This is a genomic window from Roseomonas sp. CECT 9278, assembly GCF_918698155.1.
In the GTDB taxonomy this organism is placed as follows: Bacteria; Pseudomonadota; Alphaproteobacteria; order Acetobacterales; family Acetobacteraceae; genus Neoroseomonas.
This window is the reverse complement of sequence record NZ_CAKKLX010000020.1, coordinates 1-55,895: the sequence shown is the minus strand read 5'-3', so window position 1 is coordinate 55,895 and position 55,895 is coordinate 1. Positions and strand designations below refer to the sequence as shown.

Genomic DNA, 55,895 nt, shown 5'->3' with positions numbered 1-55,895 from the left:
GCGCTGCCGGCCATGGCGGTGCCACCGGAGCGCCGCGCGCAGGGCCTCGGTGTCTATTTCATCTTCTTCTATGCTGGCTGTACCGGGTTCCCGCCGCTGGCGGGCTGGTTTGCCGACCGCTTCGGCGGCGCCACGGCGCCGGTGCTGCTGGCGGCCGCGCTGCTGTTGGTGGCGCTGGCGCTGTTCGCGCTGTTCTGGCGGAACGTCGCGCGGTGAACCAGGCCCCGATCGGCTGACGAGGCCCGCCGCACCCATCACCGGCCGGCGTTCCGGCCCGTGGAGGGGACTTCAATTCGTGCCTGTCGCGCCGCCCAGCGCCTCGGCGATGCCATCGCGGATCACCAGGTCCGCCAGGTCGTCCAGCGGCGTCGCCTGCCGGTTGAGGATCACCAGCCGCGCGCCGCGGCGCTTGGCGATCTCGGGGAAGCCGGCCGCCGGATGCACCACCAGCGAGGAGCCGAGGACCAGGAACAGCTCCGCCGCCAGCGTTTCCTCCTGCGCGCGGCGCATCGGTTCCTCCGGCATCGACTGCCCGAAGCTGATCGTCGCGGTCTTCACCAGGCCGCCGCAGGCGGTGCATCCCGGCACCTCGCCCTGCGCGTCGAAGGCGGCGCGAAGCTCCTGGATCCCGTGCCGCGTGCCGCAGTCGAGGCAACTGGCGTAGGTCGAATTGCCGTGCAGTTCGATCACCTGGTCGTCCGGAATGCCCGAGGCCTGGTGCAGCCCGTCGATATTCTGCGTGATGACGGCCTGCGCCTTGCCCTGGCGCAGCAGCAGCGCCACCGCGCGATGGCCGCGGTTGGGGCGGGCGGCGCGCATCACGTCGTCGCTGTCGAAGCGGCGCCGCCAGGTCTCGCGCCGCGCCGCCGGGTCGGCCACGAAATCCTGGAACTGGATCGGCTGCATCTTCGTCCAGACGCCGTTGGTGCCGCGGAAATCCGGAATGCCGGAATCGGTGCTGATGCCGGCACCGGTGAAGATCGCGATGCGGCCGGCCGCATCGATCATCCGGCGCAGCGCGGCGGCGTCGCTCATGCCATGCGCGCCAGCAGGAACAGGCGGCGGAAGGGCAGCAGCACCGTGCCATCGGCCTGCGGCGGATAGGCGGCGCGCATCGCGGCGCGATAGGCGTCGAGGAAGCCCTCGCGCAGCGCGCCGTCCAGCACATCCAGGAAGGGGCGCAGGCTGGTGCCCATGGCCCATTGCACGACCGGGTCCTCGCCGCGCAGCACATGGATGTAGTCGGTCATCCAGAGGTCGAGCGCGGCGACGCGCGGGCGCAGCAGGTCGTAATAGTCGCCAGCTGCCAGGATGGGTGGCGCGCTGGTGATGCGCGCGAGCGTCGCCGCCCAGGGGCCGCTGCGCGCGATGCGGTCCTGCTCGGCGCGCAGCGGGGCGGCGTGCATGGACGGCATCTGCACCGCCAGCACGCCGCCGGGCGCCAGCTGCGACAGCAGCCGCGGGAACAGCGCCGCGTGCCCGCCCAGCCAGTGCAGCGCGGCGTTGGAGAACAGCACATCGACCGGCGCCGCCGGCGACCAGGCGGCGATATCGGCCTGCTGCGTCGCGAAGCCCTTGGCCTTGGCGAGCATCGCCGCGCTGCCGTCCACGCCCGAGACCGTCGCGCCGGGAAAGCGCGCCGCCAGCACCGGCAGCGCATTGCCCGCGCCGCAGCCGAGGTCCACCACCTGCGCCGGTGCCGCATGCGCGATGCGCCCGATCAGGTCGAGCGCGGGGCGCAGCCGTTCATCCTCGAAGCGCAGGTACTGCGTGGCATCCCAGCTCATGCGATCCTCCGGGCGGCCCGATGGCCCGCATCAGGCCGGGAGCGCAAGGCGCGAGCGCGTCCAACCCGCCCCATGCGACAGCGCCTGGCGCGCCATCCAGCCGCGCCGTCGACCATCAGATCCCGCGCACCCGCACCAACCCGGTGCGCCACCGCAGGATCCGGCCGCACGGCGGCCGGCGCCGCCCCTGAGGCATTCCCTGCCAGCGCGCCCGCATGGCGGCGGAAGCCAAGCCGCCGCATGGCGCCGCCGGCGCCTGAGGTCAAGAAAAAGCCGCCGCCGGCGCCTGAGGTCAAGAAAAAGGCGCCGCCGGCGCCTGAGGTCACAGGAACCGCGCGCGGATATCCACGCTGCTCTCGCGCCCCAGCTTGTCGAAATGGTCGTGCAGCCACAGCTCGGCCGCCTCCCGCCCGTATTGCTTCAGCGTGACCAGGAAATCCCAGTCGCCGTTGAACTTCGTGCTGAGCTTGAACTTCCGCATGCGCTCCTCATCCTCGATCACGTGGATGAACAGGCGGCGGTAGCGCGGCTGCTCCAGCCGCCCGGTGTCGAGCAGCCGCTGCACGAAGTCGATGGCGCGCATCTCGGCCATCAGCGACCCGTTGAAGGTGATTTCCGTCAGGCGGTTCAGGATGTCCGACGCGCTGGTCGGCGCGTCCTCGCGCACCTGGGGGTTGAGCTGCACCAGCACCAGGTCGGGCGGTCCGCCCTGGTCGTACAGCGGCCACAGCGCCGGGTTGCCGAGGTAGCCGCCATCCCAGTACGGCTCGCCGTCGATCTCGACCGCCTTGAACACCTGCGGCAGGCAGGCCGAGGCGAGCAGCATGTCGACCGTCAGCTCGCGCCGCGTGAAGACGCGCGGCTTGCCGGTGCGCACGCTGGTCGCCGAGACGAACAGCCGCGGCGCCTTGGCCTCCATGCGCAGCCGCTCGAAGTCGATGCTGTCCTCCAGCGCCGCGCGCAGCGGGTTGTAGTCGTAGGGGAAGGGGTTGATCTGGTAGGGCGACAGCACGCGCGACAGCGTGTCGAAGGTGCGGTAGGCGACCGACCAGGTCAGGTCATGGCCCCACATCAGCTTCTCGAGCGGCGTCGCGCGCAGCGGGCTGATCGCCAGCCGCGCCGCGATGGCCCGCCAGAAGCGATCGAGCGCCGCGATGGCGCCGGCCGGCCCATCGGCCAGCAGCCCCTCCACCAGCATCACGCCGTTGATGGCGCCAGCGGAGGTGCCCGACAGCCCGTCCACCTCCAGCCGATCGTCTTCCAGCAGGCGTTCCAGCACGCCCCAGGTGAAGGCGCCATGCGTGCCCCCGCCCTGCAGCGCCAGGCTGATGCGCTTGCGCGCCGGCGGCTTCGCGACCGCGGGCGACGCGGGTGGCGCCGCTTCGCTCACGAAGCCGTCCAGCCGCCATCCGCCGAGAAGGCGATGCCGTTGATCCCGCCCGAGCCCGGCCCGCACAGGAAGACCGCCATGTGGGCGATGTCGTCCACCTCGACCCAACGCTTCGACGGCTGCTTCTCCAGCAGGTAGTCGCGCAGCGCCACCTCCTCGCTCACGCCGTGTTCCTTGGCCAGCGGGCCGACCTGCGCCTCGGCCAGCGGCGTGCGCACGAAGCCCGGGCAGATGGCGTTGGACGTGATCGGCGTGGTCGCCACTTCCAGCGCCACCACCTTGGTCAGCCCGACCACGCCGTGCTTGGCCGTGACATAGGCCGCCTTGTGCGGGGACGCGCGCAGCCCGTGCGCGGAGGCGATGTTGATGATCCGCCCCCAGTTGCGCGCGCGCATCGCCGGCAGCGCCGCCTTGATGGCGTGGAAGTTGGACGACATGTTGATGGCGATGATCGCGTCCCACTTGGCGTCGGGGAACTCCTCGATCGGGCTGACATATTGAATGCCGGCGTTGTTCACCAGGATGTCCAGGCTGCCCAGCCTGGCCTGCGCGTCGGCCACCATGGCGCGGACCTCGTCGGGCTTCGAGATGTCGGCGCCGGAATAGGGCGCGTCGCCGCCGCCCATCGCGGAACCGACGCTGGCGCGCGCGGCGGCGATCTCCTCGGGCTTGCCGAAGCCGTTCAGCATGACCTTCGCGCCGGCGTGGGCCATCAGCATGGCGATGCCGTGGCCGATGCCGGAGGTCGATCCGGTGATCAGGGCCGTGCGGCCTTCCAGGGTGCGGTCCATGGTCGTGCGATCCTTCGTTTCGCTGGCGTTGCGGCAGCGCCGCGCATGGTGGCGAAGCGCGGCGGCGGGGGGAAGCCCCGCGCGGGGGATTAACGGGGTGATCATGTCGGCGTGCCTAGGCTGCCCTCGCCGGAGACACCGGACGGCCCCGCAGCCCGCCCAGGAGCGCCATCGTGTTCGCCAAACTCACCATCCGCGCGAAGCTGTTCGCCAGCTTCGGCTTCGTCCTTTTCCTCGTGGTCGCCATGGCGGCGATCGGCATCCTGAGCCTGCGGAGCACCGAGGCCGACATGCGCGAGATCGACGAGAACTGGATCGCGTCGGCCGACAGCGTCAGCCGCTACCGCAGCGCGGCGCTGGAACTGCGGCGCGCCGAGCTGGCGCTCGCCGCCTATACCGACCCCGCGTTGCGCGCCCGCCGCGCGGCCGAGATGCGCCCGATCCTGGAGACCATGGAGACGCAGTGGCGCGCCTATGAACGGCTGATCTCCTCGCCGGAGGAACGCCGGCTCGCCGATGAGATGAAGCGGCTGGAGCGGGACGTGCTGACCGCCCACGACGCCCTGATGCGCGCTGTCGAGACCGGCCCGCAGGAGGCGATCATGGCGGCCCTCGGCGGCGGCCGCGACGCCTTCGACAGGCACGCCGCGGCGGCGCTCGTGCTGGTGGACCTCAATCACCACGGCGCCGACACCACCGCTGCCGAGGCCACCGCGCGGATCTGGCGCAGCGAGCTGATCCTCGTCGGTTGCGCGCTGCTGGCGCTGGCGATCGGTGGCGCCATGGCCTGGATGATCGCGTCCGGCATTGCCAACCGCACGCGCAACCTGGCCCAGGCGCTCGAGAAGCTGTCGCGCCGCGACTACAGCTTCGACCTGGCCGAGGCCAAGCATGCCGACGAGATCGGCACCATGGCCCGCGCGCTGGACGCCTGCCGCGACGGGCTCAAGGAAGCCGACCGCATCGCCGCGCAGCAGCGCGAGAACGAGCGCCGCGCCGCCGACCGCGCCGCCCGCATCGACGGGCTGGTGCAATCCTTCGAGGCCGAGGCGACCGCCGTGCTGCGGACCGTCAGCGCCGCCGCCACCGAGCTGTCGGCCACCGCCTCCGCCATGAACGAGACCGCCGAGGACGGCACCCGCCAGGCCACCGTCGTCGCCGCCGCCTCCGAACAGGCGAGCATGAACGTGCAGACCGTCGCTGCCTCCACCGAGGAACTCGCCGCCTCCATCGCCGAGGTCGCCCGCCAGGTGCGCGACACCGCCGGCATCACCGGCCGTGCCGCCGATGCCGCGCGCGACACCGACACGACCGTGCGCGGCCTGGCCGAGGCGGCGAACAAGATCGGCGACGTGGTGCGCCTGATCAGCGACATCGCCGGCCAGACCAACCTGCTGGCGCTGAACGCCACCATCGAGGCCGCCCGCGCCGGCGAGGCCGGCAAGGGCTTCGCGGTGGTGGCCTCCGAGGTGAAGAACCTCGCCACCCAGACCGCCAAGGCGACCGAGGAGATCGGCGCCCAGATCGCCGCCATGCAGGCCGAGACCGGGCGCACCGTCGAAGCCATCGCCGCCATCGCCCGCACCATCGAGGAACTCAACGCCAATACCGGCCAGGTCGCCGCGGCCTCGGAACAGCAGGCGGCCGCGACGCAGGAAATCGGCCGCGCCGTCGCCGAGGCTGCCCAGGGCACCCAGGAAGCCTCGCGCAGCGCCGTGGGCGTCAAGCAGGGCGCGGAACGCACCGGCGGGGCGGCGCAGGACCTGCGCGGGGCCTCGACCGAGCTGGCCGAGCAGTCCGAGCGGCTGCGCGGGCAGGTGGATGGGTTCCTGGCCGGGATCCGGGCCGCGTAGGTCCCCGAGGGGGTTTCACCCCCTCGGGCTCCCCCACCAGGGGGCTGCGGCCCCCTGGACCGCGGGAACCAGGTGCCCACGGATCCAAGGGGCGGCTTCCCCCGCGCCTACGGGAGATGCTTCAGCCAGCCCACCAGCCGCTTGACCGGCGCCGAGAGCAGCTTCGGCGTGTAGAAGTCGCTCGCCGCGCGCTTGGCCGCTTCCTGCGCTGTCGGATAGGGCAGCACCGCACCCGCCAGGGTCGAGAGCTTCCGCCCGATCATCAGCGCGAACATCCCCGCCATGTTGCCCGCGCCGGCACCGACCAACGACGCACCCAGCAGCCGCCCCTTCGCATCCGCCACCAGCTTGACCAGCCCCTCGGCCCGGCCCTCGGCGATCAGGCGGTCATTCTCGGCCAGCGGCCAGCGCAGGATGGTCAGGTCGGTCCGCCCGGCGGCCCGCAACTCCGCCTCGGTCGGGCCGATCTGCGCGATCTCCGGGTCGGTATAGGTCACCCGCGGCAGCGCGTCGTAGGACAGCTTTGCCGGCAGGCGGAACAGCATGGCGCGCGCGATGATGCCGGCATGCTGCGAACAGACATGGGTGAAGGCCCGCGGGCCGAGGCCGACCGGGTCCGCGATGTCGCCGGCCGCCCAGACGCGCCGGTTGGAGACCGACCGCAAGGCCGGGCTGGTCGCCACGCCGCGCGGCCCGAACGCCACCCCGCCAGCCTCCAGCCCCAGCGCATCAAGGCGCGGCGCGCGCCCCACGGCCAGCAGCAGGTGCGTGCCGGCGACCCGCGCGCCGCCCGTCAGCACCACCGTCACGCCGCCGGCCGAGGCCTCCACGCGCTCCACGCGCGCCCCCTCGTGCAGCGCCACGCCGTCGGCCAGCAGCGCATCGCGCAGCGGGGCCACGCATTCGGGCTCCTCGCGGGCAGCGATCGTGAAAGCCTCCACCGCGCTCACCCGGCATCCCAGCCGTGCATGGGCCTGCGCCATCTCCAGCCCGATCGGCCCGCCGCCGATGATCACCAGGTGGCCCGGGCGCTCCGGCAACGAGAACAGCGTCTCGTTGGTCAGGAACGGCACCTCGGCCAGGCCCGGGATGGGCGGGACGATGGCGGCCGACCCGGCGGCGACCACGGCACGGCGGAAGCGGTACTGCCGCCCGCCGGCCTCGATCGTATCGCGGGCGACGAAGCGCGCGCCGGCCTGCACCACGTCAACGCCCATGCCGCGGAAGCGTTCGGCGGAATCATTCGGCGCGATGGCGGCGATGGCGCCGGCCACATGCGCGCGCACGCCGGCCCACTCCACCCGCGGCTCCCCGACCTGCACGCCGAAGCGGTGGGCGCGGCGCGCCTCCGCCGCCGCATGCGCCGCCGCCAGCAGGGCCTTGGACGGCACGCAGCCGTAGTTCAGGCAGTCCCCGCCCATCGCCCCGCGTTCGAACAGCGCGACCTTCAGCCCGAGTCCCGCCGCGATCGCCGCGACCGACAGCCCCGCCGCGCCCGCCCCGATCACCGCCACGTCCACGTCAGGCATCGCTGTTCCTCCTGCGCCACCAGGCGCCCAGCAGGGAGAGTGCCGCCAGCCCCAGCAGCGGCAGCAGGATCGCCGGCGAGAAGATGATGCCGAGGTCCGGCCGCCCGCCCGCCGCCAGCACATCCCCCACCCCCGCCCCGATGGCGGCAAACACCGCGGTGCCGGGAATGATGCCGATGGCCGTCGCCGCGGCATAGGCGCCGAAGGGCATGCCGACCAGGGCCGGCGCCAGGTTGGCCAGCCAGAAGGGCACCACCGGGATCAGCCGCAGCGTCAGCAGGTAGAAGAAGCCGTCGCGCTCCAGCCCAGGGCGGATGCGGTCCACCAGCCCGGCCGCGCGGCCCGCCACCAGCGGCGCCAGGGCGCTGCGCGCCACCAGGAACAGCGCGCAGGCGCCGACCGTCGCCCCCAGCACGGTCAGCGCCGTGCCGATCCAGGCGCCGAACAGCAGCCCGCCGGCCAGCGTCATCACCACGCCGCCGGGCAGCGACAGCGCGACCACGACCACGTAGGCGAGCACATAGGCTGCCGCCGCCACGACCGGCCGGTCGGCCACCCAGGCATCGAGCGCGGCACGGTGCGCGCCCAGCGCCTCGAAGGACAGCAGGCGTGCCGCGCCGGTCGCCCAGGCCAGCACCACCAGGCCGGCGAGCAGCAGCAGGGGCCAGAACCGGGCGAGCGTCGTGCGAAGCGGGGGCTTGTCCATCTCGGATCCTGGTTCGGTGGCGCGGCACGCTGCGTTACGCTCCCGCGGGGGCGCTGCGCGGTTGACGCCTGGCGATCCCCCTCCCTATACGTCGGGCCCCCGCCGGGGCGCTCCTTCCACAGGGCCGCCGCCGGCGCATCCTGCTGGCCGTGGCGCCGGCAGGCCACTACCGAGGTTCAGGAGACTTGTCGTGAAGCGTACCTACCAGCCCTCGAAGCTTGTCCGGAAGCGCCGGCACGGGTTCCGCGCCCGCACCGCCACGGTGGGCGGCCGCAACGTGCTCGCCAATCGTCGCGCCAAGGGCCGCAAGCGCCTTTCGGCCTGACGGCGGCCGCCGCGCGGAGCCTCGCATGTCGGGAGCCGCCGAACCGGCCCCGCCCGGATCGGGCGCGCCCGCCGGCAGGCTGAAGAAGCGCAGGGATTTCCTGCGCGTGGCCTCCCGCGGGAAGCGGGCGGCGCGGCCCGGGCTTGTCCTGCAGGCGGCCCCCGGCGACGCCGGCGTGCTGCGGGTGGGCTTCACGGTCACCAAGAAGGTCGGCAACGCGGTGGTGCGCAACCGCGCGCGGCGGCGGCTGAAGGAAGCGGCACGGCTCACGCTGCCGGATATCGGCGCCACCGGCTGGGACCTGGTGCTGATCGGGCGCGACGGCACCCGCAGGCGGGATTTCGCGACGCTGGTCGCCGACCTGCGCGGTGCGCTGCGCCAGGCCGGGGTGGCGCCATGACCGCCACGCTGCTCAAGGGCTGCGTGCATGCCTATCGCTACACGCTGCGCGGCATCATCGGCAGCCACTGCCGGCACTACCCCTCCTGCAGCGACTATGCGCTCGAGGCGCTGGACACGCATGGCGCCCTGCGCGGCGCCGGCCTGACCGCGCGGCGCATCCTGCGCTGCAATCCCTGGCACCCGGGCGGCTTCGACCCGGTGCCCCCCGCCAGAGTTTCGTTTTCGCGAGCAGCGTCATCCGACCCGGTGGCGTCACCTGCTCCAGCGCCGAAGGGCTGAGATTCGTGGACCAGAAGCGCCTTTTCGCGGCCATCGCGCTCTCGATCGGCATCCTGCTGCTGTTCGACGTGTGGAACCGCACCAACCAGCCGCCCACGCCGCCGCCCGCACAGCGCACCACCCAGGCCGATGTGCCCGTGCCGGTCCCCGCGCCCGCCGCCGGCACGCCCGGGGTGGCGCCGACCGCGGCCCCCCCGCGCACCGAGGCCTCGACCGCGCCCGACCGCGCGCCCGCCGCGCGCATCCAGGTCAGCAATCCCCGCGTGGCCGGCAGCATCAACCTGCGCGGCGCGCGGCTCGACGACCTGGTCTTCACCACCTATCGCGAGACGCTGGCGCCCAATTCCCCGCAGGTCCGCCTGTTCGCGCCGCGCGACGGCGCCAACCCGTATTTCGCGCAATGGGGCTGGACCGCCGCCGACGGCCGAACCCGCGTGCCCGATGGCGACACCGACTGGACCGCGACCGGCGGGCCGCTCGCCCCCAGCCAGCCTGTGACCCTGTCCTGGGACAACGGCCAGGGGCAGGTCTTCGAGATCGTCCTCGCCCTCGATGACCAGTACATGATCACGGCCGACCAGCGCGTCCGCAACAGCGGCACCGAGGCGATTTCCGTGCTGCCCTGGGTCCGCATCCGGCGCGAGCACACGCCGCAGCTGGCGGGCTTCTTCATCCTGCACGAGGGCTTCACGGGCGTGCTGGGTGGGCGCCTGCGCGAGGTGACCTATTCCGACGCGAAGTCCGAGGGCGCGCGCCGCGCCGGCACCGCGCTGGACCAGGAGACCACCGGCGGCTGGGCCGGCATCACCGACAAGTACTGGCTCGCCGCCGTCATGCCGGCCGCGCCGGACCAGACCCTGCGCGCCTCCTACCGCGCGGTGAACGAGGGCGGCGGCACGGCGGGCGACCGCTGGCAGGTGGACATGGCGCCGCCTGCGCCGGTGTCGGTCGCGCCCGGCGCCACCGGGTCGCTGCCGACGCGGCTGTTCGCCGGCGCCAAGGAAGTGCACCTGCTCGACGGCTACATGGACCGGCTGACCATCACCGATTTCGACAAGGCGATCGACTTCGGCTGGTTCTACTTCCTGGTGAAGCCGTTCTTCCTGGCGCTGGACTGGCTGTTCCGGATGACCGGCAACTTCGGCGTCGCCATCCTGATCTTCACGGTGCTGATCAAGGCGGCGTTCTTCCCGCTGGCCAACAAGGCCTACAAGTCGATGGCGCGGATGAAGGTGCTCGCGCCGAAAATGACCGAGGTGCGGGAACGCTACAAGGACGACCCGCAGAAGGCGCAGGCCGAGATGATGGCGCTGTACCGCAGCGAGAAGGTCAACCCGGCATCGGGCTGCCTGCCCATCCTGATCCAGATCCCGGTCTTCTTCGCGCTGTACAAGGCGCTGTTCGTCACCATCGAAATGCGCCACCAGCCGTTCTTCGGCTGGATCCACGATCTGTCGGCGCCCGACCCGACCAACCTGTTCAACCTGTTCGGGCTGCTGCCCTTCCAGCCGGAGCAGTGGTCGACCTTCCTGCACATGCCGGCCTGGGCGGTGATCATGGGTGTCACGATGTGGGTGCAGCAGAAGCTGAACCCACAGCCGCCCGACCCGATCCAGGCCAAGATCTTCGCCTGGATGCCGATCATCTTCACCTTCATGCTGGCGTCCTTCCCGGCCGGGCTGATCATCTACTGGGCCTGGAACAACACGCTGTCGGTGGCGCAGCAATACTACATCATGCGGCACGACCGGGCGGCGGCGAAGGCAGCGAAGAAGAAGTAAGGGCGGGGGAAGGAACTCCCCGGCGCCCCCTCCTTCTTTTGTCTGTCACCAAGGCGCGCTGACGCGCAACGCACGGCCCATCCAGGCGAGGGCGCACTATGACGGGGCTTTCCGAAGCCAGGGACGATGCGGAACGCGCAGCGCTGATCGAGGCGGGGCGGCTGCTGTTCGCGCGGCCCTGCACCTTTTTCTACGCGGCGCAGAAGGCCGACCAGCTGCCGCCCCCGGGCCTGCCGGAAGTGGCCTTCTGCGGGCGGTCCAACGTGGGCAAGTCGTCGCTGATCAACGCGGTGACGGGGCAGAAGGCGCTGGCGCGCGTGTCGCAGACACCGGGGCGCACGCGTCAGCTGAACTTCTTCAACCTGGCCGAACGCCTGGTGGTGGTGGACCTGCCGGGCTACGGCTACGCCAAGGCATCGAAGGACCTCCAGCGCGACTGGCAGGGCATGATGTTCGACTACCTGCGCGGCCGGCCGAACCTGGTGCGCGTGATGCTGCTGCTCGATGCCCGCATCGAGACGAAAACCGCCGACCGCGCCGCGATGGAACTGCTCAACGACGCCGCGGTGGCCTTCCAGATCGTGCTGACCAAGGCGGATGAGGTCGGGCCGGTGAAGATGGCGGCGCGCTTCGCGGAAGCCCAGGCACTGGCACGCGAGCATACGGCCGGGCATCCGCTGGTGCTGGTGACGAGCAGCCGGACCGGGCAGGGGATTGATGAGTTGCGGGCGGAGGTGGCGGCGCTGGCGGCTTAGCGCCCCCGTGACCTACAGGCAGGGGTTCATGCTCGGCCGGCGCGGCGTTGCGAGAAGCTGGTCGATTTCAGCGCGCATCAGGTCAGGGGCACGCGAGCGAAGTTGGCGGTGCAGCGCGAAGATGTCGCGGAGCCTGCGATCGCCAGGTGTGCAACGCTGGGCAAGCCCTTCATCGACGCCAGACGCGCGGAGCCCTGAAGTCCTCGCCACTTCCAGAGCTTGGCGGGACGTGGGCATGTTGACGATGATGAACTCGTCTAGCCGGCGCACGGACTCGTCGATTGTCGTCTGGAATGTCCGCTCCTCCGGGAAGCAAACGGCGCCGACCCGCTGGATCACGATGTAGATGCTCCAAGCGCAGAGCACGCCGCCTTGCGGGTCATGCTCGAATGAAGGACGCCATGATTCACGATCGACGACGGTTTGCGCATTAGCGGAGGGCGTCGCCATCGCGATGACAAGGCAAACGGAAAACCATGCTCGAAGCACCCCGTGGCTCCTGCCAATGCACGCACCGCAGAATGCCGGCTTTGCCCCACCGCCTTCAAGGGTTGCGAGCGGCTTCGGCCTCTGGTGACGGGCGAGGCGCATAGTCAGGATGCCCACCCGCTCACCCCCGCGCCAAATTCTCCCGCAGCGTCGCCCCCGCATACTCCCGCCGGAACAGCCCCCGCCGCTGCAACTCCGGCACCACCAGCCGGCAGAATTCCTCGAACATCCGCGGATGCACCGTCGGCGTGATGATGAAGCCGTCGCAGGCCCCCGCGGTGAACCATTCCTCCAGCGTGTCCGCGATCGACGCCGGCGTGCCGACCAGCAGCGACCGCGGCTTCGCCACCGCATCCTGGAAGCCGATCCCCTCCTGCCGCATCACCTGCAGCACCCGGTCCTGCGAACCCACGATCCCCTGGTTGCCCTGCGCCACGCGCATCTCCTCCGGCGAGGCGACCTTCGCCAGATCCACCCCCATCAGCGCCGAATTCAGCATCCGCTGCGCATCGGGATCGATCAGCGATTGCAGGTAGTCGTATTTCTCCCGCGCGATCGCCTGCGTCTCGCCGATCACCGTCATGAAGGATGGCAGCACGCGGCACGCCTCCGGCGCGCGGCCGAACTTCGCCATGCGCGCGCGCAGGTCGGTGGTGAAGGCGATGCCATCCGCCATCGTGTTCGGCGTGCAGAACACCAGCTCCGCCCAGCGCGCCGCGAAGTCCCGCCCGCGATCGGACGACCCCGCCTGCATGAACACCGGGCGCACCTGCGGCGTGCGCGGCATGGCCAGCGGCCCGCGCGTGCGCACGAAGCGCCCTTCGTAGTTCGTGTAGCGCACCTTCGACGGGTCGATGAACACGCCGCCCGCGCGGTCGGCCACCAGCGCGCCCTCGTCCCAGGACTCCCACAATGCGTTGCAGGCGGCCACCACCTCCTCGGCGCGGTCGTAGCGTTCGTTCTTCGCCGCGATGCCGTCCATCCCGAAGTTGCGCGCTTCCAGATCGGTCGCCGAGGTCACGATGTTCCACGCCATCCGCCCGCCGCTCAGCAAATCCAGCGAGGCCAGCGTGCGCGCGATCCAGTAGGGATGCAGGAAGGTCGTGGACAGCGTCGCGCCGAGCCCGAGATGCTTCGTCACCCGCGCCATCAGCGGCAGCACCACCAGCGGGTCCAGGTACGAAATCTGCCCGCCGAGGCGCAGATACGCGTCGAAATTCCCGCCATGGATGTCCGGCAGGCCGAAGGTGTCGGCGTAGAAGCAGGCGTCGAAGCGCGCCTCCTCCAGCACGCGCGCGATGTGCTCGTAGCGTTCGGGCGAGAAGATGTCGTCCAGCGCCGCCTCCGGATGGCGCCAGGCGCCCGGGTGGTTCGCGGTCGGCCCGGTCTTGAGGTAGGCGACCAGGTGCATGCGGCGCGGCTGGGTCATGCCGGCCTCCGGGCGCCGGCGGTGAACACCAGGGACGCCGCGCGCTCGTTGTCCACCGTCACCAGGCAGGTCACCTCGATGGTGGCCCGTGCCGGCCGGCGTGGCGTGCACAACGCGGCGAGGGCCGAGCCCTCCGCCTCGCCTGACAGCTCCAACACCCGGTCGCGCGGCATTTCGGCGCGCATCGCCTCGGTGCCGTTCACCAGGATCACCACCTCGTGCCGCGGCGTACTCGCGAGGCCGGCGCGAACGCGCCGGGTATCGAGGTGCCCGCCGATCAGCCAGGCGCCCTTCGCCGCGGCGGGGCGGGCGACCTGGGGCGGCGCCTCGCTGCGCCCGGCCTGGGTGCGCGCGGCGCAGGCGCCGGCCGCGACCAGCATGACCACGGCGGTCAGCGGCCGCGCGAGCCGGCAACGGGCGCGCATCCCGGCGGGGCGGCGCCGCGCCGCCGCCTCCACCGGCCCGTCCGGTGCGCCGTATCGCGCGCCGGCAGGCTGCGGGTGTGCCGGGGCATTCGGGCGATCTGGCAGGCGTGGCATGGCGTCTCCGGGCGCGGGGCGACCGCGCGACTGCAACCGCTCGGTGCCCGACTGTCAACGCGATGAAACTTCACGGGCCGGGGTGATTTCCCCTGGCGGCGATCCGGCGTAAACCGGCCGTGATCCATCCCTGCCAGGTTCCTCGCATGACCGATGCCGCCGCCACGCCCGACCCGATGCAGATCCTGTCCGGCGCGCTGCCCTTCCTGAAGCGCTACGACGACGCGATCGTGGTGGTGAAGTACGGCGGCCACGCGATGGGCGAGGAAGACACCGCGCTGCGCTTCGGCCGCGACATCGCCATGCTGGAACAGGTGGGCGTCAATCCGGTCGTGGTCCATGGCGGCGGGCCGCAGATCAACGCCATGCTCAAGCGCCTGAACGTGAAGTCCACCTTCGTGCAGGGGCTTCGCGTGACGGACGAGGAAATGCTCGACGTGGTCGAGATGGTGCTGGCCGGGCCGGTCAACAAACAGGTGGCGGAAGCCATCACCCGCGCCGGCGTGCTGGCGGTGGGCATCTCGGGCAAGGATGGCGGGCTGATCCGTGCGCGCAAGGTGAACCGGACCTATCGCGACCCCGACAGCAACATCGAGAAGGTGCTCGACCTCGGCTTCGTGGGCGAACCCGCCAGCGTCGACCCCAAGGTGCTGCGCCTGCTGATCGGCGCCGATATCGTCCCCGTCGTCGCGCCGGTCGGGGTGGGCGAGGACGGCCAGACCTACAACATCAACGCCGATACCGCGGCGGGGGCGATCGCCGGCGCGCTCGGTGCCGAACGCCTGCTGATGCTGACCGACGTGCCCGGCGTGCTGGACCCCGACAAGCGCCTGATCCCCGAGATGTCGGTCGCCGAAGTGAAGCAGGGCATCGAGGCCGGCTGGATTGCCGGCGGGATGATCCCGAAGGTCGAGACCTGCATCTACGCGATCGAGCGCGGGGTGAAGGGCGCGGTCATCCTCGATGGCCGGGTGCCGCACGCCATCCTGGCGGAACTGTTCACCGATGCCGGGCCGGGCACGCTGATCCGCGCCTAGTCCGATCGCACCAGCCGGAACCCGGTGTTGGAACTGCGCACGGTGGCGGCGCCGGAACTTCGGTAGGCCACCCGCAGGAAGCGCGGGTCGTTGCTCCAGGACCCGCCGCGCGCGGTGCGCGTCAGGCAGTCGCCGGTCTCGCGCGCCGCGCCGGTCCGCGGCTGGCCCTGCAGCGTGGGGTTCCAGCAATCCTGCGTCCATTGCCAGACATTGCCGAGCATGTCGTGCAGCCCGAAGGGGTTGGCCGGAAAGGCGCCGACGCGCGCCGTATGCACGACCCCGTCGCTGCACGGGAAGAACGAGGCATCGCGCGGCGCGCGGTAGAAATCCGCCACGCTGTGGTCGCGGACATTGGCGTGGGCGCAGGTCTCGGCGGCCTCCGCGGTCCAGTAGCGCGGCCCGGTGGTGCCCGCGCGCGCGGCGAACTCCCATTCCGCCTCCGACGGAAGCCGATAGCGCCGGCCGGTACGGCGCGACAGCCATTCGCCATAGGCCGCCGCATCGGCCCAGCTGACGCACACGGCAGGGTCCTGCGGGGTCTGCCCGAAGCCTGGCGAGGCCCAGGTCAGCCGCTGGCGTTCCTGCCAGCGGCCGCTGCCATCGGGCTGCGGCGCCAGGCCCCAGCAGGACAGCCCGGGCACGCGGTTGGTGGATTGCGCGAAGGCGAGGAACTCCGCGCGGGTAATCGGAAACTTGCCGATCGCGAAGCCGCGCGACAGCGTGATGCGCGTGGGCGGCGCGGAACGACCGCGCAGGTCGGGTGCCAGGTTCTCGCGTGCTTCCTCGGCCACATCGGCGCCCATGGTGAAGGCGCCGGGCGGGATCGCGACCATCAGCGGGCAATCGCGGCAGTCGCGGAATTCGCGCGGCTGCGCCAGCGCGACCCAGGGCAGCAGGATGATGGCGAACAGGATCGGCAGGCGAGCGGGCATGGTGCGGTTCCGCCCGCAGGCTACACAGCGGCGCCGCGCCGGGTCACGCGCCAGGTGCCGGTTGCGTGAAGGCGGTCGCCACCGTGGCGGCCGCGCCACGCCTACCGCGCGCCGATCCGCGCATAGACCGGGCGCAGCAGGAAGGGGCTGAGGAACAGCGGGAACTGGCACAGCGCGAAGAACAGCAGGATGCGTTCGTCCGTCGCGGCCGGCAGCACCGCCAGGTACAGCGCCATGTTGCGGTTGCCCGCCAGCAGCCCGCCCGCCAGCGCGAGGCGCCGCCCGGCCGCCGCGAAGGCCAGCGCGGTCGCGATGTTCATGCCGAAATTGCCGGCGAAGGCCAACGCCAGCCCGCCCATCACCCAGGCCGGTTCGGCCAGCAGCCGCGCCAGCATGCCGTCCATCACGCCGAAGCCGTACAGCACCACCAGCCAAACCACCGCGCCATCCACCGCGCCGCCGAAGCGCGCGAGCGTCGGCGCGGCCACCATCCGCCGGATCGCGATCGAGATCAGCAGCGGCAGCCCCACCACCAACGCCAGCCGCGCCATCAGCCCCGGCAAGGAGATGGACAGGTCGATCCCCATCAGCCCCAGCGCCAGCGGCGGCGCGGTGAAGGGCACCAGCAGCGTGGTGACCACCGCGACCACCAGGCTGATCTCGCCATCGAGGCCGACCAGGCGCGCGAAGGCGGGCGAGGACGTCGCGGCGCAGCCCGTGGCGCTGATCACCAGCGCCGCGCCCAGCGGCCCGTCCATCCCCGCCGCCACCGCGACGGCATAGGCCAGCACGGGCAGGGCCAGCAGCAGCCAGGCCGTCAGCGCCGCCACCAGCACCGGCCGGCGCAGATAGGCCAGCACCTGCGCCAGGTCCACGCGCAGCAGCACCAGCGTCATCAGCCCGGCGACGGTGATGGTGACCACATCGCGGAACAGCGCGGCGAGCGGCGGGACAAGCAGCCCCACGAAGATTCCGCCGGCCAGCAACGCGCCGCCCTGGCGGGCCGACCATTCGAGGAAACGCAAGGGAGGCAGGATCGGCAGGCCTGGCGGTTGGAGGGACGCGTCCAAGGTTCTATATCCCGTGACGTGCCGATACCATCCTCGCTGCCCACCCTGATCGCGGGGCTGGTCCTGCTGGCCTTTCCGGCCATGGCCGGCTGCAACGACCCACCCGCGCCCGGCGTGGAGTGGCGCCGCTGCCTGCTCGATGCCAGCGACCTGGCCGCGGCCGACCTGTCGGGCGCGCAGCTGCGCGATGCCTCCTTCCAGCGGGCGACGCTGGCGCGCGCGCGGATGGCCGGGGTCGAGGCGGTCGAGGCGCGCTTCGTGTCGGCCGACCTGTCGGGGGTGGACCTGGCCGGGGCGATCCTGCGCAACGCGGATTTCACCCGCGCGAACCTCCAGGGTGCCAAGCTGACGGGCGCCGACCTGCGCCGCGCCACGCTGTTCCGCGCCGACCTGACCGATGCCGACCTGAGCGGCGCGAACCTGGCCGGCGCCAACATGGCGGGCGCGCTGCTGGGCGGCGCGCGCTGGACCGATGGGCGGCGCGTCTGCGCCGCGGGGTCGGTCGGGAACTGCCAGTGAGCGGCGCCGACTACCTCGCGCGCCTGAACCCCGAGCAGCGCGCGGCGGTGGAAGCCGTGGACGGCCCGCTGCTGGTGCTGGCGGGCGCGGGCACCGGCAAGACTCGCGTGCTGACCACGCGCTTCGCCCACATCCTGCTGCAGGGCAAGGCGTATCCGTCGCAGGTGCTGGCCGTCACCTTCACCAACAAGGCGGCGCGGGAGATGCGCGAGCGCGTCGCCGCCATCCTGGGCCAGCCGGCCGAGGGGCTGTGGCTCGGCACCTTCCACGCGCTGGCGGCGCGCATGCTGCGCCGGCACGCCGAGCAGGTCGGGCTGAATTCGAATTTCACCATCCTCGATGCCGACGACCAGATGCGGCTGCTCAAGCAGGTGATGGACGCCGCGCGCATCGACACCAAGCGCTGGCCGGCGAATGGGCTGATGGCGGTGATCCAGCGCTGGAAGGATCGCGGGCTGGAGCCCAATGCCGTCACGCCGGCCGAGGATTCCGACTATGCCGGCGGGCGCGCGACGGAACTCTACGTGGCGTACCAGGACCGGCTGAAGGCGCTGAACGCGGCGGATTTCGGCGACCTGCTGCTGCATGTGGTCACGCTGCTGCGCGCCAATGCCGACATCCTGGCCGACTACCACCGCCGCTTCCGCTACATCCTGGTGGATGAATACCAGGACACCAACCTGGTGCAGTACTACTGGCTGCGGCTGCTGGCGCAGGGCCACCGGAACATCTGCTGTGTCGGCGATGACGACCAGTCGATCTATTCGTGGCGCGGCGCGGAGATCGAGAACATCCTGCGCTTCGAGAAGGACTTCCCGGGTGCCACGATCGTGCGCCTGGAATCCAACTATCGCTCCACCAGGCCGATCCTCGCCGCCGCCTCGGGCCTGATCGCGCACAATACCGGCCGGCTGGGCAAGACGCTGCGCGCGGGCCGCAACGATGCGGATGGCGACAAGGTCCGCATCGTCTCCATGTGGGACAGCGTCGAGGAAGCGCGCATGGTCGGCGAACGCATCGAGGCCGCGCGGCGCGCGGGCACGTCGCTCAGCGAGATCGCCATCCTGGTGCGCGCCGGCTTCCTCAACCGGTCCTTCGAGGAACGGCTGATCGCGATCGGCGTGCCCTATCGCATCGTGGGCGGCGCGCGCTTCTACGAACGCGCCGAGATCCGCGACGCCATGGCGTATTTCCGCGTGGTCGCGCAGCCGGCCGACGACCTGGCCTTCGAGCGCATCGTGAACCTGCCCAAGCGCGGGCTTGGCGACACCGCCATGGCATCGATGCACGCCATCGCGCGTGCTGAATCCATCCCGTTGGCGATGGCCGCCGCGCGCGCGCTGGAGACCGGCGCGATCAAGAACGCCCGTGCGCGCGCGGCGCTGTCCGAACTCATGCAGGGCTTCGACCGCTGGCGCGCGATCCTGCCCGTGCAGGGCCATGTGGTGATGGCGCAGACCCTGCTGGACGAGAGCGGCTACACAGCCATGTGGCAGCAGGACAAGTCGCCCGAGGCGCCGGGGCGGCTGGAGAACCTGAAGGAACTCGTCAGCGCCATGGCGGACTACGAAAGCCTGGCGGCCTTCCTGGAACACGTGGCACTCGTGATGGAGAATGACGAGGCCGCCGAGGGCGAGCGCGTCTCGCTGATGACGCTGCACGGCGCCAAGGGGTTGGAATTCGACATGGTCTTCCTGCCGGGCTGGGAGGAAGGCGTCTTCCCCTCCCGCCGCAGCGTGGACGAGGCCGGCGACAAGGGGCTCGAGGAAGAACGCCGCCTCGCCTATGTCGGCATCACGCGGGCACGGCGCGTCGCGGTCATCAGCCATGCGGCGAACCGCATGGTCTATGGCAATTGGCAGTCGCAGTTGCCCTCCCGCTTCCTCGACGAATTGCCGGCGAGCGATGTGCAGCGCGAGGGCGCGGCGCAGCAGGCGCGGCCGCAGGGCAGCGTCTTCGCCGGCGGCGGCATGTTCGCCCAGCGCCCGCGCCGCATGATCGAGGCGGCCGCGTGGGAAGTGAAGGAACGCCCCGCCGCGGCATCGGTCTTCATCGTGGGCGAGCGCGTGTTTCACCAGAAATTCGGCTATGGCCGCGTGCTGGCGGTCGAGGAGGACCGGCTCGACATCGCCTTCGAGAAGGCCGGCGAGAAGCGGCTGCTGGACCGCTTCGTGGAGAAGAGCTGATGCGCCCGTCCGGTCCCGACACCGCCGCGTCGCTCTCGCGCCGTCGCGCCGAGCCGCTGGAGGCGCTGGTCATCGACGCCCTGCCCGAACACGCCGTGCCGGTCTTCGAGGCGGCGTTGCAGCAGGTGTGTTCCACCGTCGCGCTGTTCCGCGACGAACCCTCCGACACCTGGCGGATCGAAGGCGTGCGCGAGGCCGGCGCGCATGACGCGGAACTCGACGCCGCGCTGGCGCTGGCGGCCGCGGTGGCGGGCATCGACCCGCCGCCGCTGCTGGCCGGGCCGGTCGAGGCCGATGGCTGGCTCGCCCGCACCGTGCAGGCCTTTCCCGAAATGCCGATCGGCCGGCGCTTCCTGATCCGCCCGACCCATGTGCCCGACCCGGTCACGCGCGGGCGCATCGTGCTGAAGCTGGATGCCGGGCTGGCCTTCGGCAGCGGCGAACATGCCTCCACGCAAGGCTGCCTGCGCGCCTTCGAAGCGGTGGCGCATCGCCGGCCACGCACGGTCTGCGACCTGGGCAGCGGGTCGGGCATCCTGGCCATGGCGGCGGTGAAGTCGGTGCCCTGCCGGGCGCTCGCCACCGACATCGAACCCTGGTCGGTGCGCGTGTGCGAACAGAATGCGCGGCTGAACGGCCTGGTGCCGCGGCGCATGCGCGCCATCCTGGCCGATGGCTGGAAGCCGCGGCTGATGAAGGGCGTGCGCTACGACCTGATCTTCGCGAATATCCTGGCGCGGCCGCTATGCGCCATGGCGCAGGACCTCGCGCTGCACCTCGCCCCGGGCGGCACGGCGATCCTGGCGGGGCTGCTCGGCACCCAGGCGCGCATGGTGCTGGCGGCGCATCGGCGGCAGGGGCTGGTGCTCGAACGCCGCATCAATGTCGGGCCCTGGACGACGCTGGTGCTGCGCCGGCGCGGGTGAGCGCGCCGCGTCGTTCAGTTCAGCGAGCGCACGTGCCGGCAGGTGGTGATGCCGATGGCATCGATGAAACTGCCGGCGCGCCCGGCGAAGCCCGCGACGAAGGTATTGACCGGGCAATCCGAACTGCCGGCATCCCCGCCCCCGCCAGCCCCCAATGTCGCGCGCCCCAGACTTCCGGCGGTCTTCAACTCGCACACCAGCGTGATCTGGCTGACCACGACCGCACCGTGATGGTCGCGGACATTGACCTGGATGGACTGCGCCAGGCTGAGCGGCGGGCAGACCGCGGAGACGGCGCTGCCGCCCGCGGAGGGCCCGATGCGCCGCGGATCGACCATGTCGGGACTGCCATCGGCCTTGCCGCAGATGATCTGCAGCGTGTCGATGACATTCCCCGAGCGGCCGAAGATCCCGACGACGGCCTGGCCGCGCGGGCAGTTGACGGGACCGAACGCCACGCCGCCCTCCCCGCCGAGGAAATCATCCGCCCGGGCCGGTGGCGCCAGCGCCGGGGCGATGCACGCAAGACCAAGAAGCATCGTCGCGATCCGCATGACAGGTCCCCCTGATGCATGGATGCGCGATCCTGCTCCCGGCGCCGGGGCATGGCGGTGATCCGAGGCACAGTGCCGACCGGAGCGGATGCGCGCCTGGCCGCTCACGGACCGTTTGAGAGGGCCGGTGCCGGACGTCGGCATGCGCCGCTCGGCGCCGGCTCAGGCGGTCTCTCAGGCGCCGCGGTCGACCAGGCTGCGCTGCGTCTCGTCGGCGATGCGCAGCGCCTGCGTGTTCGCTTCATAGGCGCGGCGCGCCAGGATGGTGTCGACCATCGCACGCTCGAGGTCGCCGCTCGCCTGCGCGGCCGTCAGGCCTTCATTGCCGGTGGGCGGCGCGGGGGAGGGGTCCGAGCCGCGCGCCGGGCTCGCCGCCGGCGCGGCGATGACCGTCGCGGCCTCGGCGAGCCTGTCGGTGGCGCGCTGCATCCCCTGGACCGAGGAGGCGATGGAAGCGTTGAGGGCGACCTGCATTGTCGCAGGATGCGCGACAGAGGTTAGCGCGTGATGAACGCACCGAGCTGGCGCGCCACGGCCGGCGGAAGGGTCGGCCCATTCACCGCCAGCCAGGCCACGGCGACAAGCTGCAGCAGGCACACGGCATGAAGCGCCGCACTGAAGGGCTGCTTGCGCGTCTTGTGGCGAAAACGACGGCGCGCCAGCAGCGCGCCCGGCGATCCTCCGAGCAGCGCGACCGTCAGCAGCATGCGTTCGGAAATCCGCCAGCCGCGCTGCTCGGCCATGCGCTTGTCGTGATGGAACAGCGCCATCGACAGCACGTTCATCCCAAGCAGCCAGCACCCGACACCCAGCACCCAGGCCTGCGCATCCGTCAGCATGGCCGGGCGTCACTCCGCCGCGCGCGCCGTCGCCTCCGCATGCTGGCGCAGCCGGGGCATCACCTCCTGCGCCAGGCGCTTCATGCTCTCCGCCTCCCAGGCGGCGTTGACGCCCGACCAGTCGAGGCCCGGCATCAGCAGGTGGCCGAAGGGCCCGGCCTCCTCGCGCAGCGCCACCAGGCGGTCGAGCACGGTGCGGGGCGAGCCGGCGATGACGCAGGCCTCGATCATGTCCTCCGGCGTCGCGGCCATCGGGTCCATGTCCTCGCGCGGGGTCATGGTGCCCGCCAGGCCGCCGCGCTTGGCCAGGGAGCCCAGGTAGTCGAAGTAGTAGCGCGTCGCGCCTTCCGGCGCGGTGGCGCGGGCGCGCGCCTCGGCATCGGTGGCGGCGACGACCATGTTGCGGGCGACGCGCCAGTCGCGGCCATCGACCGGCCGCCCGGCCTCGGCCAGCCCCTTCGCCATGCTGCGCCAATGCCCGGCCAGGATCCGGTGCGCCACGAAATTCGCGCTGATCACGCCCCAGCCGCGCGCGGCTGCGACCGTCACGCCGTAGCTCTCGGCCTGGCGGGCCGAGATGTGCACCGATGGCCCGCCCGGCCGGAAGGGCTTGGGCATGAAGCCTACGCCGTAGTCCGGCAGCACGGTCCGCGTCAGGCGGATCGGCCAGGCCGGGCCGGGCATGTCGTAAGGCGGGCCGCCCGCCCAGATCGCCTGGATGGTCTCGATCGCCTCCAGCATCCGCTTGCCGCGTTCCATCGGCGCGATATCGCCGAACAGCTCGAAGTCGGAGGCGAGGCCGCCGGCGCCGATGCCCAGCATCAGCCGCCCGCCGGACATGTGGTCGAATTGGGCGACCTCGGCGGCCACGATGGCGGGGTGGTGGTTGGGCAGGTTGATCACGCCGGTGCCGAAGGTCAGCCGCGTGCGATGCACCAGCCCGGCCATGAACATCAGCGGCGAGGCGATGGGTTCGGAGGTGGCGGAGAAATGCTCGCCCACCCAGAGCTCATCGAAGCCCAGGCGATCGGCGAGCAGGGATTTCTCGGTGTCCTCCGCCAGCGTCTCGTGCATCGGGCGTGCCGGTGGGTGCAGCGGCATCATGAACAGACCAAGACGCATTCGGGCCGATCCCTGGATGGAGGCGACCGAGGCTAGCGCCTGATGCGCGCAGGCGAAATCGCCGCGCGGCGGATCGGTGGCACGACCTTGATCGCCCAGGTCGATTCCGCTCTTTTGGCGCGATCTGGTCGTGTTGGGGGTGCGAGATGCGTCGTTTGATTCTGGCCATCGGCGGGGTGCTGGCACTGGCCGGCACGGCCTCCGCCCAGGCGCCATGTCCCCCCACCTTCGAGGGGCGGACCGCGGCGCTCACCTGCACCTGCAGTGCCGAGGCGGCGCAGTCGGGCGCCGTCTGGGGCTCCGGGATCTACACCTCGGACAGCCGGATCTGCCGTGCCGCGGTGCATGCCGGCGTGATCCCCGCGAGCGGTGGCCCGGTCGGCGTGGAGCCCGCGCCCGGCCGGCAATCCTATGACAGCGAGCGGCAGAACGGCATCACCACCCAGGCCTTCGGGCCGTGGCGCTCCTCCTTCACCTTCGGCATGCCCACCGTTGCCCCGATGCCGAATTGCCCGGCGAATTTCGAGGGCCGCACCGAAGCGCTGGCCTGCCTGTGCAATGCCGCCCTGGTGGCCGCCGGTTCGGTCTGGGGCACCGGCGTGTATTCCTCCGACAGCCAGATCTGCCGTGCGGCGCTGCATGCCGGGCTGGTCGGGCTGCAGGGCGGCGCCATCGGCCTGGTGCCGCGCGGCCGGCAGGCCCAGTTCACGGGGAGCCGGGCCAATGGCGTCACCTCGATGAACTTCGGGCCCTGGGGTGGCTCCTTCAGCTTCACGCGCTGACCGGAGGCGGGCGCCGCCGGGGGCGATCTGGGGTACCTGCTCGCATCCCGGTGTGAGGCCCGCCGGATGCAACGGCTGGCACCGCCGCGTCGTCGTGCGGGCGCCCGGCGCCAGGGATGCTCGGCGCGTCGGGCGGCGCACAGCGCTGCGCCCGCGCCGCCGTGGCGCGGCCGCCCAGGACTGCGCGCTGCCCGAAGGTTCCCGGCCGATCGGACCGCGGCCTTCAGGCCAGCGGCACCTGTGGCGATGCCGGGCATGCGGGACGTCCTGTGACAGCGCGGCAGCCCTGCCGGCACCACCTCGGCCGAGCGTGGCTTCCGGCAGGGCGCTGGCGGGAGCTCGGACAAAAGGAAGCCGGCGGCCGATGAGCTCGACCGCCGGCCCCCAGTCGTCCCGCGAAGCGTCCGGTCAGCGGCGGAAGGTGAAGGACGATCCCCACGGCCCGTAGTTCGAAGTGGTGATGCCGTTGGCGGCGCTGCCGACATAGGCATTCTGCCCCGGCGCCGGCACGACATTCACGGGCCCGCCCGTCGCCGGGATCACCCCCGCATGCACCGCCGCGCGGCAAACCCGGCTGTCGGTGGTGTAGATGCCGGTGCCCCAGACCGAGCCCGACATTGCCTGTTCGGTCGTGCAGCCGCAGCTGACGGGCGCGGTCTGGCCTTCGAAATTCGTCGGGCAGGCGGCCAGGTCGGCCGCCGGGCCGCCGGCCGCGGCCACGGTGAAGGACGCGCTCCAGGGGCCGTAGTTCGAGGTCGTGATGCCGTTGGCCGCGCTGCCGGCATAGGCCGGCTGGCCTGGCGCCGGGGTCACGGTGACCACGCCGCCGGTGACCGGGATGGCGCCGGCATGGATGGCGGCGCGGCAAACCCGGCTGTCCGCGGTATAGGTTCCGCTGCCCCAGACCGTGCCGGACAGCGCGGCCTCGGTGGTGCAGGTGCAGGTCAGCGGCGCGGCCTGGTTCTGGAAGGTGGCGGGGCAGGCCGCCGCGGCCGCGGCCGGCGCAGCGACGGTGAAGGACGCGGTCCAGGGCCCGTAGTTGGAGGTGGTGATGCCATTCGCCGCGCTGCCGGCATAGGCCGGCAGGCCGGGCGCCGGCGTGACCACCACCACGCCGCCGGTGGCGGGAATCGCGCCGGCATGGACCGCGGCGCGGCAGACACGGCTGTCGGTGGTGTAGGTGCCGGTGCCCCAGACGCTGCCCGAAAGCGCCGCCTCGGTCGCGCAGGAACACGTGACCGGTGCCGACTGCCCTTCGAAATTGGCGGGGCAGGGGGCCTGGGCCAAGGCCGGGGCTGCCAGCAGCAGCAGGCCGCCAACCATCAGGAATATGCGCAGCATCTCCGTCCCCCCGTCATTGACCCGCGGGAGAGGGTATGCGGCGCGGCCGGCGCCAACAACGAAAATTGTCACGGCGCGGTGATCGCCGCGCCGCCACCGTGTCAGCGGCCGTTCGAACATGCCGGCACCGGGCTGCAGGATGCGCCGCTCGGTGCATCCTCAAGCGATCTCTCAGGCGGCGCGCTGCGGCGTCCCGCGGCTGTCATTGGCGGCGCGCGGCGCGAAGGCCGGGTCGAACACGCGCGGGATGTCGAAGCGGGTCATGCCGATGTCGCGCAGCTCGCGATCCGACAGGCCGCGCAGTGCCTGGTAGGTCTGCAGCCGCGCCGGGAAGGTCAGCAGCGCGCGGAGCACGGCCTCGGCGGCGCCGAGCACGGCGTGCCCGGCGCGGCGGAAGCCGGCGGCGATGGCCTCGTCGCGCGCGGCGATGGCGGCCAGGCGCAGGGCCTCGACCTCGGCCTGGCGGCGGGAGGGGATGGTGGTGGCGGGCAGCAGCAGCGCGGCCTCGGCCTTGGTGATACGGGCGTCCATGGTAAGTGTCCTTCGTGGTGGTGGCGGCCCGTCCAGGGCTGCCAACCTTTCCGCGATGCAATCTAGATGCGGATGCGCCACAGGTGATGCGTCAAGGCCACAGCCGAGCCATGCGTATAATGCGGGACTTTCTGTGGATACATGCAACATTGCGGTAACGAGGATCACGACCCTGTCACCCAGCGACCGCCTCGCCGCCCTGCGCGCCCGCCTCGCCGAGGCCGGGCTGCACGGCTTCATCATTCCCCGCTCGGACGAGCATCTCGGCGAATACGTGCCGCCTTCCGGTGAGCGCCTGGCCTGGCTGACCGGCTTCACCGGGTCGGCCGGCCTCGCCATCGTGCTGCCCGACCGCGCGGCGGTCTTCACCGATGGGCGCTACACGCTTCAGGTGCGCAGCCAGGCCGACCCCGACCTGTGGGAATGCCGGCACCTGACCGACGAACCCGCCGCCGACTGGCTGCGCGCGCATGCCCAGGGGCTGCGCATCGGCTACGACCCCTGGGTGCATGCGGTGCCGGCGATCGATCGGCTGTCGGTGCCGGGCGTGACGCTGGTGCCCGTCGCGGCCAATCCGATCGACGCCGCCTGGGCCGACCGCCCGCCCGCGCCGCTGGCCGAGGCCATCCCCCATCCGATCGCCTTCGCCGGCAAGCCCGCGGCCGAGAAGCGCACCGAGGCCGCCGCGATCCTGCGCGAAGCCAATGAGGCCGCGGCGGTGCTGGCGGACCCGCATTCGCTGGCCTGGCTGCTCAACATCCGCGGCGGGGACCTGGCGAATACGCCGCTCGCCCTGGGTTTCGCGCTGCTGCATGCGGATGCGCGCGTCGAGGTCTTCATGGCGCCGCAGAAGGTGCCGCCGGCGACGCGGGCGCATCTGGGCAACCAGGTGGTGGTCCGCCCGCGCGAGGACCTGCCCGCCGCGCTCGATGCCCTGCGCGGCAGCCGCGTGCGCATCGATGCCGAGGCGACGCCCGCCTGGTTCACCGAGCGCCTGCGCGCCGCCGGTGCCGAGATCACCGCCGGCGAGGACCCCTGCCGCCTGCCGCGCGCCTGCAAGAATCCGGTGGAACGCGACGGCGCACGTGCCGCACATCGGCGCGACGCGGTGGCGATGGCGCGCTTCCTGGCCTGGTTCGCCGCCGAGGCGCCGAAGGGCGGGCTGACCGAGATCTCCGCCGCCGCGCAACTGCTGGCGTTCCGGCGCGAGGTGGACCGCTTCCGCGGCGAATCCTTCTCCGCCATCTCGGGCGCCGGCGAGCACGGCGCCATCGTGCATTACCGCGTCACACCCGAGAGCAACCGCCGCATCGCGCCCGACGAATGCTACCTGATCGATTCCGGCGGGCAGTACCTGGACGGCACCACCGACATCACGCGCACGCTCTGGACCGGGCCGGGACCGGCGCCGGCGCAGCTGCGGGACCGCGCGACGCGCGTGCTGAAGGGCCACATCGCGCTGGCCACGCTGCGCTTCCCCGCCGGTGTCGCCGGGCCGCACATGGATGCGATCGCGCGGCGGCCGCTGTGGGATGCCGGGCTCGACTACGACCACGGCACCGGGCACGGCGTGGGGTCGTTCCTGTCGGTGCATGAGGGGCCGGCGGCCTTCTCGCGCGCCGCGCGCGTGGTGCCCCTGCGCGAGGGCATGATCCTGTCCGACGAGCCGGGCTTCTACGCCACCGGCGAATACGGCATCCGGCTCGAGAACCTGCTGCTGGTGGTGCCGTCCGTGGTGCAGGGCGCGGCGAAGCCGTTCCTGGAATTCGAGACTCTGACGCTCGCACCCTTCGATCGCGCATTGATCGACGTGGCGCTGCTGGCGCCGACGGAACGCGATTGGCTGAACGCGTATCATGCGCGGGTGCTGGCGGAGGTCGCGCCGCGCTGCGATGCGGCGACCGCGGCGTGGCTCGCGCAAGCCTGCGCGCCGGTGTGACCGGCCTGCCGGAGCTCGCCGGGCAGCGCGTGCTGCTGGTCTATGGGCTGATGGGGGAGCTGGCGGTCGCGTTGCGTCCGCTCGGCCTCGAATACATGCAGCCGCTGGCCGAATGGTTCGAGGCGCAGGGGGCCGAGCCCCGCGTGGTGAAGCTGCGCACGGCGGAAACGGTCGCGGCGAATGCGGCGCTGCTGCGCGCCGAGATGCTGTCCGACCCGCGCCCGGCGGTGCTGATCGCGCATAGCAAGGGCGGGCTCGAGGCGCTGGCCGCATTGCTGGACCCGGCGGCGCAGGCGCGCTGCTGCGGCTTCCTCGCGATGCAGTCGCCCTTCCATGGCAGTCCGGTGGCCGATGCCGTGGTCGGCGCCAAGCCGCTGGAGGCGGCGGCCGGTGGCTTCGCCCGCATGATGCGCATCGGCACCGAGCAGGGCGTGCGCGACCTGACCACCGCGGTGCGGCGGAACTGGATGGCGGCCGCGCAGGGGCCGATCACCAGGCTGCTGGCTGCCATTCCGGTCGCCTGCCTGGCCACCGCGCTGGCCCCCGGCACGGCGCGCGGGCGCGAGCGGCTGCACCTGGCCGCGGCGCAGTGGATGGAGAAGCGCGGCTACGGCCCCAATGACGGGCTGGTGCCGGTGGACAGCGCGCTGATCCCCGGGGCGCGGCACCTGGTCCTGCCGGGCAGCCATATCGCGAGCGTCAGCCGTGGCCCGGGCCGCGACCCGGTCGCGATGATGCGCGCGGGGCTCGACGCGTTGTTCAGCGCGGCGCCCCCAGCAGCATCCTGACGCCCAGGCCCACGAACAGCGTGCCCGCCGCGCCATCCAGCCAGCGCCCGGCGCTGCCGGCGCGCAGCCGCCCAGCGATGCGCGCGGCGGCCGGGATCAGCAGCGCATAGAAGGGCAGCGCGATCGCCGGCAGCAGCGGGCCGAGGATGAGCATCTGCACCCAGGCCGGGCTGCGCGCCGGGTCCACGAACAGCGGCACGAAGGCGAGGAAGAACAGACCGACCTTCGGGTTCAGCAGGTTGGTCACGAAGCCCTGGCGGAAGGCGGCTGACAGGCTGATGGCGGGCGGCGCCTCGGCGCCCTCGGGGCCGGGATGGCGCAGCGCGGCGCGGATTGCGTGCGCGCCGAGCCACAGCAGGTACAGCGCCCCGCCGACGCGCAGCGCGGTGAACAGCGCCGGGTTCGCCGCCACCAGCGCCGCCACGCCCAGCGCGGCCAGCAGGATATGCACCCCGACCCCGGCATAGACCCCGGCCGTCGCCGCCCAGCCCCGCCGCGCGCCGCCCGACAGGGTCTGGCCCAGCACGAAGGCCATGTCCGGCCCGGGCGTCACGACCAGCACCAGGCAGGCAAGGAGGTAGCCGGCAAGCAGGGAGGGATCGACAGGCATGGGCCAGGTGATGCCGCACCCGGCCGGCATTCGTCCAACGCATTGGCTTGATGCTCTGCATCAGGGTTCCTGATGGCGCTCCAGCGCGCTGGAGGGGCCGCGTCACCGCCGGATCGCCAGCGGTGCCGTGCGAAGCGGGGCAGATCATCGCCTGAGCCAGGGCCGCGCGCATGGCCTGCGGCATGTTCCGGCCGTCCACTGTCAGCACGAGGGCCTGGCCGAGGCCGCTGCCCTCGGGCCGACCGGCATGGCGGTGCTGGCCGGCGGATCGACGCGCGCCGGATGCCCTGCGCCGCGACCCAGGATTCGGCGCGACGCCGCGGCGCGCTGCGGCGTCAGGGGATGCCGGCCAGGTCGCGGTATTCCGCCTCGGTCAGGATCCGCAGGCCCAGCTCCGCCGCCTTGGTCGCCTTCGACCCGGCATCGGCGCCGACCACCACGAAGTCGGTCTTCTTCGACACGGATTTCGTCACCTTGGCGCCGAGGCGCTCGGCCTGCGCCTCGGCCTCGTCGCGCGAGAGCGTCTCGAGCGTCCCGGTGAAGACCAGGGTCTTGCCGGCGAAGGGGCTGTCCGCGGCGGCGGCGGCCTCGGCCGGCAGCGGCGGCGCTTCGCGCGCGAGGTCGTCCAGGGCGGCCAGTGCGCGCGGTTCGGCGAAGAATTCCACCAGCTCCTCGGCGATGGCGGGGCCGATGCCCTGGATGGAACCCAGCTCCTTGCGCGCCTCGGAGCCGATGATGTGGGCGGCGATCATCCTGCCGCGCCATTCGTCCAGCCTGTGGTAGTGGCGCGCCAGCAGCTTGGCGTTCTGCTCGCCGATGCGGCGGATGCCCAGCGCGAAGATGAAGCGTTCGAGCGGCACGTTGCGGCGCGCCTCGATGGCATCGAGCAGCTTGGTGACCTTGCGCGCGGCCTCGGTGGATTTCGACCGCGCGCCCCAGCCTTCCCATTGCCGCATGCGATCGGCGTGCTGCGCCAGGCGGAAGATGTCGGCCGGCGATCGCACCAGGCCCTCGTCGAACAGCTTCTGGATGTTCTCCTCGCCCAGGCCCTCGATATCCATCGCGCGGCGGGAGGCGAAGTGCTTGAGGCGTTCGACCGCCTGGGCGGCGCAGACCAGGCCGCCGGTGCAGCGGCGCACCACGTCCTCGCCATCGCGGATGGCGTGGCTGCCGCAGACCGGGCAGGTGGTGGGGAAGGCGAAGGGCTGGGCGGTCGTCGGGCGCTTGTCGAGCAGCACCTCGACCACCTGCGGGATGACATCGCCGGCGCGCTGGATGCGCACCGTGTCGCCGATGCGGATGTCCTTGCGCGCGATCTCGTCCTCGTTGTGCAGGGTGGCGTGGCGCACCACCACGCCGCCGACGGTGACCGGCTGCATCACGGCCCGTGGCGTCAGCGCGCCGGTGCGGCCGACCTGGATCTCGATGGCTTCGAGCACGGTGGTGGCCTGTTCCGCCGGGAACTTCCACGCCGTCGCCCAGCGCGGAGCACGGCCGACAAAGCCCAGGCGCCGCTGCCAGTCGAGCCGGTCGAGCTTGTAGACCACGCCGTCGATGTCGTAGCCGAGGGCCGGGCGCTGCTCGCCGATGCGGCGCTGGAAGGCATCGGCATCCGCTTCCGTGTCGAACAGCGTGGAGAGCGGGTTCACGGCAAAGCCCCAGCCCGCGAGGCGCTGCAGGAAGCCGTGGTGGCTGTCGGCCGGCGCTTCGCTGGCCGCACCCATGGCATAGGCGAACAGCTTCAGCGGGCGCGAGGCGGTGATGCGCGCATCGAGCTGGCGCACCGACCCGGCGGCGGCGTTGCGCGGATTGGCCGGCACGATGACCGCATCGCCAAGCTTCTCGCCGCGCGCGCGGCGCGCCTCGCGTTCCGCCAGCGCCTGTTCCTGGCTGGTGCGGAAAGCGAGGAAATCCGCCTTGTCCATGAAGACCTCGCCGCGGATCTCGATGCGGGCGGGGAAGGGGGCGTGCAGGCGCTTGGGCAGCCCGGCGATGGTCAGCAGGTTCGCCGTGACGTCCTCGCCCTCGATGCCATCGCCGCGGGTGGCGCCCTTCACGAAGGCGCCGTCCTCATAGAGCAGGTTGATCGACAACCCGTCGATCTTGGGCTCGCCCACGAAGCGCAGCGGGTCGTCCGCGGACAGGCCGAGGAAGCGGCGGATGGAGGCGCAGAACTCGGCGAATTCCTCCGCGCTGAACACGTTGTTCAACGACAGCATGGGTTCGCCATGGCGCGACTTCGCGAAGCCCTCGGCGGTGGCGGCGCCGACGCGGCGGGACGGGCTGTCGGCGCGCACCAGGCCAGGGAAGCGCGCTTCGATCGCGCGGTTGCGCTGCACCAATGCGTCGTAGTCGGCATCGCTGATCTCGGGCGCGTCCTGGCCGTGATACAGCGCGTCGTGGCGGGCGATCTCGGCGGCCAGCGCGGCGAGCTCCTCGGCGGCCTCGGCTTCGGTGAGCGTGGCGGGGTCGCGCGGCGTCATGGGGTGGCCTCGGCGGCGAGGTTGAGGAAATCCTGCTGCACCACCGCGAAGGCGAGCACGCTTTCGCCGCGACTGCCCAGGCGCCGGTAGAAGGCATGCGCCGCGGTGTTCCGCGGTTGCGCCGTCAGCCACAGGTGCCGCGCCCCCTGCTCGTGCCCCGCCCGGGCCAGCGCGGCGAGCAGCGCGCGGGCGATGCCCTGGCGGCGATGCTCCGGCACGACAAAAAGGTCGCCGACATAGACACCGCATTCGGCGTGCCCCGTCTCGTAGGTCGCGTGGCCCGTGGCATAGCCGAGGAGGCGCCGGTCGGCGCCCTCCGCGACGAAGACCAGGGCGCGGCCGATCAGGTCGCGTTGCAGATCGCCGGCGCCGACCAGGCAGGGATTGCCTTCGCCGCGGTTCAGCGCCGCGATCAGCGTGCCCAGCGCGACCGCGTCCTGCGGATCGGCGGGTCTGACACGGAGGGTCCGCGGTTGCGGCGCACCGGGGCGGGGAGGCTCCAGAGACACGGCCAGAGCATACCGCAGCTGCGGCCCCGCGTCATGCTGGCGCGCCGCCGGTCACTCCACGACGATGTTGCCGGCGCGCGCCACCGCGCCCCATTTCGCGCGTTCCGCCCGCATGAAGGCCAGGCTCTCATCCGACGAGGTAAGGCGCGGCGCGGCGCCCAATTCGCGGAAGCGGGCCACGATCGGCGCCTCGCGCAGGATCGTGTTCACCACCTCGTTCACGCGGCGGATCACCGCGGGCGGTGTCGCCTGCGGCGCCATGAAGGCGTACCAGGCCACCACCGGCTGCGGGTCGAGCCCGAGCTCGACCATGGTCGGCACCTCGGGCAGGCGCTCCGATCGGCTGGGGCCGGTCACCGCTAGCGCCCGCACGCGCCCGGCCGAGATGTGCCCCCATCCCGCGCCGACGCTGTCCACCATGATCGGCACCTGCCCCGAGACCACGTCCATCTGCGCCTGCGGCGTGCCGCGATAGGGCACGCCGGGCATCACCAGGCGGTGGCGCAGCTTGAAGTCCTCGACCAGCAGGTGGTTGATCGAACCGGAGCTGGGATTGGCGTAGTTCCAGCGATCCGGTTCCGCCCGCACGCGCGCGACCAGCCCGGGCATGTCGCGGAAGGGTGAGCCCGGATTGACCACCCAGACCAGCGGCGAGGCCACCGCCACCGAGATCGGCGCGAGGTCCTCGACCGGATCGAGCGGCATGTTGCGGTAGATCGCGGTGTTCACGCTGATCGCGCCGATATGCGCGAACAGCATCACATGCCCGTCGGCCGGGCTGCGCTGCACCTCGGACATGCCGATGATGCCGTTGGCGCCCGGCCGGTTGTCGATCACCACGGGCTGGCCCAGCAATTCGGCCAGCCGCGGCGCCATCAGCCGCGCATAGGTGTCGTAGCCGCCGGCGGCGCTCGGCACGACGATGCGGATGGACCGGCTCGGCCAGGCGGGCTGCGCCAGCGCCGGTGCGGCGAGCGCGATGACAGGCAGGGTCACCGCCGCGCGGCGCGACATGGTGCTGGACATGCTCTCACTCCCGTCGCCAGCGGTTTCGCCCGCTGGCCTTGATGACCGATCGGGCCATCCGCACACGCAGGCGTCAAGCCAGGTCGATTGACGAGGGAGGGGCCGCACGCAAGACTTCCCGCGGCAGGTCGACAAGATCGCCGAGGGGAAACGGACGATGAGCGCAGCGAGCCGACAGGTGCGCCCGGCGGCGGTCGCCGACGATCCGGTGGCCCGCGCACGCGCCGTGGCGCCGCTGATCTCCGCCGCGGCCGGCCGCATCGAGCATGACCGCGCCCTGCCCGCCGACCTGCTTGCCGCCATCCACGATGCGCGGCTGGTGCGTGCGCTGCTGCCCCGCGCGATCGGCGGCGACGAGGCGACGCCCGAGACCTATTGCCGGATGATGGAGGTGATCGCCGCGGCCGATGCCTCGACCGCCTGGTGCATCGGCCAGGCGTCGGGCTGCTCGATGGCCGCGGCCTATGTCGCGCCCGAGGTCGCGCGCCGCATCTGGGGGCCGGCGGATGCGTCGCTTGCCTGGGGCGCCGTGGGGCCGGACCAGGTCGCCGAGGTGGTGGATGGCGGCTACCGGGTGACCGGCACCTGGCAGTTCGCCAGCGGCGGTCGCCACGCCACATGGTTCGGCGGGCACTGCCGCGTGCGCGAGCGTGACGGTACGATGCGGACCAATGCCGATGGCAGCCCGCATGAGCGCACCATGCTGTTCCCGCGCGAGGCCATCTCGATGACCGAGGCCTGGCAGGTGATCGGCCTGCGCGGCACCGGCAGCGACACCTACTCCGTGACCGGCCTGTTCGTGCCGCAGGCCTTCACCGTGCGGCGCGACCGGGACGAGGAACGCCAGGCGCTCGGCCATGGTCCGCTGTATCGCTTCACCACGACGCATCTTTATGCGAGCGGCTTCGCCTCGGTCGCGCTCGGCATCGCGCGCGGGATGCTCGACAGCTTCGTCGCCCTCGCGAATGCCAAGACGCCGTGGTCGACCACGCGGATGCTGCGCGACAGCCCGGTGCTGCAAAGCGGCCTGGCGCAGGCCGAGGGACGCTGGCGCGCCGCGCGTGCGGGCCTGCACCAGGCGCTGCGGGACAGCTGGGACGACGTTGCCGCCGGCCATGCGATGACCACGGACCAGAAGGTCGCGATCCGACTCGCGAGCACCTTCGCCACGCACCAGGCAAAGGAGGTCGCGGATTTCGCCTGGGCCGAGGCCGGCGCCACCGCGATCTTCGAAAGCCAACCCTTCGAGCGCCGCTTCCGCGACATCCATGCGGTGACCCAGCAGATCCAGGCGCGCCGCACGCATTTCGAGACCGTGGGCCAGCACCTGATGGGCCTCACGCCGCATCCCCGCTTCCTATAGGGCCGATCCCGGGCGGATGATTCCATCCGATCGGGACGCGCTCTGACGCCGGAGACACGTCGATGCCGCTGGAAGGCCTCAACCACTACACGATCCGCCCGGTCGACCTGCAGAAGACGCGGGATTTCTACGTCACCCTTCTGGGGCTCGAGGAGGGCTACCGCCCGCCGCTCGGCTTCGAGGGGTATTGGCTGTACTGCGGCGGCAACCCGACGGTGCACCTGATCGGGCCGCGCCCGCAGCGCGAGGCCGGCTGGCCCGAACGCGTGGTGGGCCCGACCGGTCTGCTCGACCACATCGCGTTTTCCTGCACGGGCCTCGCCGAGATGCGCGACCGCCTGGCCGAGCACGGCGTGACCTTCGAGGAACGGGTCATCCCGCGCGACCGCCAGACGCAGCTGTTCCTGCACGACCCCGATGGTGTCGCGGTCGAGCTGAACTACCCGCCGTCGGAGACCGCGCCGGCATAGGCGGCGCGCCGCCGGTTCCCGCGCGCGCCCGGTGCGGGCAGCGCGGCGCCGCCCGTCAGCGCGCGTCGGCCAGCAGGCTTTCCGCCGCCGCGCGCGCCGCGTCCGTGACGCGCTCGCCGGCCAGCATGCGTGCCAGCTCCTCGCGGCGCTCGGCCTGCGGCAGCGTCTCCACGCGGGTTTCCGCGCGCCCGCCCCTGACCTGCTTGGCGACGCGCAGATGCGCCGCGCCGCGGGCGGCGACCTGCGGCGAATGGGTCACCACCAGCACCTGCAGGCGTTCCGCCACCCGCGCGAGCCGTTCGCCGACGGCGGCCGCGGTGGCGCCGCCGATGCCGGAATCGACCTCGTCGAAGACCAGCGTGGGCACCGGCGACCCGCGCGCCAGCACGACCTTCAGCGCCAGCATCAGGCGCGAGAGTTCGCCGCCCGAGGCGATCTTGGCCAGCGCGCCCGGCGCCTGGCCGGGGTTGGTGCTGACCAGGAAGGCCACGCGGTCCTGCCCGTCCGGCCCCCAGCCGGCCTCGTCCCTGGCCGCGATGTCGATGACCAGGCGCGCGCGGTCGAGCTTGAGCGGCGGGAGTTCCTGCGCCGCCGCCTTCTCCAGCCGCGCGGCGGCGGCGCGGCGTGCTTCGGTGAGCGCGGCGGCGGCGGCGAGGTAGGCCTTCCGCGCCGCGGCCTCGTCGCGTTCCAGCGCGGCGACGCGCCCGGACCCGGCGTCCAGCGCCTCCAGCCGCGCGCGCAGGCCAGCGGCGAATTCGGGCAGGTCGACCACCGCGACGGAATGCTTGCGCGCGGCGGCACGCAGGGCGAACAGCCGTTCCTCGGTCTGCTCCAGGCGGCGCGGATCGGGGCCGCCCTCGTGCAGCAGGGTCTGCAGGGCGGCCTCGGCCTCGGCCAGCGCGTCCTGCGCGGCGGCCAGGGCGGCGATGGCGGGCTGGGCTTCATCGTTGGGCGGGGGAAGCCGTTCCAGGGCGCGGGCCGCCTCGCGCAGCGCGCGGGAGGGGGTGGCGGCGCGGCGGTCGCGCGGGGTCAGTTCGGCGATGGCGGCGGCGATGGCCTCGGCGCGGCGCTCGCCCTGCTGGAGGCGCTGGCGCTCGGTGGCGAGGCGGTCTTCCTCGCCCTCCTGCGGGTTCAGTTCGCGCAATTCGGCGACGGCGTGGCGCAGCCATTCCTCCTCGCGCTGCGCAGCGGCGATGGCTTCGCGCGCATCAGCCAGGCGTTTCGTCGCAGTGCGCCAGGCGCCCCAGGCCTCCGCCGTGGCGACGCGGCGCGGTTCCAGCGCGCCGAAGGCATCGAGCAGGCCGCCATGCGAGGCGGGGTCCGCCAGGCCGACCTGGTCGTGCTGGCCCTGCACCTCGACCAGCGTGGCGCCGAGGCGGCGCAGCAACGCGACACCGACCGGCTGGTCGTTGACGAAGGCGCGGGAGCGGCCATCGGCCTGCACCACGCGGCGCAGCACCAGGTCTTCCTCGGGTTCGATCCCCTGTTCGCGCAGCATGTCGAAGGCGGGGTGGCCGGCCGGCGGATGGAAGGCGGCGGCAACCGATGCCTGCGGCTGGCCGGCGCGCACCATGCCCGATTCCGCCCGCCCACCCAGCGCCAGCCCCAGGCTGTCGAGCAGGATCGACTTGCCCGCGCCGGTCTCGCCGGTCAGCGCGGTCAAGCCCGGCCCGAAGGCCAGGTCGAGCCGTTCGATCAGCACCACGTCGCGGATGGCGAGGCTGGCGAGCACGGGCTGCCGTGCCCTTCCCTCAGAACAACCAGTTGACGCTGCGGCGGAAAAAGCCGGGGCGGTCCTGCGGTGCGGGCTCGGCGCCCTCGACCAGCAGGGCGTAGGAATCCTGGTACCAGGCGCTGCCGGGATAGTTGAAGCCCAGCACCGAGGCAGTGCGCCGCGCTTCGTCGGTCAGGCCGAGCGAGATGTAGATCTCGGTCAGGCGGTGCAGCGCCTCGGGCACGTGGTTGGTGGTCTGGTATTCGTCGACCACGCGGCGGAATCGGCCGATCGCGGCGGAGAGCAGGCCCTGCCGCTGGTAGTAGCGCCCGACATGCATCTCGCGGCCCGCCAGGTGATCGCGCGCCAGGTCCATCTTGAGCCGCGCGTCGCGCGCGTAGGAGGTGTCGGGGAAACGGTTCACCACATCCTGCAGCGCATTCATCGCGACGATGGTCTGCTGCTGGTCGCGCTGCGCGTCGTTGATCTGTTCGTACTGCGACAGCGCGCGCAGGTAATACGCATAGGCGATGTCGCGATGCGCCGGATGCAGTTGGATGAAGCGATCCAGCGCGCCGATCGCCTCGGTGTAGCGGTTGCGCGTGTAGTCGGCATAGGCCGCCATCAGCTTCGCATTGGTCGCCCAGGTCGAATACGGGTGCTCGCGCTCCACCGCGTCGAACAGGTCGACGGCGCGCTGGAAGCGGTTGGCGCGCAGTTCCTGCATGCCGGCGGCGTAGAGCGCCTCGGGCGACTGGTCGGCGGCATCGGCGGCAATCACGCCGGGCGCGAGCGACGGATCCGCGCCGGTTCCCTGCTGGAACCGCCCGCAGGCGGCCAGGGCAACGAGGAGGAGGAGCGGGAGGGCAAGGCGAATCATCGGGGGAGCCATGAGGTCGGGCCGCTGTATATCATGGCGAAGCCCCCGCCCGCCAAGCCGCCGCCGTCAGGCGATGGCAGGGGCCGCGGCCGCGCGCACGGGCGTCGCGGCCAGGCCTTCGGACATCGCCGGCAGGCCGGTCATGCGCCAGGCGGTGGAATCGGCGAAGAGCGCCCGCAGCACGCGGTTGTTGAGCGCGTGGCCCGAGCGCGCGCCGCGGAACCGCCCGCGGATCGGCGCACCGGCCAGGGCCAGGTCGCCCACCACGTCGAGCATCTTGTGGCGCACGAATTCGTCAGGACGGCGCAGCCCGCCCGGGTTCAGCACCATCGGGCCGTCCACCACCACGGCATTGGCCAGGCTGCCGCCCTGCGCCAGGCCGACGGCGCGCAGCCGCGCGACATCCTCGGCCAGGGTGAAGGTGCGCGCATCGGCCAGGGCTTCGCGGAAGGCGAGGGGCGAGAGGCGCAGCGCCAGCGCCTGGCGGCCGATCGCGGTGTTCGGGAAGTCGATCTCAAGGTCGATGTCGAAGGCGGGCTCGCGGCCGGGCAGGAGTTCGGCGAAGGCGCCGCCGGCTTCCTCGATGCGGACCGGGCGCAGCACCTCGATCGCGAGGCGCGGCGCCGCGGTGGTGACGATGCCGGCGCAGTCGATCAGGAACAGGAAGGGGGCGGCGGAGCCGTCCATGATCGGCACTTCGGGGCCGTCGACCTCGACCACGGCGTCGTCGATGCCGCTGCCGGCCAGCGCCGCCATGACATGTTCGATCGTGGAGATGGTCGCGTCGCCATCACCGATGGCGGTGCACAGCCGCGTATCCACCACGCGGTCGAACAGCGCGGGAATGTCGCGGCCGAGGTCTGTGCGGCGGAACACGATGCCGGTGCCCGCGGGGCCGGGGCGCAGCGTGAGCGCGACACGACGGCCGGAATGCAGCCCGGTGCCGACGCACCCGATGGGTGCCTTCAGCGTCCTGCGCCGTCCGTTCTCCGCGGGAAGAAAACCGTCCATAGCCCTCGTGCCTTTCCGGGGCGTCGTGATGGTTTCCGTAACGTGCCGCACCCTGGATGGATGCGGCGGCGAACCGGAGAAACACAACGCCCCGGAACACAGAAGCATTCTGCGATCCGGGGCGCCATTCAAGCCTTGTTTCTCTATATTACGCCGCAAGCCATTGAAGTCATTGTATTAGTGCGGCGCAAAATAAGGCGGAAAAACGGCCGCCGCCGCTCAGGGATTGGACTGGCGGCGCAGGAAGGTCGGAATCTCGAGTCCCATCTCGTCCTGGCCGGCGGGGCGCGCCGGGGCGCGCGGCGCCGGCGCATGCTGCGGCGCCACCGAGGGTTCGACACGCACGGCATGCGGCGCCATGCCGGGCTGCGCCTCGGGCAGGGTGCGCCGCATCATCGTGCTGCTGATGTTGGTTGCGCGCCGGAACAGGCTGGTCATCATGCCCGGCTGCTGGCGCGGCGGCTCGGGCGCACGCGGGGCGGGCTCCGCGTAGGTCGCCGCGGGGCCGACCACGATCGGCGCTTCGACCGGCGCATGGTGCTGGGGCGCATAGGCTTCCGGCGCGGCGGGCTCGGGCAGCGGCTCGGGGGTCGCGTCCACCACCGCCGGGCGCATCGCGGGCATGGCGGCGGGCGCGGCCGGCTGCGCGACGGTGCGGATGAAGGATTGCGGCCCGCGCGCCGGCTGCTGCGCGGGCGCCACATGCTGCGTCGCCACCGCCTGCAGCGGAGCGCCATTGGACACCAGCTTCAGCGGCACCTCGCCACGGCCCGACGATGACGCCACGTCGATGCCGGTCGCAACCACCGAGACGCGCACGCGCCCGTTCATGCCTTCGTCCACCGAGGTGCCGAAGATGATGTTCGCATCCTCGTCCACTTCCTTGCGGATGCGATTGGCGGCGGCGTCGACCTCGAACAGGGTCATGTCGTAGCCGCCGGTGATGTTGATCAGCACGCCCTTGGCGCCCGCCATCGAGATATCGTCGAGCAGCGGGTTGTTGATGGCGGCCTCGGCGGCCTTGGTGGCGCGGTCGTCGCCCTCGCTCTCGCCGGTGCCCATCATGGCCTTGCCCATCTCGGCCATGACGGTGCGGATATCGGCGAAATCCAGGTTCACCATGCCCGGGTTGACCATCAGGTCGGTCACGCCGCGCACGCCCATGTACAGGACGTTGTCGGCCATCTTGAACGCTTCCTGGAAGGTGGTGCGTTCGGTGGCCAGCCTGAACAGGTTCTGGTTCGGGATGACGATCAGCGTATCGACGTATTGCTGCAGTTCCTCGATGCCGGCATCGGAGAACTTGCGCCGCTTCGGCCCCTCGAAGTCGAAGGGCTTGGTCACCACGCCGACCGTCAGCACGCCCTTCTCACGCGCGATGCGCGCGATCACCGGCGCCGCACCCGTGCCCGTGCCACCGCCCATGCCGGCGGTGATGAAGATCATGTGCATGCCTTCGATGTGGCGGGAGAGCTCCTCCATCGCCTCCTCGGCGGCGGCGCGGCCGATCTCGGGCTTGGCGCCGGCACCCAGCCCCTGCGTGAGATGCGGGCCGAGCTGCACGCGCCGTTCGGCGCGCGAATGGAACAGCGACTGGCTGTCGGTATTCGCCACCAGGAATTCGACGCCGTCGAGCCCCATCGCGATCATGTTGTTGACCGCATTGGTGCCGCCGCCGCCAACGCCCACCACGGTGATGCGCGGGCTGAAGTCGGTGTGCTGCTGCTGCGGCACGGTCAGGTTCAGGGTCATGGGCGGGCCTCCTGGATGATCGTGTCTACGCGGTGGAATCGATTCGGGGCGAGCCGCATCACACGCGGTCCTTCACCCAATTCACGAAGCGCCGGAAGGCGCCGCTGGAACGCGCCGGGCCAGGCGCGATGTCGAGCACCGGGCGGCCTTCCCCGGCCCCCCACAGCAGCAACCCGACCGCGCTGGCGAAGCCGGGGCCCGAGGCCGCTTCGGCCAGCCCGCGCACCGGCAGCGGGCGGCCGATCCGCACCTGGCGGTCGAGGATGCGCGCCGCCATCTCCCGCGCGCCGACCATCTGGCTGCCGCCGCCGGTCAGCACGACGCGCGTGCCGCCCTCGCGCCCCAGCGCCGCGGCGTCGAGGCGTTCGCGCACCAGCTCGAAGGTTTCCTCGAGCCGCGGCTTGATGATGTTCACCACCATCGACCGCGGGATGCGCGCGATGGCGTGCTCGTCCTCGCCGAGCAGCGGGACCGGCAGGAATTCGCGGTCGTCGTCCGACCCGCCATGCACGCTGCCGTGCAGGGTTTTGATGCGTTCCGCATGCGTGAGCGGCGTGGCCAGCACGGTCGCGAGGTCGTTGGTCACCTGCCCGCCGCCGATCGCGACCTGCGCGGTGTGGACCAGGTGGCCCTCGCTGAACACCGCCAGCGAGGTGGTGCCGCCGCCCATGTCGATGACCGTCGCGCCGAGCTGCTTCTCGTCATCCACCAACGTCGCGAGGCCGGCGGCGAACGGGGCGGAGACCAGTTCCTCGACTTCGAGATCGCAGCGCAGCAGGCAGGCGCCCAGGTTGCGCAAGGATGCCTGGGAGGCGCTGACCATGTGCAGCCGCGCGCCCAGCGTGTCGCAGATCATGCTGCGCGGATCATCCACGCCGGGCGTGGCATCGACCGTGAAGCCGAGCGGGATGGCATGCACCGTCTCCCGCCCTTCCTCGGAGGTGCGGCGGCGGCCTTCGTGCAGGATGGCGCGCAGATCCTGGTCGGTCACGGCGCGCCCGCCGATCCCCCATTGGATGTGGAGCTGACGGCTGTCGGGCTGCCCGCAGGACAGGTTGACGATCACGCCGGGCAGGCGGGTATCGGCCATTTCCTCGGCCTGGCCGACGGCGGCGCGGATGGCGCGCTCGGCTTCCTCGAGGTCGACGATCGACCCGCCCTTCACGCCGCGGCCCTGGCGCCAGCCGAAGCCCAGCACGCGCGGCGTGCCGTCGCTTTCGATGCGCGCGATCATGCAGACCGCCTTGGTGGAGCCGATATCCAGAACGCCGAAGGTGCCGCTGCGGGCATGGCGGCGGCGGCGCGGCGGCGCGCCGGGTTCGATCGGTGGCGGCAGGCGGGACATCTGGTTCATCCGCGCCGCGCTCCGCCAGGCCGGGGGGTGATGATCTCGCCCGGTTCCGCCTGGCGCGTCGGGCGCAGCACCAGCCGGTCCGGCAGGCGCAGGTCGATCGCGGCGAGCGGGCGGTCGAGCAGCCGCGCCTCCCGCTGCAATTCCGCCAGACGCTGGATGGCGGCGGCCTCGGCACCTTCGGGCAGCAGCACGTCGGTGCCGTTGTGCAGGCGCAGGTTCCAGCGGCGTTCGTGGATGCGCACCATCGCCTGCACGCGGTCGGCCACATCGGCCTCGCGCTTCAGGATGTCGTGCAGCGCGGGCCCCGCCGAATCCGCGCCGGGACCGACCAGCAGCGGCAGCGGGCCGAACTGGTCGAGGCCATCGGCGGCGACCACGCGGCCCTCGCGGTCGATGATCACGAAGCGGGTGTTGTTCTGCCAGATGGCGAAGGGGCGGCGTTCCTCGATGCGCACCAGGATGGTGCCGGGCAGGCGGCGTTCGACATGCGCGGTCTGCACCCAGGCGATGGTCTCGATGCGCGTGCGCGCCGCCTCGGGCGAGAAGTCCAGGATCGGATCCCCGCGCGAGACGCCCAGCGCCGCGCGGATCATGTCCGTCGGCGTGTTGCGGCGCCCTTCGAGGATCACCTGCTGCACCGTCATGCCGAGGGATTCGCCGACATGCGCGAAGCTCTCGGCGACGCCGCGCACGCGCCCGGCGGGATCCACCGCGCGCACCGCCAGCACCACCACGCCAAGCGCGCCGAGGCCCAGCGCGCCATAGATCGCGGGCCGCACCAGCGAACGCCGCCGCTTGACCCAGATGCGCAGCCGCGACGGACGCGAGGGCTCCTTCTGCGGCGCGGAGGTGCGGGCGAGGCGTTCACGCGCCACAGCGGGCCTCCTGCACCATCCAGGCGCACAGCGCTGGGAAGGGGATGCCGCAATGCGCTGCCTGCTCGGGCAGCAGGGAGGTGGGCGTGAGGCCGGGCTGGGTGTTCACCTCCAGCAGCACCAGGCGGTCATTCGCGTCGTCGTAGCGCAGGTCGGCGCGCGACGCGCCGCGGCACCCCAGCGCCTGGTGCGCGCGCAGCGCGATGTCGAGCGCCTGCGCGTAGGTCTCGGGCTTCACCTGCGCGGGCAGCACGTGGCGCGATCCGCCGTCGGCGTACTTGCTCTCGTAGTCGTAGAAGGCGCCGGCATCGGCGATGATGTCGGTGACCGCCAGCGCGCGGTCGCCCATCACGCCGACCGTGAGCTCGCGCCCGGGGATGTAGGATTCCGCCATGGCATGGTCGCCGTAGCGCCAGTCGCGTGCGATCTCGGCGCGCCGGTTGTCGCCCTTCTGCACGATGTGCACGCCGACGGACGATCCCTCGTTCACCGGCTTCACCACATACGGCAGGGGCAGCGGGTCGGCGGCTTCGAGTTCGTCGCGGGTGACCAGCCGGTGTTCCGCGACCGGCAGCCCGGCCTGGCGGAACACCGCCTTGGCGGCGTGCTTGTCCATGGCCAGCGCCGAGGCGCGCAGCCCCGAATGCGTATAGGGCAGGCCAAGCCAGTCGAGCACGCCCTGGATGCAGCCATCCTCCCCGAAGCGGCCGTGCAGCGCGTTGAACACGGCGTCGGGGCGGGGATGCGTCAGTGCCTGGATGACGGCGGTGAGGTCCTGGCCGACCTCGATGGGCGTGACCTCGAAGCCGGCTTCGCGCAGCGCGGCGATGCACTGCTTCCCGGAGGAGAGCGAGACCTCGCGCTCGGCCGAGATGCCGCCATACAGGACTGCGACGTGCCGCGTCATGCCGGCCTCCCGATTCGCCTGATTTCCCACTCGAGCTCGACACCCGTGGCGGCCCGCACGCGCGCGCGCACCTGTTCGCCGAGGGCCTCGATCTCGGCGGCGGTGGCGCCGCCGGTGTTGATCAGGAAGTTGCAGTGCTTCTCGCTGACCTGCGCGGCGCCGAGGCGCAGCCCACGGCAGCCAGCCTGGTCGATCAGCTCCCACGCCTTCTTCGCGCCCGCGGGGTTCTTGAAGGTCGAGCCGCCGGTGCGCGCGCGCACCGGTTGCGTCGCCTCGCGCGCCGCGCGGATGTCGTTGAGGCGCGCGGCGATGACGGCGGCATCACCGCGCATCGCGCGCAAACGCGCACGGGTGACGACGCCGCGGGGCGGCAGCGCGGCGCGGCGATAGGCGAAGTGCAGGTCGGCGCCGGCGAAGCGTTGCACGCCGCGGGCCGTCGCGATCTCCGCCCAGTCGAGCACGTCCTTGATCTCGGCCCCGTAGGCGCCGGCGTTCATCGCCACCGCGCCGCCGATCGTGCCGGGGATGCCGACCAGGAACTCCAGCCCGCCCAGCCCCTGCGCCGCGGCGGTTTCCGCGACCGTGACATCGAGCGCGGCCGCGCCGGCGACGATGCCATCGGCCTCGATCACGACGTCGCCGAACCCGCGCGCCAGGCGGACGGTCACGCCGGCGATCCCGCCATCGCGGATGATCATGTTCGACGCCGCGCCGATGACGGTGAACGGCGTCTCGCCGCGCAGGTCCCGCAGCAGCGCCACCAGGTCGTCCGCATCGGCGGGGCGCACCAGCGCATCCGCCGCGCCGCCCACGCGGAACCAGGTGCCGGCGCCAAGGGGCGCGTCGCGCACCACGCGCCCGCGCAGCGCCGGCACGCCAGCCGGCGGCGCGGCGAGCAGGCCGCGCGCCGGCGGCGTGGCATCCGGGCGATGCGCGGCGGCGGCCATCATTTCATCGCCCCCGCGAGCCGTCCGCGCGCGCGCTGCTGCAGGTCCGTCAACTGCGCCGGCAGCGCATGCGCCCAGGCCGTGATGTTGCCCGCACCCAGGCACACCACGTAGTCGCCCGACTTCGCGATGGCGTGGATCATCTCCGGCAGGGAATCCGGCCCCGGCAACGGCACGACCGACCGATGCCCGCGCGCGCGCAGCCCCTCGACCAGCGCATCCTTGTCCACGCCCTCGATCGGCTGTTCGCCCGCCGCATAGACATCGGCCACGATCACCGTGCCGGCGTCGTTCATGCAGGTGCAGAAATCCTCGAACAGCGTCGCGAGGCGCGTGTAGCGATGCGGCTGCACCACGGCGATGACGTCGCGCGCGCCGGCCTGGCGGGCTGCCTTCAGCACCGCGGCGATCTCGACCGGATGGTGGCCGTAGTCGTCGATCACGCTGATGCCGCCTGCTTCGCCCGTGCGGGTGAAGCGCCGCTTCACGCCCTTGAAGCCGGCGAGAGCCGAGCGGATGGTCGCCTCGTCCACCTCCATCTCGACGCCGATCGCAATCGCTGCGAGCGCATTCTGCACATTGTGCTGGCCCAGCATCGGCAGGCGGAACGGCTTCATGGTCCGCATCCGGCCGGTGCTGCGGTCCGTCACCGTGACTTCGAAGGTAGCGCCCATGCGGTCGGTGATGATGCGCTCGGCGCGCACATCGGCTTGGGGCGAGAAGCCGTAGGTCACGATGCGCCGGTCCGACAGGCGCGGGATCATCGCCTGCACTTCCGGGTGGTCCATGCACAGCACGGCGAAGCCGTAGAAGGGAATGTTGCCGACGAACTGCGCGTAGCCTTCCTTCATGGCATCCCCGGTGCCCCAGTGGTCGAGGTGCTCCGGGTCCATGTTGGTCACCACGGCGACCACGGCCGGCAGCTTCAGGAAGGAGCCGTCGGACTCATCGGCCTCGACCACCATCCAGTCGCCGGAACCCATGCGCGTGTTGGTGCCATAGGCATTGATGATGCCGCCATTGATGACGGTGGGGTCGAGCCGCGCGGCTTCCAGCACCGCGGCGACCAGCGACGTGGTGGTGGTCTTGCCGTGCGTGCCGCCGATGGCGATGGACCATTTCAGGCGCATCAGCTCGGCCAGCATCTCGGCGCGCCGCACGACCGGGATCAGCCGCTTGCGCGCGGCGGTGACTTCGGGATTGTCGCGCTTCACCGCGGTCGAGACGACCACCACCTGCGCATCGCCCAGGTTCGCCGCGTCATGCCCGACCGCGACCGGAATGCCCACGGAGCGCAGGCGCTGGACATTGCTGCCATCGTTGATGTCGCTGCCCTGCACCTGGTAGCCCAGCGTGTGCAGCACCTCGGCGATGCCGGACATGCCGATCCCGCCGATGCCGACGAAGTGGATGGCGCCAATATTCAGCGGCAGCGCGCGCATCAGGCTGTTCCCATGGCAGGCTGGCGGACCAGCGAAAGCACGCGGTCGGCGAGGTCGCGCGCGGCAAGCGGGCGCGCCAGCGCCGAGGCCGCGGCCGCGGCGGATGCCAGCCGCGCCGGCACGCCGAACAGCCCGACCAGACGTTCGGACAACGCCGCGGGCGTGAAGGCGGCCTGCGGATAGACCCAGGCGGCATCGGTCTCGGCCAGCGCGCGTGCATTCGCGCTCTGGTGGTCGTCGATGGCCGAGGGCAGCGGCACCAGCACCGAGGGCCGCCCGGCACAGGCCAGTTCGGCGATGGTCGATGCGCCGGCGCGCGCGATCACCAGATGCGCCGTCGCCAGCCGCCCGGCGATGTCCGGAAAGAACGGCGCGAGATCCGCCACGACGCCGGCATCGCGGTATGCGGTTTCGGTGCGCGCCAGGTCTTCCGCACGGCACTGCTGCGTCACCAGCAGCCGCGCACGGATGGCTTCCGGCAGCGCGGCGATGGCCGGCGGCACCACATCGGCGAAGATCCGCGCGCCCTGGCTGCCGCCGGTGACCAGCAGCCGCAGCGCACCGCCCTCGGGCGGCAGCGCGTAGGGCTGGCCGGCCAGTGCGCTCAGCGCCGGACGCACCGGGTTGCCGACCATCGCGACCGTCGCGCCGGCTGGCACGTTGGTGGTGTTCGGGAAGGACAGCGCGAGCAGGTCGGCCACCCGCGCCATCAGCCGGTTGGCACGGCCGAGCACCGCATTCTGTTCATGCAGCACGATGGCGGGGCGGCGCCGCGCACCCATCAGCCGCGCCGCCGCCAGCGGCGGAAACGAGGCGTAGCCGCCGAAGCCGACAACCGCCGATGGCAGCAGGGCCGCAAGATGGCCGCGCGCCTGCGCCGTGCCGGCGACCAGCGCCATCGTCCCGCGCGCCGCGCCGCGCAGCCCGCGGCCGGACAGTCCCGCGCCGCGCAGCACGAAGCGCTCGGCATTGGCGAAGGCCGCGCTGTCATAGGCAGCGGAGCGCGCATCGGTCATCAGCGCGATGCGCTCGCCGCGGCGCAGCAACTCGGCCGCCAGGGCCTCGGCCGGGAACAGGTGTCCGCCGGTGCCGCCGGCCGCGATGATGATGGGGCGCACGGCCGGGCCTCTCACCGCGCCCCTCCCGCCGCCATCGCGACGGGGGGTTGGGCGTGTTCGGTATCCTCGCCGGCGCGCGATCCGGTGCGGCGGCGCGTCAGCGCCAGCAGCATCCCCATGCCGATCGCGATCGCCAGCACCGACGACCCGCCATAGGACACGAAGGGCAGTGTCATGCCCTTGGTCGGGATCAGGTGCAGAGTCGAGGCCATGTTCACGAAGGCCTGCAGGCCGAATTGCGTGAGCAGCCCGGTGCCCGCCAGCATGACGAACAGGTCGGTCTCGCCCAGCAGGCGCATCAGCCCGCGCACCACGATGAAGGCGAAGACCGCGAGGATGACCAGGCACAGCACCATGCCGAATTCCTCGCCCGCCACGGCGAAGACGAAGTCGGCATGGGCGTCGGGCAGCACGTTCTTGACCCGCCCCTCACCGGGGCCGCGGCCGAGCAGCCCGCCATTCGCGAAGGCCTCCAGCGCCACGCTGACCTGGAAGGAATCGCCCGAGGACGGATCGAGGAAGCGGTGCACGCGCGACTGCACATGCGGGAAGATCAGGTAGGCGCCAACCGCCCCCGCGATGCCGAGCCCACCCACCGCGCCGACCAGGAACAGGTTCATCCCCGCCACGAAGAACTGCGCGAAGAACACCGCGCAGACCACCAGCAGCATGCCGATATCCGGCTGGCCCTTCAGGATCACCGCGACCATCAGGAACAGCCCGACCGCGATGGACGCGCCCCACACCTTGGATCCCGGCAGCTTGCCCTCGGCGATCAGCCAGCCGGCCACCACTGCGAAGAACGGCTTGAGGAATTCCGAGGGTTGCAGCGACAAGCCCGGGATCGGCAGCCAGCGCCGTGCGCCCTTGATCTCCACGCCGACCACCAGCGTCGCGGCCGTCAGCACCAGTGCCGCGGCGAAGCCCAGCAGCGCGAAGCGCCGCACGCCCTTCACCGAAAGCAGCGAGACCGCGACCATCAGCCCCGCCGCCATCGCCAGGTAGGCGACCTGCTTGACGAAGAACATGTGGCGCGACGAGGCGCCGATGCGCTCCGCCACCGCGGGCGAGGCCGCGAGCATCATCACGTAGCCGAAGGCGATCAGCGTCATCAGCGCCGCCAGCGTCCAGCGGTCGACTGTCCACCACCAGCGGCCCAGGACGGACGTGTCGGAGCGGGAGAAGGCCATCAGGCGGCCCTTCCATTCGTCGTGGCGATGGCGCGCGCCAGGTCGCGGAAGCGGTCCCCGCGCGCGTCGAAGCCGGTGAACTGGTCCCAGGAGGCGCAGGCCGGCGAGAGCAGCACGACAGGCGCCGCGCCGCCGAAGGCCGCGGCGGCCGCGGCCGGCACCGCGGCATCGAGCGTGCCGGCGATCTCATGCGGCACGCCATGCGCCGCCAGCGTGCGCGCCAGCACCGGCGCATCGCGCCCGATCAGGAAGGCGCGCGCGATGCGGGGGAACAAGGGAACCAGGCTGTCGACGCCGCCCTCCTTGGCCTCGCCGCCGGCGATCCACACGACGCGGTCATAGGCGGCGAGCGCACGCGCCGCGCTGTCCGCATTGGTCGCCTTGCTGTCGTTGACGAACACAACGCCGCGCGTCTGCGCCACACGCTCGAGGCGATGCGGCAGCCCGGCGAAGGTCATCAGCCCCGCGGCGATCTCATCACGCGCCAGCCCGAGCACACGACACGACGCAACAGCCGCCGCCGCATTCTGCGCATTGTGGCTGCCCGGCAGAGCGCGCGCGTCGCGAAGGTCGCACAGCGCGCCATCATCGTCGCGCAGCACGTGCCCTTCGGCCCACACACCACCGGGCTGCGGCGTGAGGCCTGAAATCGGCACGATCCGCGCTGCCAGCCCGGCGGCCATCGCCGCCGTCATCGCATCATCCTGGCCCAGCACCGTGACATCCCCGCGCGACTGCCGCGCGAAGATTCGCGCCTTGGCAGCGGCATAGCCGGCCATGTCGCCATGGCGGTCGAGGTGATCGGCGCTGAGGTTCAGCATGACAGCCACGTTGAAGCGCAGCGTGGCGATTCGCTCCAACATGTAGGACGACATTTCGAGGGTATAGACCCCCTCGGACCCCAAGATGTTGAGTGACAGGGCCGGCGGGCCGAGATTGCCCCCCACTTCAGCCTCGCGCCCCGCACCCGTCAGCAGGTGGTGGATCAGCGCCGTGGTGGTGGATTTCCCGTTGGTGCCCGTGACGCCGACGAAGCGCGCGCGCGACTGCGCGGCGAGCACCGCGCGATACAGGAATTCCACGTCAGACAGGATCGGCGCGCCGGCCGCGCGCGCCGCATCGGCCGCCGGATGCGCGCGCGGCAACAGATGCGCGATGCCCGGCGAGAGCAGCAGCGCATCGGCGCGGAAACGACCCTCGGACGGATCGCGCAAGGTCAGCCCCGCGGCCGCGGCAGCGCGGCGCTGCGCCTCGCCATCATCCCAGGCCTCGACCTCCGCGCCCCACTCCGACAGGCGCAACGCCGCCGGCAGCCCGGCACGGCCGAGCCCGACGACGGCGATGCGTGCGCCCAGGAAGGGGGTGAAGGGCGGGGCCGGCATGCTCATCGAATCTTCAGCGTGCTGAGGCCGACGAGGGCGAGGATCATCGCGATGATCCAGAAGCGGATGACGATGGTCGCCTCCGCCCAGCCCTTCTTCTCGAAGTGGTGGTGCAGTGGCGCCATCAGGAACACGCGCCGACCGGTGCGCTTGAACCAGAAGACCTGGATGATGACCGAGACGGTCTCGACCACGAACAGCCCGCCGACGATCGCCAGCACGATCTCGTGCTTGGTCGCGACCGCCAGCGCGCCCAGCGCGCCACCCAGCGCCAGCGACCCGGTATCCCCCATGAACACCGCCGCCGGCGGGGCGTTGAACCACAGGAAGCCGAGTGCGGCGCCGATCAGCGCCGAGGCGAAGACCGCGAGCTCACCGGTGCCCGGCACGTAGTGCAGCTGCAGGTAGTCGGCGAAGATGCGGTTGCCGACGAGATAGGCGATCAGCGCGAACACCGCCGCCGCGATCATCACCGGCACGATCGCCAGGCCATCCAGCCCGTCGGTCAGGTTCACCGCATTCGACGACCCCATCATCACCAGCATGCCCACCAGCGGGAACAGCAGGCCGAAGGGGATCAGCAGCTCCTTGAACACCGGCACGGCCAGCGTGTCCGCGAGCGGGCCGGGCATCAGCCAGGTGATCCAGACCGCCGCCACCAGGCCGAGCCCGGCCTGCACCGCCAGCTTCATCCGCCCCGACACGCCCTTGGTGTTGCGCTTGGTCACCTTCAGCCAGTCATCGGCGAAGCCCAGCGCGCCGTAGCCCACGGTCACCAGCAGCACCGCCCAGACCATCCCCGAGCGCAGGTCGGCCCACAGCAGCGTCGAGACCGCGAGGGCGAGCAGGATCATCACCCCGCCCATGGTCGGCGTGCCCTTCTTCTCGATCAGGTGGCGCTCGGGGCCGTCGTCGCGGATCGGCTGGCCACCGCGCTGGAAGGACCGCAGCCAGCGGATGATGGCGCTGCCGAAGACCAGGCAGATCAGCAGCGCCGTCATCGCCGCCGCGCCGGCCCGGAAGGTGTGGTAGCGCGCCAGGTTGAAGAGCTGGAATTCGTCGGCGAGGGGAAACAGGAAATTGTAGATCATGCGGGCGGGCTTTCGGTCAGCGCGTGCACCACGGCCTTCATGCCGGTGGCGAGGCTGCCCTTCACGAGGATGGTGTCGCCGTCGCGCAGCGCGGCGCGGACCAGCGGGGCGAGGTCGATCGAGGTCTCCCGCCAGCCGCCGACCATCGCCGGCGGCAGGGCATCGAGCGTATGGCGCATCAGCGGCGCGCAGGCGAAGACCAGGTCTGCGGCATCGCGCAGATGCGGCGCGAGGTCGCGATGCTCGTTCTCCGCGAAGTCGCCGAGCTCGCCCATCTGGCCGAGCGCCGCGATGCGCCGCCGCGCCGGCAGCAGCTTCAGCAGCGCCAGCGCGGCGCGCATCGACGGCGGCTGGCCGTTATAGGCCTCGTCGAGCAGCAGCGCCGTCCCGCCATCGGGGGTCGCGATGCGGCGCCGGTCGCCGCGGCCGGGCAGGGCGCGGAATTCGGCCAGCGCCGCCGCCCCCATGGCGATGTCGGCGCCGATCGCCGCCGCCGCCGCAAGGGCAGCGACCGCGTTGCGCGCCATGTGCAGCCCTGGCGTGCCAAGGCGAAACTCCACCCGCGTGCCGAGGATCTCCGCCGCGATGTCGCTGCCCTCGGCGTCGGCGGCGATGCGGGTGGCGCGGGCATCGCCGCCCTCGCCGAAGGTCAGCACGCGCGCCGTGGCGGCGGCGGCGCGCAGGATCGGCAGCTGCGGGCTGTCGGCGGGCAGGATGGCGATGCCGCCTGGCTCCAGCCCCTCGGCGATCGAGCCCTTCTCGCGCGCGATCGCCTCCAGGCTGCCCATGTGGCCGATATGCGCGGCCTCGATCGCGGTGATCAGCGCGACATGCGGGCGGGCGAGGCGGGCCAGCGGCGCGATCTCGCCGGGATGGTTCATGCCGATCTCGATGACCGCGAAGGCGCTGTCGCGCGGCGTGCGGGCCAGGGTCAGCGGCACGCCCCATTGGTTGTTGTACGACGCGACCGCGGCATGCGTCGCACCGCTGGCGGCGAGGATGGCGCGCAGCATCTCCTTGGTGCTGGTCTTGCCGACCGAACCGGTGACGGCGATGACGCGCGCCGCGCTGCGCGTCCGCCCGGCGGCACCGAGCGCCGTCAGGCCCGCCAGCGTATCGCCCACCCGCAGCAGCGGGGCATCGGCTGCGACACCCGGCGGATCGCAATCCACCAGCGCCGCCGCCGCGCCCCTGTCCAGCGCCTGCGCCACGAAATCATGGCCGTCGCGCGCATCGCGCAGCGCGACGAACAGGTCGCCCGTCGCGATCGAGCGCGTGTCGATCGACAGGCCGGTCACCGCGACATCGGCCGCGAGCGTGCCACCCGTGGCGGCGCGCAGTTCCGCGCTCGTCCATAGCGGGGTCATGGCGTCACGCCCGCGAGGCGGCGCACCACCGCGACATCGTCGAAGGGGTGGATGATGCCGGCGATCTCCTGGCCGCTCTCATGCCCCTTGCCGGCCACCGCGAGCACGTCGCCGGGGCGCAGCTCCGCCAGCGCCGCGGCGATCGCCGTCTCGCGCGCGCCGGCATCGATCGCGCCAGGCGCACCGGCCAGCACGGCGGCGCGGATCGCCGCGGCGTCCTCGCTGCGCGGATTGTCGTCGGTGACCCAGACGCGATCGGCGCCGGCCGCCGCGGCGGCGCCCATCAGCGGGCGCTTGCCCGGGTCGCGGTCACCGCCGGCGCCGAACAGCATGTGCAGGCGCCCGGCGGTGTGCGGGCGCAGCGCCCCCAGCAGCCGCACCAGCGCATCCGGCGTATGTGCGTAGTCCACATAGACCGCGGCGCCGTTGCCGAGCACGGCGGCGCGCTCCATCCGCCCGCGCACGCCGGCCAGCCGCGGCAGCGCGGCGAAGACATTGTCGGCAGGCAGCCCGGCCCCCACCGCCAGCGCGGCCGCCAGCAGCGCATTGTCGGCCTGGAAGCGGCCGGGCAGCGGCAGCAGCACCTGGTGGCGCGCGCCGAAGGCTTCGACCAGCAGCGCCTGGCCGTCCGGCAGCGGGCGCGCCGCCAGCAGGCGGACCGCGTCGCCATCCTCGCCCACCGTGAGCAGGCGCAGCCGACGCTTCGCGGCGATGGCGCGCAGCGCCTCCAGGGTCGACGGCTCCATGCCGGTGACGGCGGCCGCGACGGCGCCCGTCGGCAGCAGCGTGTCGAACAGCCGCAGCTTGGCGGCACGATAGGCCTGGATCGACCCGTGATAGTCGAGGTGGTCGCGCGTCAGGTTGCTGAATCCCGCCGCCGCAAGCACCACGCCATCGAGCCGCCGCTGGTCGAGCCCGTGCGACGACGCCTCCATCGCCGCCGCGCCGATGCCCGCGCGCGCCAGGGCGGCCAGCGTCGCATGCAGCGCGACCGGGTCGGGCGTGGTCAGCGAGGGTCCGGGCGGGAAGCCCTCCGCCACCAGGCCGAGCGTGCCGAGCGATGCCGCACGCTCACCGCAGCCGCTCCAGATCTGCCGCAGGAAATCGACCGTGCTGGTCTTGCCGTTGGTGCCCGTGACGGCCACCACGCTGCGCGGTTGCGCGCCATGGAAGGCGGCGGCCATCAGCGCCAGCGTGCGCCGCGGGTCGTCACTGGCGATCAGCGGGCGCACCGGCACGCCCGGCGGCCATTCGGTGCCGGCGGGCGCGATCACCGCCGCCGCGCCGCGTTCCACCGCATCGGCGATGAAGGCGCGCCCATCGGCGCGCAGGCCGGGCAGCGCGGCGAAGACCATGCCGGGTGCGACGGCGCGGCTGTCGGCGGTGAGGCCGGCAATCGCCGCATCCTCCGACAGGCCGGGAAGGCCGGCGCGGCGCATCATCTCACCGAGGCGCAAGGCCGGCCTCCCGCTGCGGCGTCGCAGCGGCGGGCGTGGCGGCAGGGCGCGGCGCGGCAGGCTGGGCGGCAGGGCGCGCCGCCGGGCGCGGCGTGGTGGCCGCCGGCACGGCGATGCCCGGGATGCCGCGCCCGTTCATCGGTGCGGCGAGCGCGCGCTGGATCTCCGGCGTGGCGGGTTCGGGCAGCATGCCGAGGATCGGCGCGATGCGCTGCACCACCATCCCCGCCGCCGGCGCGGCCACCCAGCCGGCGGTGGCGAAGCCGTGGCTGCGCGCGTTGGGCTTGGGTTCGTCGACCATGACGTAGATCGCGTAGCGCGGCGCATGCATCGGGAAGGCGCCGACGAAGGCGGCGATGCGCTTGTTCTCGAGGTAGCCCCCGCGCGGGCCGGTCTTCTGCGCCGTGCCGGTCTTGCCGCCCACGAAATACCCCGGCACCTCGGCCGAGCGGCCCGACCCGTCGGTCACCACCAGGCGCATGAAGCGGCGCATCAGGTCGGATGTGCGTTCGCTGAGCACGCGCGTGCCCTCGCGCTCGACGCCGGGCTGCTGCCACAGGATGGTCGGCTGGCGCAGGATGCCGCCGTTGACGATGGTGGCACCCGCGGTCGCGACATGCAGCGGCGTCACGGAAATCCCGTGCCCGAAGCCGATCGTCATGGTGTTGAGCTCGCGCCAGGTGCGCTGGCCGGGCACCAGCGGCAGCGCCGTTTCCGGGATCTCGATGCGCATGCGCGAGGTCATGCCCATGCGCTGCATGAATTCGCGGTGGCGGTTCACGCCCACCGCCGCGGCCATGTGCGCCGAGGCGAGGTTGGACGAATAGGCCAGGATCTCCGGCAGCGCGAGCCAACGGTTCTTGCCGCGATAGTCGTTGATCTCGTGCCGCCCGACGCGGATCGGGCGCGAGGCATCGTAGCCGCCCCAGGGCTGCACCGTGCCGTAGTCGAGTGCCATCGCCGCGGTCAGCAGCTTGAAGGTCGAACCCGGTTCGTACACGCCGACGGTCACGCGGTTGAACCGCTGGTCCACCGTGGCGGCGCCGACATCATTGGCGTCGTAGTCGGGCAGGCTGACCATGGCCAGCACTTCGCCGGTATGGACATCCATCACCACGCCGGCGCCGCCGATGCCGTTGAATTCCGTGATGCCGCGCTGCACCGCGTCGCGCAGCGCCAGCTGCACGCGGATATCCAGCGACAGGCGCAGGCGTTCATTGGCCTGGGTGCGCAGGCGTTCGTCGTGGAAGCGTTCCACGCCGGCAATGCCCTGGCCGTCCACGTCGACGCCGCCGATGATGTGCGCGGCGGTGCGGCCCTGCGGGAAGTAGCGGCGCTCCGCTTCCTCGAAGTGCAGGCCGGGGATGCCCAGCGCATTGACCTGGGCGACCTCGCGCGGGGTCAGCGCACGCGCGATATAGGCGAATTGCCGCTCGCCGGTCAGCCGTGCCACCAGGCGCTCGCGGTCGAGCTGCGGCAGCACGCGGCGCAGGCGGTCGGCGACCTCACCTGGATTGTCGATCTGCCGGGGGTTCGCATAGAGCGCGGTCAGCGGCAGCGACACCGCGAGGATCTCGCCATTGCGGTCGGTTACGGTGGCGCGCGCGACGGGCGCCTCGGCGGCCGGCGCGGGCGGGCGCGACAGCGCGGCGGCGCGGCGGCCTTCCGCGGGATTCAGCACCGTCGCCATGGCCAGCTTCAGCGCCACCGCACCGAACAGGCCGGCGAAGCCGAAGGCGGCGATCACCAGCCGGCCGCGCGTGCGTTCCAGGATGGCGCGGCGCATCAGGTCGGGCTGCGTGACGCGCACCAGCGTGCGTGCCGGGGCCTCGGTCGCGGCGGCGCGGCGCAGGACCGGGCTGCTCGCGGGCACCGCGTCGGGTTGCGGGGGGCGCATCGTCACCGGGGGCGGGACGACGGTCATGCCGCGCGTTCCATCGCCGACGCGCGCCGGCGGCCCGCAGAGATCGGGATGCGGCGCATCAGCGGGCGCCCGGCAGCGTCGCCGCCGCGGCGCGCGCGATCGGCACCGGCGGCGCGAGGGTGGGGCCGCTGCCACCCAGCGAGGAGACGATGGCCGGCGCGGTGATCGGCGCGGCGACGCGCTGCGCTGCGATGGCGGCGGCCGGGCGTTCGACATGCAGCGCGGCGCGCACGGGGGCGGGCGGTGGCGCCGGGCGCGGCGCGACGGCGCGCCGCCATCCTGCGGCCCTGCTCCCATCGGCGGTTGTCGGCCTCCGCCGCTACGCCTCGTTTCCCCCACTGCCGGCGGCGCCGCTCATCGGTGCCCCGCGCCGCCCCGCTCTCTGCCTGCCTTACCCGACCG

Annotated in this window: 54 protein-coding genes (1 of these 54 running past the window's edge); 16 read left to right on the top strand and 38 right to left on the bottom strand. The window is 72.2% G+C overall.

Translation table 11 applies throughout. The annotated features are described in order from the left end of the window. A protein-coding gene (locus tag LQ222_RS14400) for an MFS transporter (protein WP_230167429.1) crosses the window boundary here: on the top strand, positions 1-216 show its final stretch. It extends 939 nt beyond the left edge of the window; the window shows 216 of its 1,155 coding nt (coding positions 940-1,155); its start codon lies beyond the left edge, outside the window; the stop codon is at positions 214-216. Positions 217-288: 72 nt separating this feature from the next. On the opposite strand, the gene LQ222_RS14395 is transcribed toward LQ222_RS14400, so the two are convergent. The 4 genes from LQ222_RS14395 to LQ222_RS14380 all read right to left on the bottom strand — a co-directional run bounded on the left by LQ222_RS14395 (position 289) and on the right by LQ222_RS14380 (position 3,968). After that, on the bottom strand, positions 289-1,035 hold the full coding sequence (locus LQ222_RS14395) for a Sir2 family NAD-dependent protein deacetylase (RefSeq protein ID WP_230167427.1): 747 nt from the start codon (positions 1,033-1,035) through the stop codon (positions 289-291). After that, positions 1,032-1,787 (bottom strand): methyltransferase domain-containing protein, encoded by a 756-nt coding sequence (locus LQ222_RS14390; protein ID WP_230167425.1) that lies wholly within the window; start codon positions 1,785-1,787, stop codon positions 1,032-1,034. Before LQ222_RS14390 ends, LQ222_RS14395 begins: the two co-directional genes overlap by 4 nt. A 322-nt stretch (positions 1,788-2,109) precedes the next feature. Beyond that, a complete protein-coding gene (locus tag LQ222_RS14385) occupies positions 2,110-3,177 on the bottom strand; it encodes a patatin-like phospholipase family protein (protein WP_230167424.1) in 1,068 nt (355 codons plus the stop codon). Then, positions 3,174-3,968, bottom strand: coding sequence for a 3-hydroxybutyrate dehydrogenase (locus tag LQ222_RS14380; RefSeq protein WP_230167422.1), 795 nt, complete (start codon positions 3,966-3,968; stop codon positions 3,174-3,176). Before LQ222_RS14380 ends, LQ222_RS14385 begins: the two co-directional genes overlap by 4 nt. 173 nt (positions 3,969-4,141) lie before the next feature. Here LQ222_RS14380 and LQ222_RS14375 point away from each other — a divergent pair, with 173 nt between their 5' ends. Then, positions 4,142-5,821, top strand: a complete 1,680-nt coding sequence (locus tag LQ222_RS14375; protein ID WP_230167420.1) for a methyl-accepting chemotaxis protein — start codon at positions 4,142-4,144, stop codon at positions 5,819-5,821. Between the two features lie 107 nt (positions 5,822-5,928). Here LQ222_RS14375 and LQ222_RS14370 read toward each other — a convergent pair whose 3' ends face one another. Next, on the bottom strand, positions 5,929-7,350 hold the full coding sequence (locus tag LQ222_RS14370) for an NAD(P)/FAD-dependent oxidoreductase (RefSeq protein WP_230167418.1): 1,422 nt from the start codon (positions 7,348-7,350) through the stop codon (positions 5,929-5,931). Next, positions 7,343-8,056: a TVP38/TMEM64 family protein gene (locus LQ222_RS14365; RefSeq protein WP_230167416.1), complete on the bottom strand. Its 714-nt coding sequence runs from the start codon at positions 8,054-8,056 to the stop codon at positions 7,343-7,345. Before LQ222_RS14365 ends, LQ222_RS14370 begins: the two co-directional genes overlap by 8 nt. A 190-nt stretch (positions 8,057-8,246) precedes the next feature. Here LQ222_RS14365 and rpmH point away from each other — a divergent pair, with 190 nt between their 5' ends. The 5 genes from rpmH to yihA all read left to right on the top strand — a co-directional run bounded on the left by rpmH (position 8,247) and on the right by yihA (position 11,598). After that, a complete protein-coding gene (gene rpmH, locus LQ222_RS14360; protein ID WP_230167414.1) occupies positions 8,247-8,381 on the top strand; it encodes a 50S ribosomal protein L34 in 135 nt (44 codons plus the stop codon). A 25-nt stretch (positions 8,382-8,406) separates the two neighbouring features. Continuing rightward, complete coding sequence (gene rnpA, locus LQ222_RS14355) at positions 8,407-8,781, top strand: ribonuclease P protein component (protein WP_230167412.1); 375 nt, start codon at positions 8,407-8,409, stop codon at positions 8,779-8,781. Further along, complete coding sequence (yidD, locus tag LQ222_RS14350; RefSeq protein ID WP_230167410.1) at positions 8,778-9,062, top strand: membrane protein insertion efficiency factor YidD; 285 nt, start codon at positions 8,778-8,780, stop codon at positions 9,060-9,062. The genes rnpA and yidD overlap by 4 nt, the downstream gene beginning before the upstream one ends. Positions 9,063-9,067: 5 nt before the next feature. Next, positions 9,068-10,843 carry a membrane protein insertase YidC gene (gene yidC / locus LQ222_RS14345; protein ID WP_230167408.1) on the top strand — a complete coding sequence of 592 codons (1,776 nt, stop codon included), beginning with the start codon at positions 9,068-9,070 and terminating at the stop codon, positions 10,841-10,843. A gap of 98 nt (positions 10,844-10,941) precedes the next feature. Continuing rightward, a complete protein-coding gene (yihA, locus tag LQ222_RS14340) occupies positions 10,942-11,598 on the top strand; it encodes a ribosome biogenesis GTP-binding protein YihA/YsxC (RefSeq protein WP_230167406.1) in 657 nt (218 codons plus the stop codon). 12 nt (positions 11,599-11,610) lie between these two features. Here yihA and LQ222_RS14335 read toward each other — a convergent pair whose 3' ends face one another. From LQ222_RS14335 to LQ222_RS14325, 3 genes are all read right to left on the bottom strand, one after another. Then, the gene (locus tag LQ222_RS14335) at positions 11,611-12,087 is read right to left on the bottom strand and encodes a hypothetical protein (protein WP_230167404.1); all 477 of its coding nucleotides are present in this window, start codon (positions 12,085-12,087) and stop codon (positions 11,611-11,613) included. A 121-nt stretch (positions 12,088-12,208) separates the two neighbouring features. After that, on the bottom strand, positions 12,209-13,516 hold the full coding sequence (locus LQ222_RS14330) for an NtaA/DmoA family FMN-dependent monooxygenase (RefSeq protein ID WP_230167402.1): 1,308 nt from the start codon (positions 13,514-13,516) through the stop codon (positions 12,209-12,211). Then, entirely contained in the window at positions 13,513-14,055 is a 543-nt protein-coding gene (locus LQ222_RS14325) for a hypothetical protein (protein WP_230167400.1), read from the bottom strand. Before LQ222_RS14325 ends, LQ222_RS14330 begins: the two co-directional genes overlap by 4 nt. 146 nt (positions 14,056-14,201) lie before the next feature. Between LQ222_RS14325 and argB the strand changes: the two genes are divergently transcribed. After that, positions 14,202-15,092, top strand: coding sequence for an acetylglutamate kinase (gene argB / locus LQ222_RS14320; RefSeq protein ID WP_230167398.1), 891 nt, complete (start codon positions 14,202-14,204; stop codon positions 15,090-15,092). On the opposite strand, the gene LQ222_RS14315 is transcribed toward argB, so the two are convergent. Together LQ222_RS14315 and LQ222_RS14310 are read right to left on the bottom strand one after the other, a co-directional pair. Next, positions 15,089-16,024, bottom strand: coding sequence for a formylglycine-generating enzyme family protein (locus tag LQ222_RS14315; protein ID WP_230167396.1), 936 nt, complete (start codon positions 16,022-16,024; stop codon positions 15,089-15,091). The two genes, argB and LQ222_RS14315, sit on opposite strands and share 4 nt — an antisense overlap. Positions 16,025-16,125: 101 nt before the next feature. After that, positions 16,126-17,094 carry a hypothetical protein gene (locus tag LQ222_RS14310; RefSeq protein WP_230167394.1) on the bottom strand — a complete coding sequence of 323 codons (969 nt, stop codon included), beginning with the start codon at positions 17,092-17,094 and terminating at the stop codon, positions 16,126-16,128. 18 nt (positions 17,095-17,112) lie between these two features. Here LQ222_RS14310 and LQ222_RS14305 point away from each other — a divergent pair, with 18 nt between their 5' ends. The 3 genes from LQ222_RS14305 to LQ222_RS14295 are packed head-to-tail and all read left to right on the top strand — an operon-like array spanning position 17,113 to position 20,725. Beyond that, positions 17,113-17,613, top strand: a complete 501-nt coding sequence (locus tag LQ222_RS14305; RefSeq protein ID WP_230167393.1) for a pentapeptide repeat-containing protein — start codon at positions 17,113-17,115, stop codon at positions 17,611-17,613. Then, positions 17,610-19,799: an ATP-dependent helicase gene (locus LQ222_RS14300; protein WP_230167391.1), complete on the top strand. Its 2,190-nt coding sequence runs from the start codon at positions 17,610-17,612 to the stop codon at positions 19,797-19,799. The genes LQ222_RS14305 and LQ222_RS14300 overlap by 4 nt, the downstream gene beginning before the upstream one ends. Further along, on the top strand, positions 19,799-20,725 hold the full coding sequence (locus LQ222_RS14295) for a 50S ribosomal protein L11 methyltransferase (RefSeq protein ID WP_230167389.1): 927 nt from the start codon (positions 19,799-19,801) through the stop codon (positions 20,723-20,725). The genes LQ222_RS14300 and LQ222_RS14295 overlap by 1 nt, the downstream gene beginning before the upstream one ends. 14 nt (positions 20,726-20,739) lie before the next feature. Here the strand turns inward: LQ222_RS14295 and LQ222_RS14290 are convergent, their stop codons facing one another. From LQ222_RS14290 to LQ222_RS14275, 4 genes are read right to left on the bottom strand one after another with little or no spacing between them, the layout of a single operon-like run. Further along, positions 20,740-21,423, bottom strand: a complete 684-nt coding sequence (locus LQ222_RS14290; RefSeq protein ID WP_230167387.1) for a hypothetical protein — start codon at positions 21,421-21,423, stop codon at positions 20,740-20,742. A 30-nt stretch (positions 21,424-21,453) separates the two neighbouring features. Further along, a complete protein-coding gene (locus LQ222_RS14285; protein ID WP_230167385.1) occupies positions 21,454-21,753 on the bottom strand; it encodes a flagellar basal body rod C-terminal domain-containing protein in 300 nt (99 codons plus the stop codon). Positions 21,754-21,776: 23 nt separating this feature from the next. Next, positions 21,777-22,118 carry a DUF1294 domain-containing protein gene (locus LQ222_RS14280; RefSeq protein ID WP_230167383.1) on the bottom strand — a complete coding sequence of 114 codons (342 nt, stop codon included), beginning with the start codon at positions 22,116-22,118 and terminating at the stop codon, positions 21,777-21,779. A gap of 9 nt (positions 22,119-22,127) precedes the next feature. Continuing rightward, positions 22,128-23,240: an LLM class flavin-dependent oxidoreductase gene (locus LQ222_RS14275; RefSeq protein ID WP_230167381.1), complete on the bottom strand. Its 1,113-nt coding sequence runs from the start codon at positions 23,238-23,240 to the stop codon at positions 22,128-22,130. 146 nt (positions 23,241-23,386) lie between these two features. Here LQ222_RS14275 and LQ222_RS14270 point away from each other — a divergent pair, with 146 nt between their 5' ends. Further along, positions 23,387-24,022, top strand: a complete 636-nt coding sequence (locus LQ222_RS14270; protein ID WP_230167380.1) for an LCCL domain-containing protein — start codon at positions 23,387-23,389, stop codon at positions 24,020-24,022. Positions 24,023-24,430: 408 nt separating this feature from the next. Here LQ222_RS14270 and LQ222_RS14265 read toward each other — a convergent pair whose 3' ends face one another. Together LQ222_RS14265 and LQ222_RS14260 are read right to left on the bottom strand one after the other, a co-directional pair. Continuing rightward, positions 24,431-25,363 (bottom strand): LCCL domain-containing protein, encoded by a 933-nt coding sequence (locus tag LQ222_RS14265; protein WP_230167378.1) that lies wholly within the window; start codon positions 25,361-25,363, stop codon positions 24,431-24,433. Between the two features lie 171 nt (positions 25,364-25,534). Continuing rightward, positions 25,535-25,894, bottom strand: a complete 360-nt coding sequence (locus LQ222_RS14260) for a DUF1127 domain-containing protein (RefSeq protein WP_230167376.1) — start codon at positions 25,892-25,894, stop codon at positions 25,535-25,537. 133 nt (positions 25,895-26,027) lie between these two features. Here LQ222_RS14260 and LQ222_RS14255 point away from each other — a divergent pair, with 133 nt between their 5' ends. Then, a complete protein-coding gene (locus tag LQ222_RS14255; protein WP_230167374.1) occupies positions 26,028-27,833 on the top strand; it encodes an aminopeptidase P family protein in 1,806 nt (601 codons plus the stop codon). Then, entirely contained in the window at positions 27,803-28,621 is an 819-nt protein-coding gene (locus tag LQ222_RS14250) for a hypothetical protein (protein WP_230167372.1), read from the top strand. The genes LQ222_RS14255 and LQ222_RS14250 overlap by 31 nt, the downstream gene beginning before the upstream one ends. On the opposite strand, the gene LQ222_RS14245 is transcribed toward LQ222_RS14250, so the two are convergent. The 4 genes from LQ222_RS14245 to LQ222_RS14230 form a co-directional block, all read right to left on the bottom strand. Next, entirely contained in the window at positions 28,593-29,231 is a 639-nt protein-coding gene (locus LQ222_RS14245) for a LysE family translocator (protein WP_230167368.1), read from the bottom strand. The two genes, LQ222_RS14250 and LQ222_RS14245, sit on opposite strands and share 29 nt — an antisense overlap. Positions 29,232-29,566: 335 nt before the next feature. Next, the gene (gene ligA / locus LQ222_RS14240; protein WP_230167366.1) at positions 29,567-31,714 is read right to left on the bottom strand and encodes an NAD-dependent DNA ligase LigA; all 2,148 of its coding nucleotides are present in this window, start codon (positions 31,712-31,714) and stop codon (positions 29,567-29,569) included. After that, positions 31,711-32,223 carry an N-acetyltransferase gene (locus LQ222_RS14235; RefSeq protein ID WP_230167364.1) on the bottom strand — a complete coding sequence of 171 codons (513 nt, stop codon included), beginning with the start codon at positions 32,221-32,223 and terminating at the stop codon, positions 31,711-31,713. The genes ligA and LQ222_RS14235 overlap by 4 nt, the downstream gene beginning before the upstream one ends. Before the next feature lie 51 nt (positions 32,224-32,274). After that, entirely contained in the window at positions 32,275-33,249 is a 975-nt protein-coding gene (locus LQ222_RS14230; RefSeq protein WP_230167362.1) for a tripartite tricarboxylate transporter substrate binding protein, read from the bottom strand. A gap of 157 nt (positions 33,250-33,406) precedes the next feature. On the opposite strand from LQ222_RS14230, the gene LQ222_RS14225 reads away from it, so the two are divergent. Beyond that, positions 33,407-34,612, top strand: a complete 1,206-nt coding sequence (locus LQ222_RS14225) for an acyl-CoA dehydrogenase family protein (protein ID WP_230167360.1) — start codon at positions 33,407-33,409, stop codon at positions 34,610-34,612. A gap of 62 nt (positions 34,613-34,674) precedes the next feature. Further along, the gene (locus tag LQ222_RS14220; protein WP_230167358.1) at positions 34,675-35,082 is read left to right on the top strand and encodes a VOC family protein; all 408 of its coding nucleotides are present in this window, start codon (positions 34,675-34,677) and stop codon (positions 35,080-35,082) included. A gap of 55 nt (positions 35,083-35,137) precedes the next feature. Here the strand turns inward: LQ222_RS14220 and recN are convergent, their stop codons facing one another. The 17 genes from recN to LQ222_RS14135 all read right to left on the bottom strand — a co-directional run bounded on the left by recN (position 35,138) and on the right by LQ222_RS14135 (position 55,725). Further along, positions 35,138-36,814, bottom strand: coding sequence for a DNA repair protein RecN (gene recN / locus LQ222_RS14215; protein ID WP_230167356.1), 1,677 nt, complete (start codon positions 36,812-36,814; stop codon positions 35,138-35,140). Positions 36,815-36,833: 19 nt separating this feature from the next. Further along, entirely contained in the window at positions 36,834-37,676 is an 843-nt protein-coding gene (locus tag LQ222_RS14210) for an outer membrane protein assembly factor BamD (protein WP_230167354.1), read from the bottom strand. A 66-nt stretch (positions 37,677-37,742) separates the two neighbouring features. Further along, the gene (gene lpxC / locus LQ222_RS14205; protein ID WP_230167352.1) at positions 37,743-38,687 is read right to left on the bottom strand and encodes a UDP-3-O-acyl-N-acetylglucosamine deacetylase; all 945 of its coding nucleotides are present in this window, start codon (positions 38,685-38,687) and stop codon (positions 37,743-37,745) included. 219 nt (positions 38,688-38,906) lie between these two features. Next, the gene (gene ftsZ / locus LQ222_RS14200; protein WP_230167350.1) at positions 38,907-40,439 is read right to left on the bottom strand and encodes a cell division protein FtsZ; all 1,533 of its coding nucleotides are present in this window, start codon (positions 40,437-40,439) and stop codon (positions 38,907-38,909) included. A 58-nt stretch (positions 40,440-40,497) separates the two neighbouring features. Beyond that, a complete protein-coding gene (gene ftsA / locus LQ222_RS14195; protein ID WP_230167349.1) occupies positions 40,498-41,793 on the bottom strand; it encodes a cell division protein FtsA in 1,296 nt (431 codons plus the stop codon). After that, entirely contained in the window at positions 41,790-42,668 is an 879-nt protein-coding gene (locus tag LQ222_RS14190; protein WP_230167347.1) for a cell division protein FtsQ/DivIB, read from the bottom strand. The genes ftsA and LQ222_RS14190 overlap by 4 nt, the downstream gene beginning before the upstream one ends. Then, entirely contained in the window at positions 42,658-43,575 is a 918-nt protein-coding gene (locus LQ222_RS14185; protein WP_230167345.1) for a D-alanine--D-alanine ligase, read from the bottom strand. Before LQ222_RS14185 ends, LQ222_RS14190 begins: the two co-directional genes overlap by 11 nt. Continuing rightward, the gene (murB, locus tag LQ222_RS14180) at positions 43,572-44,474 is read right to left on the bottom strand and encodes a UDP-N-acetylmuramate dehydrogenase (protein WP_374202169.1); all 903 of its coding nucleotides are present in this window, start codon (positions 44,472-44,474) and stop codon (positions 43,572-43,574) included. The genes LQ222_RS14185 and murB overlap by 4 nt, the downstream gene beginning before the upstream one ends. Positions 44,475-44,521: 47 nt before the next feature. Next, positions 44,522-45,964, bottom strand: a complete 1,443-nt coding sequence (murC, locus tag LQ222_RS14175; RefSeq protein WP_230167341.1) for a UDP-N-acetylmuramate--L-alanine ligase — start codon at positions 45,962-45,964, stop codon at positions 44,522-44,524. Next, on the bottom strand, positions 45,964-47,082 hold the full coding sequence (murG, locus tag LQ222_RS14170; protein ID WP_230167339.1) for an undecaprenyldiphospho-muramoylpentapeptide beta-N-acetylglucosaminyltransferase: 1,119 nt from the start codon (positions 47,080-47,082) through the stop codon (positions 45,964-45,966). Before murG ends, murC begins: the two co-directional genes overlap by 1 nt. 11 nt (positions 47,083-47,093) lie before the next feature. Then, complete coding sequence (locus LQ222_RS14165) at positions 47,094-48,272, bottom strand: FtsW/RodA/SpoVE family cell cycle protein (RefSeq protein ID WP_230167337.1); 1,179 nt, start codon at positions 48,270-48,272, stop codon at positions 47,094-47,096. After that, positions 48,272-49,654 (bottom strand): UDP-N-acetylmuramoyl-L-alanine--D-glutamate ligase, encoded by a 1,383-nt coding sequence (gene murD / locus LQ222_RS14160; RefSeq protein WP_374202168.1) that lies wholly within the window; start codon positions 49,652-49,654, stop codon positions 48,272-48,274. Before murD ends, LQ222_RS14165 begins: the two co-directional genes overlap by 1 nt. Positions 49,655-49,656: 2 nt before the next feature. Continuing rightward, positions 49,657-50,745, bottom strand: coding sequence for a phospho-N-acetylmuramoyl-pentapeptide-transferase (mraY, locus tag LQ222_RS14155; RefSeq protein ID WP_230167334.1), 1,089 nt, complete (start codon positions 50,743-50,745; stop codon positions 49,657-49,659). Then, a complete protein-coding gene (gene murF / locus LQ222_RS14150; protein ID WP_230167332.1) occupies positions 50,742-52,112 on the bottom strand; it encodes a UDP-N-acetylmuramoyl-tripeptide--D-alanyl-D-alanine ligase in 1,371 nt (456 codons plus the stop codon). Before murF ends, mraY begins: the two co-directional genes overlap by 4 nt. Then, the gene (locus LQ222_RS14145) at positions 52,109-53,554 is read right to left on the bottom strand and encodes a UDP-N-acetylmuramoyl-L-alanyl-D-glutamate--2,6-diaminopimelate ligase (protein ID WP_230167497.1); all 1,446 of its coding nucleotides are present in this window, start codon (positions 53,552-53,554) and stop codon (positions 52,109-52,111) included. The genes murF and LQ222_RS14145 overlap by 4 nt, the downstream gene beginning before the upstream one ends. A 1-nt stretch (position 53,555) precedes the next feature. Beyond that, positions 53,556-55,493 carry a penicillin-binding protein 2 gene (locus LQ222_RS14140; RefSeq protein WP_230167330.1) on the bottom strand — a complete coding sequence of 646 codons (1,938 nt, stop codon included), beginning with the start codon at positions 55,491-55,493 and terminating at the stop codon, positions 53,556-53,558. Between the two features lie 58 nt (positions 55,494-55,551). Then, positions 55,552-55,725, bottom strand: coding sequence for a hypothetical protein (locus LQ222_RS14135; RefSeq protein ID WP_230167328.1), 174 nt, complete (start codon positions 55,723-55,725; stop codon positions 55,552-55,554). Between the last annotated feature and the right edge of the window lie 170 nt (positions 55,726-55,895).

Coding starts and splice junctions, on each gene's coding strand:
- LQ222_RS14395 (WP_230167427.1), bottom strand. CDS start 1,035: ATGAGCGACGCCGCCGCGCTGCGCCGGATGATCGATGCGGCCGGCCGC.
- LQ222_RS14390 (WP_230167425.1), bottom strand. CDS start 1,787: ATGAGCTGGGATGCCACGCAGTACCTGCGCTTCGAGGATGAACGGCTG.
- LQ222_RS14380 (WP_230167422.1), bottom strand. CDS start 3,968: ATGGACCGCACCCTGGAAGGCCGCACGGCCCTGATCACCGGATCGACC.
- LQ222_RS14370 (WP_230167418.1), bottom strand. CDS start 7,350: ATGCCTGACGTGGACGTGGCGGTGATCGGGGCGGGCGCGGCGGGGCTG.
- LQ222_RS14365 (WP_230167416.1), bottom strand. CDS start 8,056: ATGGACAAGCCCCCGCTTCGCACGACGCTCGCCCGGTTCTGGCCCCTG.
- rnpA (WP_230167412.1), top strand. CDS start 8,407: ATGTCGGGAGCCGCCGAACCGGCCCCGCCCGGATCGGGCGCGCCCGCC.
- yidD (WP_230167410.1), top strand. CDS start 8,778: ATGACCGCCACGCTGCTCAAGGGCTGCGTGCATGCCTATCGCTACACG.
- yihA (WP_230167406.1), top strand. CDS start 10,942: ATGACGGGGCTTTCCGAAGCCAGGGACGATGCGGAACGCGCAGCGCTG.
- LQ222_RS14330 (WP_230167402.1), bottom strand. CDS start 13,516: ATGACCCAGCCGCGCCGCATGCACCTGGTCGCCTACCTCAAGACCGGG.
- LQ222_RS14325 (WP_230167400.1), bottom strand. CDS start 14,055: ATGCCACGCCTGCCAGATCGCCCGAATGCCCCGGCACACCCGCAGCCT.
- argB (WP_230167398.1), top strand. CDS start 14,202: ATGACCGATGCCGCCGCCACGCCCGACCCGATGCAGATCCTGTCCGGC.
- LQ222_RS14315 (WP_230167396.1), bottom strand. CDS start 16,024: ATGCCCGCTCGCCTGCCGATCCTGTTCGCCATCATCCTGCTGCCCTGG.
- LQ222_RS14295 (WP_230167389.1), top strand. CDS start 19,799: ATGCGCCCGTCCGGTCCCGACACCGCCGCGTCGCTCTCGCGCCGTCGC.
- LQ222_RS14290 (WP_230167387.1), bottom strand. CDS start 21,423: ATGCCGACGTCCGGCACCGGCCCTCTCAAACGGTCCGTGAGCGGCCAG.
- LQ222_RS14285 (WP_230167385.1), bottom strand. CDS start 21,753: ATGCAGGTCGCCCTCAACGCTTCCATCGCCTCCTCGGTCCAGGGGATG.
- LQ222_RS14280 (WP_230167383.1), bottom strand. CDS start 22,118: ATGCTGACGGATGCGCAGGCCTGGGTGCTGGGTGTCGGGTGCTGGCTG.
- LQ222_RS14275 (WP_230167381.1), bottom strand. CDS start 23,240: ATGCGTCTTGGTCTGTTCATGATGCCGCTGCACCCACCGGCACGCCCG.
- LQ222_RS14270 (WP_230167380.1), top strand. CDS start 23,387: ATGCGTCGTTTGATTCTGGCCATCGGCGGGGTGCTGGCACTGGCCGGC.
- LQ222_RS14265 (WP_230167378.1), bottom strand. CDS start 25,363: ATGCTGCGCATATTCCTGATGGTTGGCGGCCTGCTGCTGCTGGCAGCC.
- LQ222_RS14260 (WP_230167376.1), bottom strand. CDS start 25,894: ATGGACGCCCGTATCACCAAGGCCGAGGCCGCGCTGCTGCTGCCCGCC.
- LQ222_RS14245 (WP_230167368.1), bottom strand. CDS start 29,231: ATGCCTGTCGATCCCTCCCTGCTTGCCGGCTACCTCCTTGCCTGCCTG.
- ligA (WP_230167366.1), bottom strand. CDS start 31,714: ATGACGCCGCGCGACCCCGCCACGCTCACCGAAGCCGAGGCCGCCGAG.
- LQ222_RS14230 (WP_230167362.1), bottom strand. CDS start 33,249: ATGTCCAGCACCATGTCGCGCCGCGCGGCGGTGACCCTGCCTGTCATC.
- LQ222_RS14225 (WP_230167360.1), top strand. CDS start 33,407: ATGAGCGCAGCGAGCCGACAGGTGCGCCCGGCGGCGGTCGCCGACGAT.
- LQ222_RS14220 (WP_230167358.1), top strand. CDS start 34,675: ATGCCGCTGGAAGGCCTCAACCACTACACGATCCGCCCGGTCGACCTG.
- LQ222_RS14210 (WP_230167354.1), bottom strand. CDS start 37,676: ATGATTCGCCTTGCCCTCCCGCTCCTCCTCCTCGTTGCCCTGGCCGCC.
- lpxC (WP_230167352.1), bottom strand. CDS start 38,687: ATGGACGGTTTTCTTCCCGCGGAGAACGGACGGCGCAGGACGCTGAAG.
- ftsZ (WP_230167350.1), bottom strand. CDS start 40,439: ATGACCCTGAACCTGACCGTGCCGCAGCAGCAGCACACCGACTTCAGC.
- ftsA (WP_230167349.1), bottom strand. CDS start 41,793: ATGAACCAGATGTCCCGCCTGCCGCCACCGATCGAACCCGGCGCGCCG.
- LQ222_RS14185 (WP_230167345.1), bottom strand. CDS start 43,575: ATGACGCGGCACGTCGCAGTCCTGTATGGCGGCATCTCGGCCGAGCGC.
- murC (WP_230167341.1), bottom strand. CDS start 45,964: ATGCGCGCGCTGCCGCTGAATATTGGCGCCATCCACTTCGTCGGCATC.
- LQ222_RS14165 (WP_230167337.1), bottom strand. CDS start 48,272: ATGGCCTTCTCCCGCTCCGACACGTCCGTCCTGGGCCGCTGGTGGTGG.
- murD (WP_374202168.1), bottom strand. CDS start 49,654: ATGCCGGCCCCGCCCTTCACCCCCTTCCTGGGCGCACGCATCGCCGTC.
- mraY (WP_230167334.1), bottom strand. CDS start 50,745: ATGATCTACAATTTCCTGTTTCCCCTCGCCGACGAATTCCAGCTCTTC.
- murF (WP_230167332.1), bottom strand. CDS start 52,112: ATGACCCCGCTATGGACGAGCGCGGAACTGCGCGCCGCCACGGGTGGC.
- LQ222_RS14145 (WP_230167497.1), bottom strand. CDS start 53,554: ATGATGCGCCGCGCCGGCCTTCCCGGCCTGTCGGAGGATGCGGCGATT.
- LQ222_RS14140 (WP_230167330.1), bottom strand. CDS start 55,493: ATGACCGTCGTCCCGCCCCCGGTGACGATGCGCCCCCCGCAACCCGAC.